46 protein-coding genes and 1 tRNA gene (2 of these 47 running past the window's edge) are annotated in these 57,671 nt (G+C 74.5%); 17 read left to right on the plus strand and 30 right to left on the minus strand.

What is annotated here, in order from left to right:
- The 3 genes from PUR71_RS18255 to PUR71_RS18265 form a co-directional block, all read right to left on the minus strand.
- On the minus strand, positions 1 to 66 hold the start of the coding sequence (locus tag PUR71_RS18255; RefSeq protein WP_329928068.1) for a tetratricopeptide repeat protein. The gene continues 1,908 nt to the left of window position 1, outside the view; 66 of the gene's 1,974 nt are visible here — the first part of the coding sequence; the start codon lies at positions 64 to 66; its stop codon lies beyond the left edge, outside the window.
- A 358-nt stretch (positions 67 to 424) separates the two neighbouring features.
- Positions 425 to 498: transfer RNA gene (locus PUR71_RS18260), tRNA-Met, on the minus strand.
- 79 nt (positions 499 to 577) lie between these two features.
- Positions 578 to 3,553: a UPF0182 family membrane protein gene (locus PUR71_RS18265; protein WP_329928069.1), complete on the minus strand. Its 2,976-nt coding sequence runs from the start codon at positions 3,551 to 3,553 to the stop codon at positions 578 to 580.
- Positions 3,554 to 3,728: 175 nt separating this feature from the next.
- Between PUR71_RS18265 and PUR71_RS18270 the strand changes: the two genes are divergently transcribed.
- On the plus strand, positions 3,729 to 4,307 hold the full coding sequence (locus tag PUR71_RS18270) for a PPA1309 family protein (protein WP_329928070.1): 579 nt from the start codon (positions 3,729 to 3,731) through the stop codon (positions 4,305 to 4,307).
- A 33-nt stretch (positions 4,308 to 4,340) separates the two neighbouring features.
- On the opposite strand, the gene PUR71_RS18275 is transcribed toward PUR71_RS18270, so the two are convergent.
- From PUR71_RS18275 to PUR71_RS18290, 4 genes are all read right to left on the minus strand, one after another.
- Positions 4,341 to 5,456, minus strand: coding sequence for a YlbL family protein (locus tag PUR71_RS18275; protein ID WP_329928071.1), 1,116 nt, complete (start codon positions 5,454 to 5,456; stop codon positions 4,341 to 4,343).
- A gap of 42 nt (positions 5,457 to 5,498) precedes the next feature.
- On the minus strand, positions 5,499 to 5,690 hold the full coding sequence (locus PUR71_RS18280) for a hypothetical protein (protein ID WP_329928072.1): 192 nt from the start codon (positions 5,688 to 5,690) through the stop codon (positions 5,499 to 5,501).
- 187 nt (positions 5,691 to 5,877) lie between these two features.
- Positions 5,878 to 6,318 carry a molybdenum cofactor biosynthesis protein MoaE gene (locus PUR71_RS18285; RefSeq protein WP_329928073.1) on the minus strand — a complete coding sequence of 147 codons (441 nt, stop codon included), beginning with the start codon at positions 6,316 to 6,318 and terminating at the stop codon, positions 5,878 to 5,880.
- 188 nt (positions 6,319 to 6,506) lie between these two features.
- Positions 6,507 to 7,655, minus strand: coding sequence for an NAD-dependent epimerase/dehydratase family protein (locus PUR71_RS18290; protein WP_443077474.1), 1,149 nt, complete (start codon positions 7,653 to 7,655; stop codon positions 6,507 to 6,509).
- 199 nt (positions 7,656 to 7,854) lie between these two features.
- Here PUR71_RS18290 and PUR71_RS18295 point away from each other — a divergent pair, with 199 nt between their 5' ends.
- Together PUR71_RS18295 and PUR71_RS18300 are read left to right on the plus strand one after the other, a co-directional pair.
- Complete coding sequence (locus tag PUR71_RS18295) at positions 7,855 to 9,429, plus strand: zinc-dependent metalloprotease (RefSeq protein ID WP_329928075.1); 1,575 nt, start codon at positions 7,855 to 7,857, stop codon at positions 9,427 to 9,429.
- Positions 9,426 to 10,013 carry an NUDIX hydrolase gene (locus PUR71_RS18300; RefSeq protein ID WP_329928076.1) on the plus strand — a complete coding sequence of 196 codons (588 nt, stop codon included), beginning with the start codon at positions 9,426 to 9,428 and terminating at the stop codon, positions 10,011 to 10,013. The genes PUR71_RS18295 and PUR71_RS18300 overlap by 4 nt, the downstream gene beginning before the upstream one ends.
- 169 nt (positions 10,014 to 10,182) lie before the next feature.
- Here PUR71_RS18300 and PUR71_RS18305 read toward each other — a convergent pair whose 3' ends face one another.
- Positions 10,183 to 10,848 (minus strand): M48 metallopeptidase family protein, encoded by a 666-nt coding sequence (locus tag PUR71_RS18305; RefSeq protein ID WP_329928077.1) that lies wholly within the window; start codon positions 10,846 to 10,848, stop codon positions 10,183 to 10,185.
- A 324-nt stretch (positions 10,849 to 11,172) separates the two neighbouring features.
- Here PUR71_RS18305 and PUR71_RS18310 point away from each other — a divergent pair, with 324 nt between their 5' ends.
- Entirely contained in the window at positions 11,173 to 12,258 is a 1,086-nt protein-coding gene (locus PUR71_RS18310) for a TOMM precursor leader peptide-binding protein (protein ID WP_329928078.1), read from the plus strand.
- Positions 12,259 to 12,457: 199 nt separating this feature from the next.
- Here PUR71_RS18310 and PUR71_RS18315 read toward each other — a convergent pair whose 3' ends face one another.
- Entirely contained in the window at positions 12,458 to 14,008 is a 1,551-nt protein-coding gene (locus tag PUR71_RS18315; protein ID WP_329928079.1) for an MFS transporter, read from the minus strand.
- Positions 14,009 to 14,154: 146 nt separating this feature from the next.
- On the opposite strand from PUR71_RS18315, the gene PUR71_RS18320 reads away from it, so the two are divergent.
- Together PUR71_RS18320 and PUR71_RS18325 are read left to right on the plus strand one after the other, a co-directional pair.
- Positions 14,155 to 14,877: a TetR/AcrR family transcriptional regulator gene (locus PUR71_RS18320; RefSeq protein WP_329928080.1), complete on the plus strand. Its 723-nt coding sequence runs from the start codon at positions 14,155 to 14,157 to the stop codon at positions 14,875 to 14,877.
- A 247-nt stretch (positions 14,878 to 15,124) separates the two neighbouring features.
- Positions 15,125 to 16,489 (plus strand): ABC1 kinase family protein, encoded by a 1,365-nt coding sequence (locus PUR71_RS18325; RefSeq protein WP_329928081.1) that lies wholly within the window; start codon positions 15,125 to 15,127, stop codon positions 16,487 to 16,489.
- A gap of 167 nt (positions 16,490 to 16,656) precedes the next feature.
- Here PUR71_RS18325 and PUR71_RS41320 read toward each other — a convergent pair whose 3' ends face one another.
- The 4 genes from PUR71_RS41320 to PUR71_RS18345 form a co-directional block, all read right to left on the minus strand.
- A complete protein-coding gene (locus PUR71_RS41320; protein WP_443077482.1) occupies positions 16,657 to 16,899 on the minus strand; it encodes a hypothetical protein in 243 nt (80 codons plus the stop codon).
- A 149-nt stretch (positions 16,900 to 17,048) separates the two neighbouring features.
- On the minus strand, positions 17,049 to 17,417 hold the full coding sequence (locus PUR71_RS18335; protein ID WP_380438270.1) for a WhiB family transcriptional regulator: 369 nt from the start codon (positions 17,415 to 17,417) through the stop codon (positions 17,049 to 17,051).
- A 164-nt stretch (positions 17,418 to 17,581) separates the two neighbouring features.
- Complete coding sequence (locus PUR71_RS18340) at positions 17,582 to 18,049, minus strand: hypothetical protein (protein ID WP_329928083.1); 468 nt, start codon at positions 18,047 to 18,049, stop codon at positions 17,582 to 17,584.
- 281 nt (positions 18,050 to 18,330) lie between these two features.
- Positions 18,331 to 20,496, minus strand: coding sequence for an ATP-dependent DNA helicase UvrD2 (locus PUR71_RS18345; protein WP_329928160.1), 2,166 nt, complete (start codon positions 20,494 to 20,496; stop codon positions 18,331 to 18,333).
- Positions 20,497 to 20,776: 280 nt separating this feature from the next.
- Between PUR71_RS18345 and PUR71_RS18350 the strand changes: the two genes are divergently transcribed.
- Positions 20,777 to 21,034, plus strand: a complete 258-nt coding sequence (locus PUR71_RS18350) for a mycoredoxin (protein WP_329928084.1) — start codon at positions 20,777 to 20,779, stop codon at positions 21,032 to 21,034.
- A gap of 38 nt (positions 21,035 to 21,072) precedes the next feature.
- Here PUR71_RS18350 and PUR71_RS18355 read toward each other — a convergent pair whose 3' ends face one another.
- The 6 genes from PUR71_RS18355 to PUR71_RS18380 form a co-directional block, all read right to left on the minus strand.
- Positions 21,073 to 21,912, minus strand: a complete 840-nt coding sequence (locus PUR71_RS18355; RefSeq protein ID WP_329928085.1) for a GntR family transcriptional regulator — start codon at positions 21,910 to 21,912, stop codon at positions 21,073 to 21,075.
- A gap of 232 nt (positions 21,913 to 22,144) precedes the next feature.
- Positions 22,145 to 23,086 (minus strand): NAD(+) diphosphatase, encoded by a 942-nt coding sequence (nudC, locus tag PUR71_RS18360; RefSeq protein WP_329928086.1) that lies wholly within the window; start codon positions 23,084 to 23,086, stop codon positions 22,145 to 22,147.
- A 113-nt stretch (positions 23,087 to 23,199) separates the two neighbouring features.
- Positions 23,200 to 24,603 carry a dipeptidase gene (locus tag PUR71_RS18365; RefSeq protein WP_329928087.1) on the minus strand — a complete coding sequence of 468 codons (1,404 nt, stop codon included), beginning with the start codon at positions 24,601 to 24,603 and terminating at the stop codon, positions 23,200 to 23,202.
- Positions 24,604 to 24,747: 144 nt separating this feature from the next.
- A complete protein-coding gene (locus PUR71_RS18370) occupies positions 24,748 to 27,621 on the minus strand; it encodes an FtsX-like permease family protein (RefSeq protein ID WP_329928088.1) in 2,874 nt (957 codons plus the stop codon).
- A complete protein-coding gene (locus PUR71_RS18375; protein ID WP_329928089.1) occupies positions 27,618 to 28,391 on the minus strand; it encodes an ABC transporter ATP-binding protein in 774 nt (257 codons plus the stop codon). The genes PUR71_RS18370 and PUR71_RS18375 overlap by 4 nt, the downstream gene beginning before the upstream one ends.
- A gap of 157 nt (positions 28,392 to 28,548) precedes the next feature.
- Positions 28,549 to 29,199 (minus strand): PadR family transcriptional regulator, encoded by a 651-nt coding sequence (locus PUR71_RS18380; RefSeq protein ID WP_329928090.1) that lies wholly within the window; start codon positions 29,197 to 29,199, stop codon positions 28,549 to 28,551.
- A gap of 78 nt (positions 29,200 to 29,277) precedes the next feature.
- On the opposite strand from PUR71_RS18380, the gene PUR71_RS18385 reads away from it, so the two are divergent.
- Positions 29,278 to 30,249 (plus strand): endonuclease/exonuclease/phosphatase family protein, encoded by a 972-nt coding sequence (locus PUR71_RS18385; protein ID WP_329928091.1) that lies wholly within the window; start codon positions 29,278 to 29,280, stop codon positions 30,247 to 30,249.
- Positions 30,250 to 30,257: 8 nt separating this feature from the next.
- Here PUR71_RS18385 and PUR71_RS18390 read toward each other — a convergent pair whose 3' ends face one another.
- The 4 genes from PUR71_RS18390 to PUR71_RS18405 form a co-directional block, all read right to left on the minus strand.
- Positions 30,258 to 31,382 (minus strand): PP2C family protein-serine/threonine phosphatase, encoded by a 1,125-nt coding sequence (locus tag PUR71_RS18390; RefSeq protein ID WP_329928092.1) that lies wholly within the window; start codon positions 31,380 to 31,382, stop codon positions 30,258 to 30,260.
- Positions 31,383 to 31,636: 254 nt separating this feature from the next.
- Positions 31,637 to 34,849, minus strand: a complete 3,213-nt coding sequence (locus PUR71_RS18395) for an ATP-dependent DNA helicase (protein ID WP_329928093.1) — start codon at positions 34,847 to 34,849, stop codon at positions 31,637 to 31,639.
- Positions 34,850 to 34,952: 103 nt separating this feature from the next.
- Positions 34,953 to 38,312, minus strand: a complete 3,360-nt coding sequence (locus PUR71_RS18400) for an ATP-dependent helicase (RefSeq protein WP_443077475.1) — start codon at positions 38,310 to 38,312, stop codon at positions 34,953 to 34,955.
- 103 nt (positions 38,313 to 38,415) lie between these two features.
- A complete protein-coding gene (locus PUR71_RS18405; RefSeq protein ID WP_443077476.1) occupies positions 38,416 to 38,829 on the minus strand; it encodes an MGMT family protein in 414 nt (137 codons plus the stop codon).
- 135 nt (positions 38,830 to 38,964) lie between these two features.
- Here PUR71_RS18405 and PUR71_RS18410 point away from each other — a divergent pair, with 135 nt between their 5' ends.
- Entirely contained in the window at positions 38,965 to 41,784 is a 2,820-nt protein-coding gene (locus PUR71_RS18410) for a flippase-like domain-containing protein (protein ID WP_329928096.1), read from the plus strand.
- 75 nt (positions 41,785 to 41,859) lie between these two features.
- Here the strand turns inward: PUR71_RS18410 and moeZ are convergent, their stop codons facing one another.
- The 5 genes from moeZ to PUR71_RS18435 all read right to left on the minus strand — a co-directional run bounded on the left by moeZ (position 41,860) and on the right by PUR71_RS18435 (position 48,285).
- Entirely contained in the window at positions 41,860 to 43,038 is a 1,179-nt protein-coding gene (gene moeZ, locus PUR71_RS18415; protein WP_329928097.1) for an adenylyltransferase/sulfurtransferase MoeZ, read from the minus strand.
- Positions 43,039 to 43,282: 244 nt separating this feature from the next.
- Positions 43,283 to 44,284, minus strand: coding sequence for an NAD-dependent epimerase/dehydratase family protein (locus PUR71_RS18420; protein ID WP_329928098.1), 1,002 nt, complete (start codon positions 44,282 to 44,284; stop codon positions 43,283 to 43,285).
- Positions 44,285 to 44,421: 137 nt separating this feature from the next.
- Positions 44,422 to 45,528, minus strand: a complete 1,107-nt coding sequence (locus tag PUR71_RS18425; protein WP_329928099.1) for a hypothetical protein — start codon at positions 45,526 to 45,528, stop codon at positions 44,422 to 44,424.
- Positions 45,528 to 47,141, minus strand: coding sequence for a DUF3492 domain-containing protein (locus PUR71_RS18430; protein ID WP_329928100.1), 1,614 nt, complete (start codon positions 47,139 to 47,141; stop codon positions 45,528 to 45,530). Before PUR71_RS18430 ends, PUR71_RS18425 begins: the two co-directional genes overlap by 1 nt.
- Positions 47,142 to 47,355: 214 nt before the next feature.
- Positions 47,356 to 48,285: an alpha/beta fold hydrolase gene (locus tag PUR71_RS18435; protein WP_329928101.1), complete on the minus strand. Its 930-nt coding sequence runs from the start codon at positions 48,283 to 48,285 to the stop codon at positions 47,356 to 47,358.
- 235 nt (positions 48,286 to 48,520) lie between these two features.
- Between PUR71_RS18435 and PUR71_RS18440 the strand changes: the two genes are divergently transcribed.
- From PUR71_RS18440 to PUR71_RS18450, 3 genes are all read left to right on the plus strand, one after another.
- A complete protein-coding gene (locus PUR71_RS18440; protein WP_329928102.1) occupies positions 48,521 to 49,162 on the plus strand; it encodes a TetR/AcrR family transcriptional regulator in 642 nt (213 codons plus the stop codon).
- A 185-nt stretch (positions 49,163 to 49,347) separates the two neighbouring features.
- Complete coding sequence (locus PUR71_RS18445; RefSeq protein WP_329928103.1) at positions 49,348 to 49,575, plus strand: DUF3107 domain-containing protein; 228 nt, start codon at positions 49,348 to 49,350, stop codon at positions 49,573 to 49,575.
- 127 nt (positions 49,576 to 49,702) lie between these two features.
- The gene (locus PUR71_RS18450; RefSeq protein ID WP_329928104.1) at positions 49,703 to 50,029 is read left to right on the plus strand and encodes a hypothetical protein; all 327 of its coding nucleotides are present in this window, start codon (positions 49,703 to 49,705) and stop codon (positions 50,027 to 50,029) included.
- 21 nt (positions 50,030 to 50,050) lie between these two features.
- Here the strand turns inward: PUR71_RS18450 and PUR71_RS18455 are convergent, their stop codons facing one another.
- The gene (locus tag PUR71_RS18455) at positions 50,051 to 50,776 is read right to left on the minus strand and encodes a ferritin-like fold-containing protein (RefSeq protein WP_329928105.1); all 726 of its coding nucleotides are present in this window, start codon (positions 50,774 to 50,776) and stop codon (positions 50,051 to 50,053) included.
- Between the two features lie 707 nt (positions 50,777 to 51,483).
- Here PUR71_RS18455 and PUR71_RS18460 point away from each other — a divergent pair.
- From PUR71_RS18460 to PUR71_RS18480, 5 genes are all read left to right on the plus strand, one after another.
- Complete coding sequence (locus PUR71_RS18460; RefSeq protein ID WP_329928106.1) at positions 51,484 to 53,619, plus strand: DEAD/DEAH box helicase; 2,136 nt, start codon at positions 51,484 to 51,486, stop codon at positions 53,617 to 53,619.
- A gap of 135 nt (positions 53,620 to 53,754) precedes the next feature.
- Positions 53,755 to 54,666 (plus strand): alpha/beta fold hydrolase, encoded by a 912-nt coding sequence (locus PUR71_RS18465; RefSeq protein WP_329928107.1) that lies wholly within the window; start codon positions 53,755 to 53,757, stop codon positions 54,664 to 54,666.
- 343 nt (positions 54,667 to 55,009) lie between these two features.
- A complete protein-coding gene (locus PUR71_RS18470) occupies positions 55,010 to 55,168 on the plus strand; it encodes a hypothetical protein (RefSeq protein WP_329928165.1) in 159 nt (52 codons plus the stop codon).
- Between the two features lie 319 nt (positions 55,169 to 55,487).
- Positions 55,488 to 56,126, plus strand: coding sequence for a DUF6758 family protein (locus PUR71_RS18475; protein WP_329928108.1), 639 nt, complete (start codon positions 55,488 to 55,490; stop codon positions 56,124 to 56,126).
- 46 nt (positions 56,127 to 56,172) lie between these two features.
- Positions 56,173 to 57,033 (plus strand): PHP domain-containing protein, encoded by an 861-nt coding sequence (locus tag PUR71_RS18480; protein ID WP_329928109.1) that lies wholly within the window; start codon positions 56,173 to 56,175, stop codon positions 57,031 to 57,033.
- A 90-nt stretch (positions 57,034 to 57,123) separates the two neighbouring features.
- On the opposite strand, the gene PUR71_RS18485 is transcribed toward PUR71_RS18480, so the two are convergent.
- Positions 57,124 to 57,671: the 3' portion of a suppressor of fused domain protein gene (locus PUR71_RS18485; RefSeq protein ID WP_329928110.1), read on the minus strand. 91 nt of this gene lie beyond the right edge of the window; the window shows 548 of its 639 coding nt (coding positions 92-639); the start codon falls outside the window, past its right edge; its stop codon occupies positions 57,124 to 57,126.

A 57,671-nucleotide genomic window follows, 5' to 3' on the forward strand; every position in this document is an offset into this window, starting at 1 on the left:
GTCGGTGTCCGCCTCGGTGGCGGCCGCGGACCTGGCACCGGGCCCGTTCTTGCCGATCAGCCTCATCCGGACTCCCGCTCCCCCAGAGTGTCGCGGCATCCTCGCCCAGCCACCGGCCGGGGGGTCCTCCAGGGGAAGCACCGGACCCGACGGCTGGTCAGCAGCCGTGCACCGTCCCCCATGTGTCCCATCGTCGCACCACCCGCAACCCGCGTACACCTGCCCCGGCCGAATTCGGGCGGGGCTGCCCCGAAGCCGACGAAATTGCTTCGACGCTTTGTCGATTTCCCGACACTTCAACCCCACAAACCCGGTGCCGTCATCGTTGGCGACGGTCGATAGTACCGGAGCGGTTCCCGCCGCTTCCGGGCGGAAACGCCAGAGGCCCGGAGGACGAATCCTCCGGGCCTCTGTCACTACTGAGTAGCGGGGACAGGATTTGAACCTGCGACCTCTGGGTTATGAGCCCAGCGAGCTACCGAGCTGCTCCACCCCGCGTCGGTGACTCAACAGTAGCACGGACGCGGGGCGGAACCGAAATCGGTTGCCGCAGCTCAGCGGCTGCGGGCCGGGCGGCTCAGGGCTTCGGGCTCGGCGACCCGCCGGCGGTCGCGGACGGGCCGCCGCTCGGGGCGGCCGGCGCCGGAGCGCCGGAGCGGGCCGCGTCCGCGGCCTTCAGCGCGTCGCCCAGCGCCTTCTGCGCGTTGCCGTACGCCACCCAGTCACCGTTCTTGAACGCCGACTGGCTGTCGTTGTACGCCTTCTCCGCGTCCGACAGCGCCTTCTGCAACTCCGGCGAGATCGTCCCGCCCGGCTGCGGCGTCGTCGGGCTCGTCGGCGTGCCCGGGTTCGTCGGGGTCCCCGGGGTCGCGGGCGTGCCCGGGGTGCTCGGCGCCGTCGGCGTCGTCCCCGCGGCGGCCCCCGCGAACACCTTGCGCAGCGCCTCCTCCAGCGTGTTCTCGAACGCCACGTTGTCGTTCCCGTACACCGCGAGGACCTTCTGCAGCGTCGGGTACTTGGCACCGCGCCCGCGCACGTACACCGGCTCGACGTTGAGCAGCCCCCCGCCCACCGGCAGCGTCAGCAGGTTCCCGTACTCCAGGTCCGAGTCGCCGCCGCTCTTCAGCAGCGTGATCTGCTGCGCCACCTCCTGGCGGGAGTTGAACTGCGACTGCACCAGGTTCGGGCCGAGCGTCTTGCTGTCGCCCGGCACCTTGAGGATCCGGATCTTGCCGTAGTCCGGGCCCGGATCGGCGTCGACCGCCATGAACGCCGCCAGGTTGTCCCGGCCGTTGGGCACGAACGTCGTCGTCAGCGAGAAGCTCGCCGACGTGACCTGCGGGTCCGGCATGCGCAGCGTCAGGTAGTACGGCGGCTGCACCTGCTTGGTGTCGCTCGTCGGGTCCACCGGGACCTGCCAGATGTCACTGCCGTTGAAGAACGAGTTGGCGTCCGTCACGTGGTACTGGCCGAGGAGGTCGCGCTGCACCTTGAACATGTCCTGCGGGTAGCGCAGGTGCGGCAGCAGCGTCGCCGGGATGTCCGCCTTCGGCTCGACCGTGCCGGGGAACGCCTTCATCCACGTCTTCAGCACCGGGTCGTTGTCGTCCCACTGGTAGAGCTTCACCTCGCCGGTGTAGGCGTCGACCGTGGCCTTGACCGAGTTGCGGATGTAGTTGACCTGGTTGGCCACCGTCAGCAGCTCGCCGCGCTGGTTGGTCAGCGAGTCCTTCGTCGCCGTGCCCAGCGTCGTCTTCGACGCGAACGGGTAGCCGTTGGACGTCGTGTAGCCGTCCAGCACCCACACCACCCGGCCGTCCTGCACCACCGGGTACGGGTCGGCGTCGATCGACAGCCACGGGGCGACCTTCTCCACCCGCTCCTTCGGTGTCCGGTTGTAGATCACCTTCGCGCCGTCGGTGATCGCCCCCGCGTACAGGATCTGCGGCTCGGCGAAGCGCACCGCGTACGCGGCCCGGGTGAGCGGGTTGTCCAGCGAGACGCCGCCACCGGCGGTGTACTGGTACTGCTTGTTCTCACCGGTCTCGGTCGTGTAGTCGATCTCCTGGTTCGAACCGCCGACGATCGAGTACGTCGTCGTCTTCTCGCCGTAGTAGATCCGCTGCTCGTAGTCCCCGAGCGCCCCGGTCGCCGGCAGGCCCGACTCGGTGAACACCGGCTGGCCCTTGTCGTTGACCTGGTTGCCCTTGGCGACCACCGCGCCGTAGCCGTGCGTGTACTTGAAGTGGTCGTTGATCCAGTTGCGCTGCACGCCGTTCAGGTCCAGCTCACGCAGGCCGATCACCGTGTCCTGCTTGTCCGTGCCCGCGCCGTAGCGGTCCACGTCCAGCGTGTTCGGGAAGGCGTAGTAGTTGCGCTGCTGCTCGATCGACTGGAACGTCGGCGACACGATGTTCGGGTCCAGCAGGCGGATGTCGGCGATCGTCTGCGCGTCCGGCTTCAGCGCGTCCGCCGTCGTCGACCCCTGCGGGGTGTACTGCGTCGTCTGCGCGTCGGCGATCCCGTACGCCCGGCGCGTCGCGTCGATGTTCTTCTGGATGTACGGCGTCTCCTTGGCCTGCTCGTTCGGCTTGACCTGGAACTGCTGCACGATCGCCGGGTACACCCCGCCGATCAGCACCGCCGACAGCACCATCAGGCCCAGGCCGATCAGCGCCGGCGCCCACGTGCGCCGCACCGGCGTCAGGAAGAACAGCACCGCGCAGATGATCGCCACGAAGAACAGGATCGTCTTCGCCGGCAGGAACGCGTTCGCGTCCACGTACCGCAGGCCCGTCCAGCCCGAAACACCCTTGTACGAGCCGGTCTTGACCGCCAGCGCGTACCGGTCCAGCCAGTACGCCACCGCCTTCAGCAGCACGAACACGCCCAGCAGCACCGCCAGGTGCCCCTGCGCCCCCGCACTCGCCCGCCGGCCGGGCCCCTGCAGCCGCAGCCCGCCGTACAGGTAGTGCACCAGCACCGACGTCAGCAGCGACACGATCACCGCGCTGAACGCGAAGCCCAGCACGAACTCGTAGAACGGCAGGTCGAAGGCGTAGAACGACACGTCCATGCCGAACTGCGCGTCCTTCTCCCCGAAGGACGTCGCGTTCGTCCACATCAGCCACGTGCGCCACTGCCCCGACGCCGCCGCGCCCGCCACGAGGCCGATCACCAGCGACACGCCGATCAGCACCCAGCGCTTGAACGGCGCCAGCCCCGCCCGGTAGCGGTCCAAGCTCTGCTGCTCCACCGACATCGCCGACAGCGGCGGGCGCAGCCGGTGCGCCAGCCACACGTTGAAGCCGACGATCAGCGCCATCAGCAGCCCGAACACCGCGAACAGGCCGACCTTCGTCCACAGCTGGGTCGTGAACACCGACGAGTAGTGGACCGACCTGAACCACAGCCAGTCCGTCCAGAAGCCCGCGAACATGACGAACAGCAGGAACAGCACCGCGAGCACGCCCAGGGTCAGCAGGGCCACCCGCGCCCGCCGGGAGGGCGGGCCTACCCTGCGCCGGAAACCCGGCCCTGAGCGTTCCGGCATCTGGAATACCACGGTGGCACCTCAGCTGTGTCGTCTGGAGTCGGTCGGTCTTCAGAGCAACTTAACCAGGCGCCGACCGAGTTCCCACCGTTAGCAGACGGTTACGACGCCCCTCCTCCACACCACCCGCACCGCCCGGCGCGGCACGCCCCACCCGGCGTGTGAGGATTGAGACATGTCCGACGCCACCGCCACGCCCCAGCCCGACTCCCCCGACGACGTCTCCACCCTCCCCGCGGCCACCCCCCTCACCCGCGCCGCCCTGGAGATCGACGAGTACGCCGCCACCCTCGGCTGGGACCTGCCCGCCCGCCTCTTCGCCCTCGTCGACTCCGGCGCCCTGCGCAAGGCCGACCCCCGGGTCGCCAAGCAGCTCGGCCTCACCGACGACGACGCGGCCGGCCTCACCCCCGTCGAACAGGACGAGATCCCGGCCGGCACCCCCCTCGACAAGTTCCTCGGCACCATCGCCTGGCCCGACGCCGTCGCCGGCTGCGCCCTGGTCGTCGAGCGCCTCATGCTGCCGCCGGGCGCCGAGCAGAGCCGCCCGCGCAACGCCAGCGACGCCCAGCTCGCCGAGTGGGTGGCCAACCACCCCAAGCGCGAGGAGGTGCGGATCACCGCCGCCGTGCTGCGCGACGGCAAGAAGGAGATCGCGCTGCGGCTGCGCTCCAAGGACACCGCGCGCGAGGTGCTGACCGGCCCCGACCTGGTGCCGGGCCTGACCGAGGCCCTGCTGGCGACCTTCGCGTAGCCGCCCTCCGGGGCCCTGCTGCCCGGCGGGCCCCTACTTCACGGCGCAGGACGGCAGCGCGGAGGTCTGGCCGGAGCGGATCTGCTCCAGCGACTTCAGCGCGCCGTCCAGCGTGTCCGTCTTGACCAGGGTCAGGCCGGACGGGACGTTCTTGCCCGCCTCGGCGCAGTTCCCCGACGGGGTGAGGAAGTACTCGGCGCCGGCGTCGCGGGCGGCGATGATCTTCATGGATATGCCGCCGATCGGCCCGACCTTGCCGTCGTCGTCGATGGTGCCGGTGCCCGCGACGAACCTGCCGCCGGTGAGGTCGCCGCCCGGGGTCAGCTTGTCGATGATGCCGAGCGAGAACATCAGCCCGGCGCTCGGCCCGCCCACGTCCTGCAGGCCGATGTCGATCTGGAACGGGTAGGTGTGCCGGATCCCGGTGCCGATGCCGACCACCGCGAGGCCGGCGCGCTCGGCCGGGGCCTTCGGGTCGAGGTCCTTGGCCGCCACGGTCGGGACGGTGACGTCGGTGCGGGCCGCCGGGTCCGCGGCGCCGTTGCCCGAGGTGTCCTTGAGGCGCGGGACGACGGTGAAGACCACCGACTCGCCCGGCTTGTGCTTGGTGACGCCCGCGGCCACCTGGTCCGTCGTCGTCACCGCGGTGCCGTCGACCGCGACGATCTGGTCGCCCGCGTGCAGCCGGCCCTCGGCGGGAGCCCCGGCGGTGACCGTCTTGACGATCAGGTCGTTGCCGACCGGGATGCCCAGCTGCTTGAGCGCCGCGGTGCGGGCGCTGTCCTCGGAGGAGGCGAACTCCTCGGCGTTCTGCTTCTTCGCGTCCGCGTCCGACTGCCCCTTGGGGTAGACGTTGTCGTGCGGCACCACCATCACGTCGTCGCGCAGCCACCCGACCACCGCGTTCACCAGGCTTGGCTCGTACTTGGCCCCGGTGACCTGCACGGTCGTCATGTTCAGGTGCCCGGTCGTCGGGTACGAGTCGTGCCCGGTGATGGTGATCACCGGCTTGCCCCCCTGCTGGCCGAGCGTGTTGTACGTCGGCCCCGGGCTCATCTCCGTGTACGGCACCTTCATCAGCACCGAGACGCAGAGCAGCGCTATGAGCAGCAGGGTGGCGGCGAGCATCGTCGCGGAGCGGCGTGGCATGCCACGACAGTACGGGACGCGGGTGAACCGGTGCCCCCCGGGCTACCGGCCGGAACGCTCCCCGGAACCGGCGCTGCCGGCGGTCGTGCGTTCCATCGCGGCCATGAACCGCCGGTGTTCGGCGAGTGAGGCCGGGTCCCCCGTGGCCTTCGGAGCCCGCTGGGCCCAGGCCGCCCACGCGGCGGCGAGGAGGACGGCGGCAACCGGAATGATCAACCAGGCGAGCGCACCCATGTCAGTACTCCCAGCTCGTCGTGTCTATGAGCAGATTAACCACTCCGGCGGACAACGCGATCACCGCCGTCCGGGTTACGGGAGCGCCGATCGGCTCACTGCCGGGGAGTATCCGGCGCGGGCGTCCGGACCCGTTCGGGTGAGGCCGCGGCGCGCCTGACGCCCGGTGCGCTGGGAACGTGCGGGTTCAGCAGCCGCCGGCGCCGACCCACTCCTCCTCGCCGTCGGCGAAGACCTGGTGCTTCCAGATCGGCACCTCGTGCTTGAGGTCGTCGATCAGCCGGCGCGCGGCGGCGAAGGCCTCGCCGCGGTGGGCGCAGGAGACCGCGACGATCACGGCCTTGTCGGTGATCTCCAGCCGGCCGATGCGGTGCACCGCGGCGAGCGCGCGGACCGGGAAGTCCGCGACGATCTTCTCGGCGATGCGGCGCATCTCCTGCTCGGCCGTGGGGTGGCAGCTGTACTCCAGCGCGGCCACCGACTTGCCGCCGTCGTGGTCACGGACCGTCCCGACGAAGACGGTCGTGCCGCCGGCCGCGTCGTCGCCCACCGCCTCGTACACCTCGTCCAGGGAGAGCGGGGTGTCGCGGACGGCGAGCAGGCGGATGGGGTCGTGGTTCTCGGACATGACCCCATGATTGCCCATCCCGGGTGGCCCCGGGCAAGGGGCTTCCGCATCACGATCCGGGAATTTCGCATCGTGAGAAGTCAGGGCGCGGCCAGCCGTGCGTCCTGAAGCCCTGCTCCGGCCGGGCGGTCCGGAACCCCCCGCTCCGGCCAGGCGCCCTGAAGCCCCGCTCCGGCCGGGCGCCCCTGTCAGAAGCGGCGCCGCTTGCGCGCCCGCCGCACCAGGGCCGCCGTGCCCACCAGCGCCACCGTCGCCCCGGCCGCGCCCAGGCTGGTCGCCGCCTCCTTGCCGCCCAGGCGCCGCCCGGCCACCGCGTGCTTGCCCGCCACCTGCGCCAGCAACTCCGCCAGCACCTGCTCGTTCGTCCAGGCCGGGCGCCAGCCCGCCTCGTGCAGCCGGCTGCCGGACACCACCCACGGGTACATCGTGTAGGCCAGGTCTCCGGCCGGCGCCGGCGTCAGTCCCAGGCGGTGCAGCCGGGCCGCGGTGCCGAGCGCCAGCGAGGCCGGCAGCTCCATCCGGCGGATCCCGGACAGCCGCTCAACGTCCTCCTGCTCCAGCCAGCCGTCGCAGCCGACCGTCACCTCGCCCTCGACCAGGCCGAGCGCCGCGTACTCCAGCGCCGTCGCCAGGTCTTCCACGTGGCAGAACTGCCAGCACGGCCGCGAACCGGCCACCACCAGCAGCCGGGGCGCCTCGAAGTGCCGGGTCAGCACCGTGTCCACGCCGGGGCCCACCACGACCGCCGGGCGCAGCACCGTCACCTGCAGCCCGGGGTGGGCGCGCGGCGCCCGCCGGGCCAGGCGCTCGATCTCCAGGAGGTCCCCGACCAGCGAGGCCTCCTCCGTCGCCCGCAGCTCGGAGTCCTCGGCCAGCGGCACCTCGTTGTCGGCCAGCGCGCCGTAGACCATCGCCGACGTGCACAGCACCACCCGGTGCACCCCGGCCGCCGCCGCGGCGGTCAGCACCGTCTGCGCGCCGCGCACGTTGTAGGCGCTGCGGGCCCGCGGATCGGACTCCATGCCGAAGTCCATCGCCAGGTGCACCACCACGTCGACCCCGGCCAGGCGCTCGGCGACCGCCGGGTCCCGCACGTCCAGCACCCGCCACTGCACGCCCGGCACGTCGCCGCGCCGGTCGTCCACCGCGAGGACCTTCTTCACGTGCGGGGAGGCCACCAGGCGGGCCGCGACCCGCTCGCCGAGCACTCCCGCGGCCCCCGTGACGGCCACGACGAGCGGCCGTCCGCCGTAGGCTGGAGGCGGCGACGCCGTGGTGTCCGGGGCGTCCTCTCCTCCGGTCAGCCCAGAGCGAACGTCCGAAGGCGGGGAACTCACCGGCCATCCTCCACGGTTAGCTTATGTGCGTACGTACGTGTGTCACGTACGTCCATCCTGCCCGAGGCGAAGGCCCCGCGGTGCACCCGGCGCGGGCCCGCCGCGCGGGAGCCGCTCGCGAGCCCCCACTCCGCCGCCGTCCCGGGCCCGCAGACTTTCCCGCCACACCCGTATGACGGCCGACCGGATCGAGGACCCCGTGAGCGACCTTCCCTTCGGATTCGGCGTTCCGCCCGAGGAGCCCGAGGACGGCAAGGCCAAGCCCGACGACGAGCAGAAGAAGAAGGACCAGGGCCCGCAGGGCGCCGACCAGAGCGGCCCCCAGCCCTTCGGCTTCGGCGCCGGCAACCCCTTCGGCGCGCTGTTCGGGATGTCCGGCGCCCCCGGGGGCCCGGGCGCCCCCGGCGCGGGCGACAACCCGTTCGCCGCGATGTTCGGCGGCCTCAACCCCAACGACCTCGGCGCCGCGTTCCAGCAGCTCGGGCAGATGCTCTCCTTCGAGGGCGGCCCGGTGAACTGGGACCTCGCCAAGAACATCGCCCGCCAGAGCGTCGTCGCCGAGCCCGCCGAGGGCAAGAGCAAGGACCGCTCGGTCAGCGCCGCCGAGCAGTCCGCCGTCGCCGAGGCCGTCCGGCTCGCCGACCTCTGGCTCGACGGCGCCACCGAGTTCCCCTCCGGTGCCGGCACCGCCGTCGCCTGGAGCCGCGCCGAGTGGATCGAGGCCACCCTCCCGGTCTGGAAGGACCTCGTCGACCCCGTCGCCGAACGCGTCGGCACCGCCATGGGCGGCGTCCTGCCCGAGGAGATGCAGGCCGTGGCCGGCCCCCTCATGGGCATGATGCGCTCGATGGGCGGCGCCATGTTCGGCACCCAGATCGGCCAGGCCCTCGGCGCCCTCGCCGCCGAGGTCGTCGGCTCCACCGACGTCGGTCTGCCGCTCGCCCCCGCCGGCAAGGCCGCCCTGCTGCCGCAGAACGTCGCCGAGTTCGGCGAGGGCCTCAGCGTGCCCGCCGAGGAGGTCCGCCTCTACCTCGCCCTGCGCGAAGCCGCCCACCAGCGCCTCTTCGCCCACGTGCCGTGGCTGCGCGCCCACCTCCTGGGCGCCGTCGAGGCCTACGCGCGCGGCATCAAGGTCGACACCTCCCGCATGGAGGAACTCGTCGGGCAGCTCGACCCCACCAATCCCGAGGCGCTCCAGGAGGCACTCGCCGGCGGCCTCCTCCAGCCCGAGGACACCCCCGAGCAGAAGGCCGCCCTCGCCCGCCTGGAAACCGCCCTCGCCCTCGTCGAGGGCTGGGTCGACGCCGTCGTCCACACCGCGGCCGAGCCCCACCTGCCCCAGGCCGGCGCCCTGCGCGAAACCGTCCGCCGCCGCCGCGCCGCCGGCGGCCCCGCCGAGCAGACCTTCGCCACCCTCGTCGGCCTGGAACTGCGCCCCCGCCGCCTGCGCGACGCCGCCCGGCTCTGGGCGCTGCTCGCCGACGCGCGCGGCGTCGAGGGCCGCGACGCCCTCTGGGAGCACCCCGACATGCTGCCCACCGCCGCCGACCTCGACGACCCGGACGCCTTCGTGCACCGCGGCACGGCCGGCGACCCGGAGGGCGGCATCGACTTCGACGCGTTCGACAAGCTCCTCGGCGAGGCCGCGGCCGGCGGCACCACCGACCTGACCAAGGGCGACGCCCCGAAGAAGGACGCCCCCCGGCAGGACCGGCCCGAGCAGGACGGCACCGAGCAGGACGGCACCGACGGAAAGGGCGAGCCCACCGCATGACCGCCACCGACCCGCGGGCGTCCGCCCTGCACGCGGACGCCGTCGGCACCCTGACCCGGTGGCAGCCCGCCGGACAGGATCAGGAGCAGCTGCGGCTGGACTACCTGGAACACCTGGACGCGCAGCCCGAGGGCCTGTACCGCTCCTGCCTGCCCGCCCACATCACCGCGAGCGCCGCGGTCGTCGACCCGGCGGCCGGGCGGGTGCTGCTCACCCTGCACCCCAAGGTCGGCCTGTGGCTGCAGATGGGCGGCCACTGCGAGCCGGGTGACGCCGACCTCGCGTCGGCCGCGCTGCGCGAGGCCGTCGAGGAGTCCGGCATCCCGGACCTCACCCTGCTCGCGGTCGACGGCCGGCCCGCCCCGGCCAAGCTCGACCGGCACCAGGTCCGCTGCGCCGGCAAGGACCGGCCGGAGAACACCCACCTGGACGTCCAGTACATCGCGCTGGCCCCGGCCGGCGCGCAGGCACTGATCAGCGAGGAGTCGCTCGACCTGCGCTGGTTCGACTACGACGGCCTGCCCGAGCTGACCGACCACTCCGTGCGCGACCTCGTCGCACGGGCGAGGCGGCTCACGAGCTGAAGTGCGACAACCGGAAGGGGGCGTGGGCCGATGTGGCCCACGCCCCCTTCCGTCGCTCCCCCGTTCGATCACGCGGCCCGACAGGGCCCTCCCGCCCGCTTTCGCTCCTCCGCTTCCCCTGCCCCCGCTTCCCCTGCCCCGCCCTTCACTGCCGTCCCGGCCGGACTGCTCAGCCGCAGGAACGCGCCGGATCGGACTGCGGGTCCGCGCTGCGAGCCCCCGGGATGTGCGGCAGCCGCGCGGCCGACACCACTCCCTCCAGGTACCCGCGCGCCCGCTCCGTCCGGGGATAGGCCTCCAGCAGCGCCCAGAACCCCGGCCCGTGATCCGGCACCAGCAGGTGCGCCAGCTCGTGCAGCAGCACGTAGTCGAGCACGTACTCCGGCATGCCCTGAAGGCGGTGCGAGAGCCGGATCGTCCCCTCCGCCGGCGTGCACGAGCCCCACCGCGAATTCTGGTTCGTGACCCAGCGGACCTGGGTCGGCTTCGCCCGGCCGTCCAGGTACGCGGCCGACAGCTCGCGGGCCCGCGCCTCCAGCGCGTCGTCCCCCGGGATCCGGCGGCTCTCCTGCGCGGCCAGCTTCTCCAGCATCTGCGCGACCCACCGCTGCTCCTCGGCGTGCGACATCCGCGCCGGGATCAGGACGACGGTGCGGTCGCCCTCGCGGTAGGCCGAGACGGTGCGGCTGCGGCGGGCGCTACGGCGCACCTCGACGCGCGTGCGGTCGTGCGACTCCCCCGGCTTGGGCGGGGACGGCTGGTGCTGCGGCTGGTGCTGCGGCTGCGCCGATTTCGGCTGCTGGTCCGGGCGCCCGCGCGTGCTCGGCGCCGCCACTTGCGACCCGGACACTGCACGGGCACGCCCACGCGACGCCGGTGGATGGGAGTCCCGCTCGGCTGCCATGGCACACGACGTTACCCGCTACCACTGACAGAAGTCCGCTGCCATGGCCGAAATCTTTCGTGGAGTGATCGGGAACGAAAGGCCGACACGGGGTGTCCGGAAACCGACGCCGGGGCGGATGTCCAGTTATCCACAGGGCTCGCGAACCGATCATGTGATCATGGGCCAGAGCCTGTGGATAACTCAACGCACGATGTCCCCCCGATCGGGCAAGCTGCCGTCAGCCGTCCGAAAACGATCGGAAAGGAGACCGCCGTGCGCCTCGCCCTCAAACCCGCCCTCTCCCGCAGCTGGCGCGACACCGAGACCCTGCAGTTCGGGACGATCAGCCGCTACGCGGGGAGGGTCGAGCACGCCGACAAGACTCTCTGCGACTTCCTGGCCCTGCTCGACGGCACCCGGGACCGCCCCGCGCTGCTGGCGGCCGGCGAGAAGGCCGGGCTCGGCCGCGAACCGGCCGAGGCGCTGCTCGCCGAGCTGGAGGAGGCCGGGCTCCTCGACGACGCGGAGGCGGCCGAGGCCGCGCTCGCCCGCTTCCCGCAGCCGCACCGGGACCTGCTCGGGCCGGACTTCGCCTCGCTCTCGCTGGTCCACTCCGGCCCGGGTGCCGCACCGGCGGTGCTCGCCCGGCGGGCGGACACCCGGATCGAGGTCCGCGGCGCGGGGCGGGTGGGGGCCGCCGTGGCGGCGGTGCTCGCGGCGGGCGGGGCGGGGGCCGTCACGGTGAGGGACGGCGGCCGCGTCCAGCCCGGCGACTGCTCCCCCGCGGGAGTGCCACCGTCCGAGGTCGGGCGGCTGCGCATGACGGCGGCGAAGGAGGCGGTCCAACGGGCCTCGGGCCGGCGTCCGGCCCCCGTGCCGCGGCGGGCCGCGGACGAGCCGCCCGATCTCGTGGTGCTCGCACCGCGGGACGGGAGCGGGGCGTTCGCCGGCGGGGCGTACGAGGCGCGGCAGCTGCTGCGGGCCGGGGTGCCGCATCTCTACGTGGGGGTGGTGGAGGAGTTCGGGGTGGTCGGGCCCCTCGTGGTGCCGGGGGTGTCGGCCTGCGGGCACTGCCTGGTGCTGCGGAGGGAGGACGAGGACGCGGCGTGGCCACGGGTGCTGGCCCAGCTCGCGGACGGAGGACCGGGGCGTGCGCGCACCCCGGCCTGCGACACCGCGCTGGCCACCGCCGTGGCGGGCCTGGCGGCCCTCCACGTCCAGGTACTGCTCGACGGCGGCCGGCCGCCGAGCGTGAACGGGTGGTGCGAGTTCTCGGCCACCGATGGCATGCCGCGCCGGATGCGCCTGAGGGGCCACCCGGACTGCGGCTGCCTGTGGCAGCCGCTGCCACCGAGGTAGGACGCCGGGAGGCGGGTGGTGGGTGGGGAGGGGTGGGGGCGGGGGGGAGGGGCCCCAGGGGAGAGAACAGGGGGAACGAGCAGGGAGTAGATGGAGCGCCGAGCAGTCGGCCCCGCCGACTTCTCGCGCCCAGCACCGAAGGCCGGTACCCCCAAGGGGCACCGGCCTTCTCGGTGTTGGACGCCTCGGCTACGCCCTCTCAGGCAGCGAGCTCCGCATCCTCCGCCCGCCCGGCGACCGCATCGGCCGCCGATCCCTGCTCCGCCGCCGGGGCCTCGGCGACCGTCTCCGCCCCCACTGGGCGGCCTCGCATCACCAACGTGGCCACCAGCGCCGCCGCGAGCACCCCGATCGCGCTGATCGTGAAGGTGGTCGACATGGCACTCGTGAACGCCTCCCGAGCGGTGTGCACGAGCCCGGCGTCGCCCTTCGCGGCCGCCAGCGCCCCGGCGATCGAGTGCTTCGCCTCGTCCGGCAGCCCCGTCGGCATCCGGCTCGCGAAGCCGCTCGACAGCAGCGACCCGAGGATCGCGATGCCGAGCGCGGTGCCGGCCTGCTGGATGGTGTCGTTGAGCGCCGAACCGACGCCCGCCTTCTCCGCCGGGATGGTGCCCATCAGCGCCCCCACCGCGGCCGGCATGGCCAGACCGGCCCCGAGCCCGAGCAGACCGAGCGCGACCGCCGGGACGGTGAAGCCTCCGTCGGCCGAGACGGTGGCCAGCAGCCCGAAGGCGGCGGCCATCGCGAACATCCCGGCGAGGATCAGGAGGCGGTTTCCGGTCTTCGCGGCGATCTTGGCCCCGGCCCCGTTGCCGATCAGCGCGGCGACGGCGAGCGGCATGAACGCGAGCCCCGCCTTGACCGGCGAGTAGCCCAGCACGAACTGCAGGTACTGGGTGAGCACCAGCAGCAGCCCGCCGTTGCCGATCTGGACCAGCGTCAGGGAGAGCGAACCGCCGCTGAAGTCGCGGTGCCCGAAGAGGACCAGCGGCACCATCGGCGCGTCGGTGACGTTCTCCCAGACCACGAACCCGGCGAGCGCCGCCACCGCCACGCCCAGGGTGACCAGCGACCGGCCGCCGAAGGCGCCGTGCTGCGGGATCTCGATGATCCACCAGATCAGCGCGGTCATACCGACCGCGGACAGCACCGCGCCGAGCGGGTCCGGCTTCTGCCACGGCCCCTTGGACTCCGGCATCAGCACGACACCGGCCAGGATCGCGAGGGCGACGACCGGAACGTTGAGGAAGAAGATCGAGTGCCACGAGAAGTGGTCGATCAGCACGCCGCCGAGGACAGGACTGCCGACCAGCCCGAGCATCGCCACCGACCCCCAGGCCGCCATGGCCTTGCCGCGCTCCCCCTCGTCGAAGACGGTGATGAGGATCGACAGCGTCGACGGCATGATCAGCGCGCCGCCCACCCCCATCGCGACGCGGGAGGCGATCACCTCGCCGGGGTTCGTGCAGAAGGTCGCGGCCAGGGACGCCGCCCCGAAGAGCAGCAGCCCGATGATCATGATCTTTCGCCGGCCGAAGCGGTCGCCGAGGCTGCCGGAGGTCAGCAGCAGCCCGGCGAAGACCAGGACGTAGGAGTCGAGGATCCACTGGGTGTCCTGGGCACTCGCGCCGAGGTCCGCCGTCATCGAGGGCACGGCCACGGTCAGCGCCATGCTGTCGATCACCAGGACCAGCGAGCTCAGGCACAGCACGATCAGGATCCACCAGCGGTGCGGATTACGGGCTTGCATGAGATCTCCCCTCTCCATGCGCACACCGTTCCTTCGGTGCGCACTGCGTTCCGTCGCTGCGCACACTGTACGCACACCGGAACAGTGTGCGCAACAAGCGCGTCCTGTACGCTGAGTGCGAACGGTGTACGCAGAAGGGAACGCCTATGGTCGCCAGCACGAACCCGATCCCGTCCGTATGGGCCCGCCGTCAGCGCGAGCCCGACCAGCCCTCGCTCAGCCAGGACGTGATCGTCCGCGAGGCGATCGCGATGCTCGACGCCGAGGGCATCGACGCACTGAGCATGCGCAAGCTCGCCGCCCGCCTGAACGCCGGCGCGACCTCCCTCTACCGCCACGTCGCGACCAAGGACGAGCTCATGGAGCTCGCGGTCGACGAGGTCTTCGGCGAGATCGTCCTCCCGCCCGCCGACGATCCCGATTGGCGCGCCGCGGCCACCGAGGCCGCCCAGACCTTCCGCACGACGGTGCTGCGCCACCCCTGGCTGTCGTCCGTCCTCGGCCAGGCGGGCCTCGCCTACCTGGGCCCCAACCTGATGTCCTTCGCCGAGCAGCTGACCGTGTTCTTCACCGCCGCCGGCTTCCCCGAGCCGAGCCGGGCCATCGACACCCTGGTCGCCTACACGATCGGCATGAGCACCGCGGAGTCGGCCTGGCTGACCACGGTGGCCCGGTCCGGCCAGACGGAGGCCGAGTTCATCGCCCGGCTGATGCCCGCCGCCCAGGAGGCGGCCAGCGGCTTCGAGCACCTCTCCGGCGCCTACACGACGGCCGCCGCCGAAGTCGATCCGGTGGCCACGCGCGACGACAAGTTCGGATACGGCCTGGAGGTCGTCCTGGACGGCCTGGCCCTGCGCCTGCCCCGCTGATCCGTCCCTGCTTCTCCTCTGCGCCTCCCCCGACCCGCCGCCGACCCGTCCTGCCCATCCCGAACCGTCCGTCCCCCGCCCTGCCCCATCCCTGCCCCGCCGCCGGCACGTCACCGTTCCGACACCGATCCGCCGCTCACGCCTGCGGGAAATGCGGGCCGGCGCGGGGCGGCGAACGGGCACAATGGCGTAGTGATGGTCGGCCGTCCGGTACCGGGTGGCCGGGGGTGTGTGGGATGGAGGCCCGGTGAGCGATCTTCCGCGCAAGGCAGTGACCCGCACGGCGCGGCTTGCCGCCCTGCCCCTGGGGATAGCCGGCCGCGCCACGCTCGGCCTGGGCAGGCGGATCGGCGGCCGGTCCGCCGAGGTGGTGACGGCCGAGCTGCAACAGGCCACCGCCGACCAGCTGTTCAAGGTGCTCGGCGAACTCAAGGGCGGGGCCATGAAGTTCGGGCAGGTGCTGTCCGTCTTCGAGGCCGCGCTGCCCGAGGAGGTCGCCGGCCCGTACCGGGCGGCGCTCACCAAGCTGCAGGACGCCGCTCCCCCGATGCCCGCCGGCAAGGTGCACGCCGCGCTCGCCGAGCGCCTCGGGACCAACTGGCGCGAGCTGTTCCGGGAGTTCGACGACCAGCCGGCCGCAGCCGCCTCGATCGGCCAGGTGCACCGGGCGGTCTGGCACGACGGCCGCCGGGTCGCCGTCAAGGTGCAGTACCCGGGCGCGGGCGACGCGCTGCTCGCGGACCTGTCGCAACTCGGCCGCGTCGCCTGGCTGCTGGGCCCGCTGATCCCGGGGCTGGACATCAAGCCGCTGATCGCCGAGCTGCGCGAGCGGGTCTCCGAGGAGCTCGACTACGAGCTGGAGGCGCAGGCGCAGCGCCGGCACGCCGAGGAGTTCGCCGGCGATCCGGACATCGTGGTGCCGGACGTGGTGGCGCAGGCGGATCAGGTGCTGGTGACGGAGTGGATGGACGGCACGCCGCTGGCGGAGGTGATCGCGGGCGGGAGCCAGGAGGAGCGGGACCGCGCGGGTCGGTTGCTGGCCCGGTTCCTGTTCGCGGGTCCGGCGCGGACGGGTTTGCTGCACGCGGATCCGCATCCGGGCAACTTCCGGTTGTTGAAGGACGACGGTCCGGTGTCGGGGTGGCGGCTGGGGGTGCTGGACTTCGGCACGGTGGACCGGGTGCCGGGTGGGTTGCCGGCGCCGATCGGGGCGTCGCTGCGGATGGCGTTGGCCGGTGACGCGGCGGGCGTGCTGGAGATGCTGCGGGAGGAGGGTTTCGTGAAGCCCTCGATCGAGCTGGATCCGGACGCGGTGCTGGACTACTTGGTGCCGATCATCGAGCCGGCGGCGGTGGATTCGTTCCACTTCACGCGGGCGTGGATGCGGGCGCAGGCGGCGCGGATCGCGGATCCGCGGTCGCCGGCCTACAACCTGGGCAAGCAGCTGAACCTGCCGCCGTCGTACCTGCTGATCCACCGGGTGACGTTGAGCACGATCGGGGTGCTGTGCCAGCTGGGGGCGAAGGCGCCGTTCCGGGCGGAGATGCTGGAGTGGCTGCCGGAGTTCGCCGAGCAGGGGCTGGCCGGCGGGCGGCCCCGCAAGGACGACTGACAGGCCGATCAAGCAGCAGAACGACCGCAGGCCGCTCCCCCGGGTACGGGGAGCGGCCTGCGGTGCGACGGGGTCTGACGTTTTGTCCGGTGCCGGTCCGGGCGCGCCTACGCGCGCGTGTCCGTGCACGGCGACGAGGCGCGCCCGCCGAACGGCGGCGCCGCGGACTACATCAGGGCGACGGCGAGGGCCTTGCGGGCTCGCAGCGAGGCACGCTCGGCCCGCTGCTTGAGCTTGCGCGCCCGGGCGACGCGGTGGACGAGCCGTTGGTGCTCGGCCTCGTGCAGTCGCTCTTGCATATGGGCGCGGGCCAGGGATTCGTGGAGGAGTTGCATTTCGAGGGTCCTGTTCTGGATCTGGAGTTCGTTGGCCTGGTCGGCGCGGACGGCGGGGTCGGTGGTGGCGGTCATGTGGTGGTCCTGCTCGTGGTGCGTTGTCGGGAAGGGGTTGGTGCGGGCGGCGTCGGCCTTGGCGGCGGCGATCCGTACGGAGCGGCGGAGGGAACTCTCCAGCGGGGGCTGCTCTCCCCGGCGGACGGCTCCGGCTCCGAGGTCGGGGCTCACGCCATGACCTCGGTCTTGCGCGGGCGGCCGCGGGGCCGCTTGCGGGCCACGACGACGCCCTGGACGAAGAGCTCGCCACCCCAGACGCCCCAGGGCTCGCGGCGCTCGAGGGCGCCGGCCAGGCAGGCCTCCTTGACCGGGCAGGTGCCGCAGAGGGACTTCGCGTACTCGACGTCGGCGGGCGTCTCGGCGAAGAAGACCTCGGGGTCGAAGGCGCGGCAGGGGATGGGGAGACCGAGTGCCTCGGCCTGCTCGATCGAGCTGAGCTGCATGGAAAGAACCTCCGGGGGGTCGGCCTGGTCGGCCTTGGTGATCTGGCTTGTCGGCGGTACGGACGGGGTGGGCGGTGTGATGACCGTGGACACTGTCTGCGTCTTCCTCGTCTTCTCAGTGGTTCCGGCCCGGCGGACTGGTGGGGCTGGGCCGGAGGCCCCGGGGGGCCTGGGTGGTCGTGCGTACCGGACAAAACAGAAGGGCCGCGGATCCCGGTGTACGGGTTCCGCGGCCCTGGAGGTGCCGACCTGAGGTTTCAGGTTCGTTCTCTCCAGGGTTCAGGCCCGCGGAAGGCCCGCATCCGGATGGCCGTGGCGCCGATGAAGGCGGCCTCGGCCTGCTTGTTGATCAGCTGCTCGTTCTGCTTCTGGGCGTTTCCGGCACCGATGACCTGCGCATAGCCGCCATGCATGGCCGCGGCTACGACCGCCTTCGGTGCCTGGGTCGGTCGCTCGTCGCGCTCGGAGCGCGGCGTGCCGAACGACGCCCAGTCGCGGGACAGACCGGTCTCGACGGAGGTGCCTTCGCTGCCCCGACCGCCCGTGACGCACAGATCAGTGTGTCCGAGACCACTGACAGTGGCGGCGGGGATGACGGAGACACCGGTGGTGTCGAGACCCAGACCGGTTCCACCGAGCTCTGCGGGCGCCCCCAGGAGGGCATCACGCAGGGAGGCAGCGACAACGGTCTGGCCAGTCATTTTGGTGATCATGATGTTTCCCACTGTCTTCGCCTCCTCTCGGCGTCTCGCGGAGCGGGGTTTCCCCTGCTCCGATGTTCGGATGTCTGTCTCGGTGAAGCTTTGGGCGCGGGAACTCGGCACAGGCGTCACCCCGTGCGTTCGCGTCCCCTTGACCGCTCCGGCAGGCTATTGCGCTCCCGGTACGCCGCGCAAACTATTTTTCACGGCGGTTTTCGCGTCGCGTTCCGCGTCGCGCCGGACGGCGCGTTCCGATGCCCCGCGGGAGTCCCCTGAGCAGTCCCCGTGACCACGCCCGGACCGGCTCACGCCGGTTCGACCGGACCGTCGTCCTCGACGCCGTCCGGTTCCTCCTCGGGCTCCTCCCCCGCACACAACGAGAGCACGGCTGCCCCGTACTTGTCCAGCTTCATGGCGCCGACCCCGGAGATCTGGGCCAGTTCCCGGCGGCTGGCGGGGACGTCCTCGGCGATCGCCATGAGCGTCGCGTCGGTGAACACGACGTAGGCGGGGGCGCCCTGCTTCTTGGCCTGCCGGGCGCGCCACTCGCGCAGCCGCTCGTACAGCGCCTCGTCCATGGTGGAGGGGCAGCTCTCGCAGCGGCGGAGCTTGCGCTCGACGGCGTCGGTCAGGACGCGCTCGCAGACGCGGCACTTGACCGGTCCGCGGACCTTCCGGCCGGCGGCGCGCTCGCCGAACTCCACGCCCCCGCGCCCGCCCTTCGCACCGGTGCGCGTGCCGGGGGCGGTGGAGCCGGGCCGCAGCCCGTCGAGGAAGCGGGTGGGCTTGCGGCTGGCGCGGCCACCCGGGGAGCGGGAGAGGGCCCAGGACAGGGAGAGGTGCTTGCGGGCGCGGGTGACGCCGACGTAGAGGAGGCGGCGCTCCTCCTCGACCTGTTCGTCGGTCTTGGCGTAGATGATCGGCAGGGTGCCCTCGGTGAGGCCGACGAGGTAGACGGCGTCCCATTCGAGGCCCTTGGCGGCGTGCAGCGAGGCGAGGGTGACGCCCTCGACGGCGGGGGCGTGCTGGGCGGCGGCGCGGGCGTCGAGTTCGGCGACGTAGGCGGCGAGGTCGGTCTGCTGTCCGGCGGCGGTGCGGGTGCGCTCGAACTCCGCGGCGAGGCGGACGAGGGCGGCGAGGGACTCCCAGCGGTCGCGGACGGCGCCGGAGCCGGCCGGGGGTTCGGGGGTGAAGCCGCGGCTGGCGAGGACGGCGCGGACCTGGCCGGCGAGGTCGGCACCGTCGGTGAGGGGGTCGGCGGCGGCGCGGGCGGCGCCGCGCAGCAGGACGCCGGCGTCGCGGACCTCGGGGCGTTCGAAGAACCGCTCGGCGCCCTTGAGCTGGTAGGGGACGCCGAGGTCGGCGAGGGCCTGTTCGTAGACCTCGGACTGGCCGTTGGTGCGGAAGAGGACGGCGACCTCGCTGGCGCGGACGCCGGTGGCGAGGAGGTCCTTGATGCGGCGGGCGGTGGTCTCGGCCTCGGTGGGCTCGTCCTCGTACTCGGTGTAGCCGGGTTCGGGGCCGGCCTCGCGCTGGGAGACGAGTTCGAGGCGGTGGCGGGCGGCCTCGCCGCGGGCCTGGGAGAGCAGTCCGTTGGCGAGGTGGACGACCTGGGGGGTGGAGCGGTAGTCGCGCACGAGCTTGACGACGGTGGCCTCGGGGTGGCGGCTGCGGAAGTTCAGCAGGTAGTCCGGGGTGGCGCCGGTGAAGGAGTAGATGGTCTGGCTGGCGTCGCCGACGACGCAGAGGCTGGCGCCGCCGCCGGGGCCGGTCCACTGGTCGAGGAGGCGTTGCTGGAGCGGGGAGACGTCCTGGTACTCGTCGACGGTGAAGTGCCGGTACTGGGAGCGGACCTGGTCGGCGATGTCGGGGCGGTCCTCCAGGATGGCGGCGGTGAGCAGGAGGACGTCCTCGAAGTCGATGACGCCGCGGCGGCTCTTGGCCTCCTCGTAGACGCGGTAGACCTGGGCGGTCTCGGCGGGGTCCCGGGGGGCGTCGCGGCCGGACTTCTGGACGGCGGCGGGGTAGTCGTCGGGGCCGATCTGGGTGACCTTGGCCCATTCGATCTCGGCGGTGAGGTCGCGCAGTTCGGTCCGCTGGACGCGCAGGCCGCAGCGGCCGGCGGATTCGGCGACGAGCTGGATCTTGCGTTCGAGCAGCTGCGGGACGGGGCCTCCGACGGCGCGGGGCCAGAAGTACTGGAGCTGGCGCAGGGCGGCGGCGTGGAAGGTGCGGGCCTGGACGCCGTCGGCGCCGAGCTGGCGCAGGCGTCCGCGCATCTCGCCGGCGGCGCGGGCGGTGAAGGTGACGGCGAGGACCTGCTGGGGCTGGTAGACGCCGCTGCGCACGCCGTAGGCGATGCGGTGGGTGATGGCGCGGGTCTTGCCCGTGCCGGCGCCGGCCAGGACGCAGACGGGCCCGTGCAGGGCGGTGGCGACGGCGCGCTGTTCGGGGTCGAGGCCGGCGAGCACGGCGTCGGGGCCGGCGTCGCGGGCCGCGGCCGCGGGGTCGGTCCAGAGGTCGCCGGGGCCGCCGCTCAAGAGGTCTTCCTGCATGCGTTCCATCCTCTCAGCCCGGTGGGACAACCGGGGCCGGGTTGTCCACAGGCCCGGTGTGATCGCAGGATGATCGCTCTGCCTCTGCGGCACGCAGCGGCTACTCCGGCACGCGGCGGCCGGAATGCCCGCCGTCCGTCGGACGTTGCGTCCGGAGACCAGAGACCGTCCGTCCCCTCCCGAAGGAGCCCCCTCGATGTCCGGCACCGTGACGATGTACAGCACGACCTGGTGTGGGTACTGCAACCGACTCAAGAGCCAGCTGGACCGTGAAGGCATCGGCTACACCGAGATCAACATCGAGGAGGACCCGGCGTCGGCGTCCTTCGTCGAGTCGGTGAACAACGGCAACCAGACGGTCCCGACGGTCCTGGTGACGCCGGCCGGCGGCGGCGAGCGGGTGGTCATGACCAACCCGAGCCTGCTGCAGGTCAAGAAGGCCCTCGCGGCCTGATCCGGTCCCGTCGGGCCGTGGCCCCGGCCCGGGGCGCCTCAGGGCGCGTCGGCCGGGGCCTGGTCGACGGGCACCGAGGGCGCGGGCAGCGTGGTGCGCGCGCCGAGGTCGCCGACGCCGTAGACGAGCCGGCAGCGGTCGGCCGAGTAGCGGGTCTCGATGACCCGCACCGGCCCGCGCCGGTCGTAGGTGACGCGGGTCTGCACCATGAGCGGCACGCCGGGGCCGCCCTGGAACCACTGGGCCTCCTCCGGTCCCGGCATCCGGGCCACGAGGTGGTCGACGGCGCCGATCTCGGTGCGCCCGAGGGCCGCGAGGACGGCCTCGTCCCCGCCCTCGACGGCGTCCGGCTCCATCAGCGGGGTGCCCGCGGCGAGTCCGGCCCGGTAGTGGCTCTCCTCGATCGAGTACGGCTCGCGGTCCAGCGTGCGCAGCTGGCGGCGCACGACGATGGCCTCGCCGGGGCGCAGTCCGAGGCGTTCGGCGATGTCGACGCGGGCGCGGACGATCATCATCTCGAAGTCGGTGCCGAGTTCGCGTCCGGCGTCGGCGGCCTCGCCGAGGTAGACGGAGGTGGGGACGGCGAGGCAGTCGCGCGGGGCGGGGGGCAGCGCGGGGCCGTAGGCGCGGTGGTCGAGGACGGGGTGTTCGCGCAGGTAGGTGCCCTTGCCCTGGAGGCGGACGAGCCGGCCTTCGTTGACGAGGACGTCGACGGCGAGGCGGACGGTGTTGCGGGCGACTCCGTACTGGCGTTCCAGTTCGCTCTCGACCGGGAGGGCGGCGTCGGCGGTGAACTCGCCCTCGGCGATGCGGCGGCGCAGGTCGGCGGCGAGGCGCTGGTATTTGGGGGATTGGGCGGTGCCCCGGGGGATTGTCACCCGAGTGAATGTAGCGAGCGGGGTGACGCGGTTTCAGCCGTTTCCGGCAATGTCGTCCGCGCGGGTCGGCGGCGCGCGCCGGGCGGCGGGCGGCCCGGTCAGGCAGGGCCCGTCCGGTCACGAACATCCGGAGGGTGTGGATTCCGGAAGGGATCGGAATCGGAAAAGGGGGCGTGCGGCATGTGTCGCACGCCCCCTTTTCCGGGACTTTCCGGAGCCTTCCGGGAGCGGATTACCAGCGCGCCGCGGACGGCAGCGGTTCGCCGTACCAGAGTTCGACGAGGTGGCGGGCGATCGAGATCCCGGAGGGCGGGAGGATCTCCCCCGCCTCCATGCCGGCCCGCAGCTCCTCGCGCGAGAACCAGCGCGCCTCGGCGAGTTCCTCGCCGTCCACGGTGATCGCGGTGCCGCCGGGCAGCGCCTTGCCGGTGAAGCCGAGCATCAGGCTGGACGGGAACGGCCAGGGCTGGCTGGCGACGTACTGCACCTCGCCGACCCGCACGCCGGCCTCCTCGTGGACCTCGCGGGCGACGGCCTGCTCGATCGACTCGCCCGGCTCGACGAAGCCGGCCAGGGTGGACCAGCGGCCCTCGGGCCACAGTGCCTGGCGGCCGAGCAGGCAGCGGTCCTGCTCGTCGGTGATCACCATGATCACCGCGGGGTCGGTGCGCGGGTAGTGCTCGGCCGCGCACGAGGTGCAGCGCCGCACGTGGCCGGCGCCGGCCTTCTCGGTCGGGTGGCCGCAGCGCGAGCAGAAGCTGTGCAGGCGGTGCCAGTGCTCCAGGGCGACGGCGTGCACCAGCAGCCCGGCGTCGCGGTCGGACAGCAGCGCGCCGACCTCGCGCAGCCCGGCCGGACGGGCGTCGCCGTCCAGGCGCCCGGGCAGGCTCTCGCCGGCCAGCGCGAAGTAGGAGACGCCGTCCTCGTCGGTGCCGAGGAAGTACCGGTCGCCGGTCTGCGGGGCTTCGAAGGAGGCCAGCAGGACCAGCTCGGTGCCCTCGGCGGTGTCGACGACGAAGGCCTCGCCTCCGGCGATCGGCAGCACCCGGGTGTTCGGGTGGCTCCAGGCGGCGGCGAGCCAGGGCTCGTCGAACCGGTGCTCGGCCGCCCGGTCCACTCCGGCCCGGGCCAGTGCCAGGTGCGGGGGGCGTTCGGTCTCAGGCACGGTGCTCACGTCGTTCCATCCCCACGTGGTGCATCAGGTGAATCATCCGGATGAGTGATCTGACTGCCGGGACGGGCCCGGTGGGCCCGGGCCCGCTCATGCGCCCGTCCCGCCGCGCGCGCTCACGCGCCGGGCCGGAAGTTCTCGGCCAGGTCGCCCCACAGGTAGGCGGCGGTCTCCACGCCCTTGGCCAGCAGGTCGAGTTCGACCTTCTCGTTGACCGAGTGCCAGCCGTCCGAGGGCACCGAGATGCCGAGGAAGAGCACCGGCGCGCCGAGCACGTCCTGAAGGTCGGCGGCGGGGCCGGAGCCGCCCTCGCGGGTGAAGAGGATCTTCTGCTCGAACGCGCGGCCCATCGCGCGGACGGTGGACTGCAGCGCCGGGTGGTCCAGCGGCGTCAGGCAGGGCCGGGTGGCGCCGGGGAAGACCAGCTCGTAGCGGATGCCGGCGGGCACCTGCTCGGCCACCCACGCGCGCACGGCCTCGCGGACCTTCTCCACCTCCTGCCCGGCGACCAGCCGGAAGGAGAGCTTGAGGTGCGCCGACGCCGGGACGATGGTCTTGCCGCCCGGACCGGTGTAGCCGCCCCAGATGCCGTTGACCTCGGCGGTCGGACGGGCCCAGATCCGCTCCAGGGTGGAGTAGCCGGCCTCGCCGCGCGTGCCGGAGGACTTGGCGACCGCCAGCCACTGCTCCTCGTCGAAGGGCAGCTCGGCGAACAGCGCGCGCTCGCGCTCGGTCAGCTCGATCACGCCGTCGTAGAAGCCGGGCACCGCCACCCGCCGGTCGCCGTCGTGCAGGGCGGCGGCCAGCTCGGCCGCGACCTGCGCCGGGTTGGGGACGGCGCCGCCGAAGGAGCCGGAGTGGATGTCGGTGTCCGGCCCGTACAGGTCGATCTGGGCGTCGGCCAGGCCGCGCATGCCGGTGCAGACGGTCGGCGTGCTCCGCGACCACATGCCGGTGTCCGAGATGATCACCACGTCGGCGGCCAGCCGCCCGGCCTCGCGCCGGACCAGGGCGGGGAAGTGCGGCGAACCGGACTCCTCCTCGCCCTCGATCAGCAGCTTGAGGTTGACGGCCGGCGCGGTGCGCCCGGTGGCGGCCAGGTGGGCCCGCACGCCGAGGGTGTGGAAGAACACCTGGCCCTTGTCGTCGGCCGCGCCGCGCGCGTACATCCGCCCGTCGACGACGGTCGGCTCGAACGGTTCGGTGTCCCAGCCGTCCTCCTTGGCCGCCGGCTGGACGTCGTGGTGCCCGTAGACCAGGACGGTCGGGGCGGACGAGTCGCCGGAGGGCCACTCGGCGAACACCGCCGGCAGGCCGTCCGTCTCCCAGACCTCCGCCACCGGGAAGCCGGTCTCGCGCAGCTTGGCGGCCAGCCACTCGGCGGAGCGCCGCACGTCGCCGGCGCGGGCCGGGTCGGCGGAGACCGAGGGGATGCGCAGCCAGTCGGAGAGGTCGGCCAGGAAGGCGGACCGGTGCTGGTCGATGTAGGAGCGGACGGCGCTGTCCGGGGTTCTCGTCATACCGACGACTGTAGTTCGCCCGTGCGGGTGTACGCCCCGGCCGTCCGGCTGCCGGGCCCGAAGGGGGCTGTAACCTCCGTCACCCCCGCCCGCCGTGGCGCGGCGGGCGGGGGTGGGGCCGGGGGACGGCCGGGTGGGGCCGGCTCAGCCGGTACGGCGCAGCAGGGTGATGCGCGAGCGGGTGAGCAGTGTGGCGAGGACGACGGCGATGATCGGCAGGCCGATCACGAGGAGGGCGATGTTGCCCCACGGGACGACCACGAGGGACCGGTTGGCCATCTCCTCGGGGCTGATGCCGGGGTAGGGCACGACGGCGCCGAGGACCTTGCGCAGGGCGACGGCGGGAACGGCTCCGCAGACGATGCCGAGGAGGGCGCCCATCGCCGCGATGACACCGCACTGGAAGCCGGAGAGCGTGCGCCGGATCCGGGGTGTGGCGCCGACGGCGGCGAGGGTGGTGAGGTCGCGCTGGGAGTCGGCGGCGGCGAGTCCGGTGGCGATGCCGGCGGCGCCGAGGGCGACGAGGGCGGCGAAGCCGGACAGGCCGAGGCTGATGAGGTCGCCCTTGGGCTGGTAGCCGCGTTCGACGGAGAACTCGGTGTGGTCGGCGAGCTTGCCGATGGCGCCGGCGGCCTTCTGTTCGGCGCCGTCGCCGGGCGGGCTGTCGGGCAGCCAGGCGGAGCCGGCGTCGACGGCGCCGAGGCCGAGGCGCCGGGCGGCGTCGGGGCTGAAGACGGCGGTTGCGGTCTTCACGGATGAGGTGGCGAGGTAGGCGTCGACGGTGATGTCGTGCCGGCGCTTGCGTTCCTCCTCCGCCGACGGGTGGTACGGGGCCGAGCTGACGCCGGCGCTGGGGAGCGGCGGGGCGGGGTCGTTGGCCCGCAGGACGAGTTTGCCGTCCTTGACGTAACGCGGGTCGAAGACGACGGCCTTGCCGTCGGCGAGGGCCTGGACGGCTGCCGGGTCGGTGACGCCGTGCAGGTTGCGCAGCATGGTGGCGTCGCCGGCGCCGAGGGAGCCGTAGATGGCGGATCCGCGGCGGCTGTCGGTGTACTGGCAGCGCTTGTCCTCGCGGTGCAGTCGCTGGACCTCGTCGGCGGGCAGGCTGCCGTCGTCCTCGTCCAGGGGGCAGCGCAGTTGCGGGGGCAGGAGGGGCGTGATCCAGCCGCACGTGCCGCGCCCGTCCACGCAGTTGGCGGGGTAGGTGAGCTTCTTGACGTCGGCGCGGCGGCCGAGGTCGGGGATGCTGGACTCGACGGCGGCGCGCATCTGGGGCAGGAGGGAGCCGTCGGAGGCGGGGCCCCATCCGGTGCCGAGGATGACGGCGCCGGCGGGGGCGGAGGCCACGTAGTCGCGGCGGTTCTGCTCGTCGCTGCTGGCGGCGTAGACGGACACGGCGACGGCTCCGGCGACGGCGGCCATGACGGCGGCGACGGCGGGTGCGGTGCGGCCGCGGTGGCGCACCGAGTCGCGCAGGGCGAGGCGGGGGCCGAGCGGCAGCCGGCGGCCGATGCGGCCGAAGAGGCCGACGAGGTAGGGCACGAGGGCGACCATGCCGAGTTCGGCGATCATCGAGCCGCCGAGGACGGTGACGCTGCGGTTGGCGAGGTTGGCCGCGGTGCCGAAGATGGCGAGGGCGGCGCCGCCGCCGACCATGGCGAGGCCGAGCAGGGCGAGCCAGCGGCTGGGCGGCTTGAGCGAGTCACGGCCGGTGAGCGCGGAGACGACGTCCTGGCGGGCGGCCTGGACGGCCGGGACGATGGCCGCGAGCAGGCCGGTGACCAGGCCGATGAGCAGGACGCCGGTGAGGTCGAGCGGGTTGAGGGCGAAGTGGCCGAAGCGCTGGCCGGCGTACTCCTCGGCGCGGGTGCGCAGCAGGAGGACGAGGCCGGCGCCGAGGGCGAGGCCGGTGACGGCGCCGGCGGTGCCGAGGACGACGCCGCCGCCGAGGACGACGGCGCGGATCTGGGAGCGGTCACCGCCGCCGGCGGCGAGCAGGCCCAGCTGCCGCCGGGAGCGCCTGGCCCCGACGGCGAAGGCCGGGCCCGCGAGGAGCACGATCTCCAGGAGGGCCATGCCGACGACGGTGGCGAGCATGACGACGGCGGTGCGGTCGAGGAGGGGGGTGGAGCGGCCGTTTTCCTGTTCGGTGTAGTAGGGGACGGCGGCGCGCGGCGGCGGGTTGGTGAGGACGGCCCGCGAGGTGGCGGTGAAGCCGTACTTGTTGAGTTCGGTGACCTTGGGCCAGTCGAGGGTGGTGCCGGGGGGCATCGTGACGAGCCAGTGGTCGAGTCCGCGCGGCGGTTCGCCGCCGTCGGTGCTCTGGAGCTTGGCGAGCGGGTCGACGAGCTCTCCGGGGCGGGCGACGAGGGTGGTGGCGCTGAGCTCGCCGGGGTACTCGACGACGCCGGTGATGGTGAAGGGGGTGGTGTCGAGGCCGCGGACGGCGGTGGTGGCGCCGAGCGCGAGGTGGGAACGGTCGAGGAAGGTGCGGGTGACGGCGATCTCGTGGGGGGCGCTCGGTGCGCGGCCCCCGACCAGGTCGATCTTGCCGCGCCAGACGGGGTCGGTGAGGTCGGCTTCGACGGTGTCGGCGGAGATGAGGCCCTGGGCGCTCGTGGTGGCGGTGAAGGGGCCGTGCCGCTCGGGTACGAAGGTGGCCCCGGCGGGCAGGAGCTGGCGGATGAGCGTGCCGGGGTCGGTGTCGCGGCTGCGCCGCTCCTCGGGGGTGGGGTCCTTGGTGTCGGCGGAGGCGAACGTGATGCCGTCACCGGGGTCGGGGGCCTGCTTGATCGTCTCACCGCGTTCGGCGAGGTGCAGTTCGGCGTCGGAGTGGCCCATGACGCGCACGGCGCGTTCGGCGGGGCTGAGTTGGGCGCTGCGGAAGACGACGTCGGCGCCGGTGACGCCGAGGACGGGCAGGGCGACCATGGCGACCACGAGGGCGCTGCGGCCCTTGGCGCGCAGGGCGTCGCGGCGGGCTATGCGCAGGGCGACCCGCCAGGAGCTGAACGTCACTCCTCCCCCTGGCGCTTGGCGTTGGTGGCGGCGCTGACGAGCAGGCTGCCGGCGTCCTGGCTGATGCTCTCGTCGACCATGCGGCCGTCGCGCAGGAAGACGACGCGGTCGGCCCAGGCGGCGTGGCGGGCCTCGTGGGTGACCATCATGGCGGCGGCGCCGGCGTCGCAGCGGGCGCGCAGGACGGCGAGGACGGCCTCGCCGGTGGTGGAGTCGAGGGCGCCGGTGGGCTCGTCGGCGAGGACGAGGCGGCGGTCGCCGATGAGGGCGCGGGCGATGGCGACGCGCTGCTGCTGGCCGCCGGACATGTCGTCGGGGAAGCGGTCGGCGAGCTCGGGGATGCCGAGCTCCTCCAGGGCGGCGAGGGCCTCGCGCCGGGCGGCGCGGGCGGACAGGCCGTCCAGTTCGCGCGGGAGGGAGATGTTCTCGGCCGCGGTGAGGGCCGGGATCAGGTTGTAGTCCTGGAAGACGTAGCCGACGGAGCGGCGGCGGACCTCGGCGAGGCGCTTGCGGCTCAGGCCGCCGAGGGCGACGCCCTCGACGAGGACCTGGCCGCTGGTCGGGGTGTCGAGGCCGCCGGCGAGGGTGAGCAGGGTCGACTTGCCGGAGCCGGACGGGCCCATGACGGCGACGAACTCCCCCGGGTTCACCCGCAGGTCGATCTGGCGCAGGGCGTGCACCTCGGCAGCGCCCTGGCCGTGCACCCGGCTGATGCCGTCCAGGTGCAGGACGGGCCGGACGCCGGTACTGGTCGGGTCTGTGTAGGACACGGTCCCCCCTCTTGCTGGTTCGTGGGCCCGGTCTCGGCCGGGCCGGTGGATCGGTGACGTCGGTGGGGCCCCGGGCGGGGCCGGGGGCCGTGCGGGCGCTCGCGGCGCCGGTGCCGTGCCGGGGGCCGCGACACGGCGGACCCGTCCGGCCACGGCGCTAGGACCGCGCGCGGCGCCGGCCGGGACGGAACGTCCGGGCGGGCTCCTGGCCGGCGGCCCCGGCGGCCTCGGCGGCCCGGGTCTGCTGGAGCTCGGCCTGCTGGGCGAGGCGGGTCTCGCAGTGGTCGAGCCAGCGGATCTCCGCCTCGGTCTGGAAGATCAGCTGTTCGAGGACGAGCAGCCAGGCGAGGTCGCTGCCCTCCGTGGCGGGCGCGGCGCCGCCCGCGGGCCGGGACTCGCCGGCCAGGGCCCTGCCCTTGAGCCGGGTGTAGTCCTGGAGCGCCTTGATGCTGTGCCGGCGCTGGCCCTGGACGACGGCGCCGACGTCCACCCCGGGCACGGTGACGGCCATCGCGAGCTTGATCGCGAGTTCGTCGCGCGGCGGGTTGGTGCGCGGCACGGGGGTGTCGAACCAGGCGCGCAGCTCGGCCCGGCCGGCCTCGGTGACGGCGTAGAACTGGTGGCCCTCGTCGTCCTCCCCCGCGGGTTCGACCAGGCCGTCGCGCTCCAGGCGGGCGAGCGTGGTGTAGACCTGCCCGACGTTGAGCGGCCAGGTGGCGCCGGTGCGCGCCTCGAAGTCGGTGCGCAGCTGGTAGCCGTAGCGCGGGCCCTGGTCGAGCAGGGCGAGCAGACCGTGACGGATGGACATACTCGGTATGTATACCCGGTATGCCCGTCCGGCTCAAGCGGCGCGACCGGCTCCGGCGAGCGGGTACCGTCGTGCGGTGTGAGCCACTTGCGCATCGCGACCTTCAACCTGTTGCACGGTCAGCCGCTCGCCGCGGACGGCGCCCCACGGGCCTATCCGGCCGACGCCGGCGACCCGCTGGCGCAGGCGGTGGCCGCGCTGGACGCGGACGTCCTGGCCCTGCAGGAGGTGGACCGCCACCAGTCCCGCTCGGGTTGCACCGACCAGGCGGCCGTCGCCGCCAAGGCGATGGGCGCGGCCGACTGGCGCTTCGCCGCCGCGCTGCACGGGCGCCCGGCGCCGGTGGCCGGCTGGGTGCCCGAACCGTCCGGGCCGGGCGGCCTGAAGGTGTACGGGCCGGGCGAGGTCGGCGACGGCGCCCCGCCGTCGTACGGGACGGCGCTGCTGACCCGGCTGCCGGTGCGGCACTGGCGGGCCCGGCGCTTCGCCCCGGCGCCGTTCGGGCTGCCGCTGCGGGTGGCCGGGCGGCGCGGCCTGACCCCCGTGCCGGACGAGCCGCGGGCGGCGCTGGCGGCGGTGCTGGAGGGCGAGCGCGGGCCGTTCACGGTGGTGGCCGCGCACCTGTCCTTCGTGCCCGGGTGGAACATGGCGCAGTTGGCCGGCATCCGGCGCTGGATCGCGGACCTGCCGCAGCCGTACCTGGTGCTGGGCGACTTCAACCTGGTGGGCGCGGTGCCGCGCACGGTGCTCGGCGGGGCGACGGCGCTGGAGCGCACCGCGCCGCGCACGCGCGTGCGGGAGCTGCGCGAGGCGCGGCGGGCCCGGCCGGCGCTGGCCGGGCCGCGCCGGCGGCGGGTGCGCGAGCCGCGGGCCCGGCTGCAGGGCTGGTACGACCTGGCGCGCACGCCGACGTACCCGTCGCACCGGCCCGCGGTGCAGTTCGACCACGTGCTGGCGGTCGGCGTGCCGCGGGGCGCGGTGGGCCCGGCGGCGGCGCCGCGCACCGGGGTGTCGGACCACCGGCCGCTGGTGGTCCACGTGTCGCTGTAGCCCCCGCCTCAGTTGAGGTGGGAGAGGGCGCCGTTCTGGTGCGGGACGTGGGCGATCTGGGCGGGCTGGGGCTCGTACTGGAGGAGCAGCATGGCCGCGTCGTCGCCGAGCTGGCGCCCGACGTGGCGCACGACGTCCTCGTGCAGGCGCAGCAGGACGTCGGCCGGGCGGCCGTCGGCGCAGCGCGGGAGGCGTTCGGCGAGCGGGTAGAAGGCGCCGGAGCGGTCCCGGGCCTCGATGACGCCGTCGGTGAACAGCAGCACCCGGTCCCCGGGCAGCAGGGCCGTGCGGTGCACCGGCGGGCGGACGTCGGCCGGGTCGAGGACGCCCAGCGGCGGCACGGTCTCGGCGAGTTCGAGCGGGCGGACCTCGGCGCCGCGCAGCAGGAGCGGCGAGGGGTGCCCGCAGTTGACGATCTGGGCGGTGCCGTCCGGGGCGACGCCGATCAGCACGAGGGTGACGAACTCCTCCTCGACGCCGGGGTGGTCGTTCTCGTGCAGGGCCCGGTCGAGGCTGACGGCGAGCCAGCCGGCGACCCGGTCCAGCGCGGGTTCCTGGTGCGCGGCCTCGCGGAAGGCGCCGAGGACGGCGGCGGCCGTCTCGACCGCGCCGAGGCCCTTGCCGCGCACGTCGCCGACCACGGCCCGGACGCCGTGGCGGGTGTTGACGACCTCGTACAGGTCGCCGCCGATCCGCGCGTGGGCGGCGGCGGCCTCGTAGTGGACGGCCGCGCGCACGGTGCCGACCCGCTCGGGGACGGGCCGCAGCAGCACGCGGCGGGCGATCGAGGCGACGAGCTGCGCGTCGGCGAGGGCGCGTTCCTGGCGCAGGCGCAGGGTGGCGCTGACCCAGCCGATCGCCGCGACCAGGACGATCGCGACGACGCTGGCGGCGTGCACGGACTGGCCGAGCGCGTCGCCGCGGAAGGCCATCAGGAAGGCCACGGCCTCGGTGCACAGGCCGATGGCGAGCGGGTACCAGGTGCGGCGGCTGACCACGGCGGCCAGCGCGGGTACGGCGGTGAGGGCGGGTTCGACCGTGACCTCGGTGCCGCTGACGTAGTCGAGGAGGACGATCAGCGCCATGCCGAGGTAGGGCAGCGCGAGCGCCGTCCTCGGCCAGGTGCCGGTCACGCCCTGAGCGGATGCCGGGGTCGGCCCGGTGAACCGCTCTCTGATCCATCCGGTCGCGCTCAACTTCGGTTTCTCCAGCAGAAGACGCCGATGCCCGGAGGCACCTGCGGTGATGACTGAGGGTTAGGGAATGCGGGCCTCGCTGGCGGCCGGAGTACGGGGGTTGACCGGTTACCGACCCCACAATAGGCGCGAAACGTGCACTGCGCACGGGTTTCGCCCGTTGCCTTGATGACTTGGATGCTCTCCGTGACTCATTCTTCACTGTTCCCGATCAGGAGCCGTTCCAACTCTTTTCGGTCGGGAAGTCCTGACGGACGAACGATGCGCCCGCTGCGGACGTACAGGAACGACGCCGTGACCTGCTCCGGCGGGACTCCCGCGTACTCCGCCCACGCGAGCCGGTAGACGGCGAGCTGCAGCGGGTCGGCGCTCTCCTCGCGGTGGGTCTTCCAGTCCACCACTTCGTAGCGTGACGCACCACCGGACCCTGACGTTTCGTCACCTTCCCGGTAAACCGCGTCGATCCGGCCGCGCACCACCCGGCCCGCCAGCACCAGCTGGAACGGCGCCTCCACCCGGTAGGGGCGCCGGCCGGCGTACGGGGTGCGCAGGAACGCCTCCTTGAGGCGCTCCAGGTCCTGCTCGTCCTCGATGCCGTCGTCGTCCGCGCCGGGCAACGCGCCGGGCTCGACCAGCAGCAGCGGTTCGATCCGGGACTGCACCCATGCGTGGAAGCGCGTGCCCCGGCGGGCCGCGGGCTGCGGGGGGCGCGGCATCGGACGGGCGAGGTCGTGCGCGAAGCCGTCGGGGTCGGCGGCCAGGCGCAGCAGCTGGGTGGCGGAGAGGGCGGCGGGCAGCGGCACGTCCCGGACGCTGCGCCGGGAGCGCTCCAACTCGCCCAGCAGTGCGGTGAGATCGCGGTCCCAGGACTCCACCTGGCGGCGGTCCTCGGCGGCCATCGGCTCCGGTTCGGGGGCGGGCGCGCCGGCCAGGCGGGCGCGCACGACGTCGGCGACGCGGCGCCGGGCGTGCTGGGCGGCCGGGTCCAGCGGCAGCGGCCAGGGCCGCTCGAGCGGCGTGGCGAGGGCCGGGTTCTCGGCGCCCTTCTCCGGCCGCTCGGCCCAGTGCTCGACCTCGCCCGCGCCGGGCCGCTCGCAGTGCTCCCGCAGCTGTTCCAGGAACGCGGAGGGGCCGCGGACGGTCTTCTGGGTGGGCCCCCACCAGTGGCCGGAGGCGAGCAGCAGGGAGCGGGACCGGGTGAACGCGACGTAGCCCAGGCGCAGTTCCTCGACGCCGGAGTGCTCGGCCAGCTCCTTCTTGAACGCGGCCACCGACCTGGCGTTCCATCCGCCGCGCACGTCGGGCAGGGTGGCGGCGTCGCCGCGCAGGGCGTGCGGGAGCACGCGCTTGGTGCTGGTCCAGCGTTCGCGCGGGCTGCCGGAGGGGAACGCGCCCTTCACCAGGCCGGGCACGGCGACGACGTCCCACTCCAGGCCCTTGGACTTGTGGGCGGTGAGGACCTTCACGGTGTCCTCGCCGCCGGGCAGGCTGCTGTCCAGGCCGCGCTCGTACTCCTGGGCGGCGCGCAGGAAGCCGAGGAAGGCGGCGAGGCCCGGATCGCCGTCGAGGTCGGCGAAGGAGGCGGCGACGTCCAGGAAGGCGTGCAGGGTCTCGCGGCGGCGGGCGGCCAGCGCCTGCGGGGAGGCGGCGAGTTCGACCTCCAGGCCGGTGGCGGCCAGGACGCGGTGCAGGACGTCCATCAGCGGATCGGCCAGCGAGCGGCGCAGGTCGCGCAGCTCCTGGGCCAGGCGGGCGAAGCGCACCCGGGCCTCGGCGGAGAACGGCAGGTCGTCGGTCTCGTCCGCGTCGAGGAAGGTCTCCAGGGCGTCGGCCAGCGAGACGACCTCGGTCGGGTCGGTCTCGGCGACGGCTGCGGCCAGCGCCTCGACGCCCTCGGGCCGGTCGGTGCGCACGAGGTCGGCGGCTCGGCGCCCGAGCAGGGCGAGGTCGCGCGGGCCGATCCGCCAGCGCGGGCCGATCAGCAGCCGCACCAGGGCCGCGTTCGCGGTCGGGTCCTGGAGCACCTCGCAGACCGCGACCAGGTCGGCCACCTCGGGCAGCTGGAGCAGCCCGCCGAGGCCGACCACCTCGACCGGCACCTCGCGGGCCACCAGCGCCGCGTGGATGTCCGGGAAGGCGGCGCCGCCGCGGCACAGCACGGCGATCCGGCCGGGCGCGGTGCCGGTGCGCACGAGGTGGGCGATGGAGTCGGCGAGCCACTCGACCTCCTCGGCGTGGGTGGGCAGCAGGGCGGCCCGGACGAAGCCGTCCTGCTCGGCGCCGGGGGCCGGGCGCAGCGCCTCGACGCCCTCGTGCATGGCGCGCAGCGGCGCGGCGAGCTCGTTGGCGAAGGCGAGCAGGCGCCCGCCGCTGCGGCGGTTCTCGCTGAGCGCGTAGCGGGCGGCGGGCCGGCCGCCGGCCTTCGGGAAGTGCCGGGGGAACTCGTCGAGGTTGGCGACGGAGGCGCCGCGCCAGCCGTAGATCGCCTGGCAGGGGTCGCCGACGGCGGTGACGGGGTGGCCGCCGCCGCGGCCCTCGGGCCCGGCGCCGAACAGCCCGGCGAGCATGAGCCGCTGGGCGACGGAGGTGTCCTGGTACTCGTCGAGCAGCACGACCCGGTACTGGCCGCGCAGGAGGTCGCCCACCTCGGGGCGCCCCTGGGCGAGCCGGGCGGCGGCGGCTATCTGGTCGCCGAAGTCCATCAGCCCGGCGGCGGCCTTGCGGCGCCGGTAGTCCTCGACCAGGTGCAGCAGTTCGAGCCGGGCGCGGGCGGTGGCGGGGACGGCCCGCAGGTCGTCGTTGGTGAGCTTGGCCGTGGCGAGGGCGTCGAGGAGGTCCTCGTCGTGGGCGCGCAGGGTCTCGGGGTCGACGAGGTGCTCGGCGAGTTCGCCGTCGAGGGCGATGAGGTCGGCGACGAGGTTGGCGAAGGTGCCGGTGAGGGCGGGGAAGGGGCCCGGGTTGGTGCGCAGCACCTTGGCGGCGAGCTGGAAGCGGGTGGCGTCGGCGAGCAGCCGCACGTCGGGTTCGACGCCGATGCGCAGGCCGTGCTCCTTGAGGAGGCGCCCGGCGAAGGCGTGGTAGGTGGAGATCTCGGGTTCGCCGAGCGGCTCGACGTCGTCCCGGTCGGTGACGCCGGCGCGCAGGAGGGCGGTGCGGACGCGTTCGGCGAGCTCGCCGGCGGCCTTGTTGGTGAAGGTGAGACCGAGGACCTCGTCGGGGCGCACGGCGCCGGAGCCGACCAGCCACACCACCCGGGCGGCCATCACGGTGGTCTTGCCGGAGCCCGCGCCGGCGACGATCACGGCGGGTTCCAGGGGGGCGCCGATGGCCGCCATCTGCTCCCGGTTGAACGGGATCCCGAGCAGCTCCTTGAGCTGGTCGGGATGGCTGAGCACGGCGGTCACCCCGCAACGTTAACCGGAGCGGCGGACAGCCGGTCACGCCCGGCCTCGCCGCCTCGGGCCGAAGGGCACGCCCGGGGGCGGGCGGGCGGGTCGCGGACGACCCTCACTCCACCAGCTGCGCCCCGTCGCGCTGGGCGGAGCAGCTGCGGCGGAAGGAGCAGCGGTCGCAGCCGCCGCCGGTGCGGGGCACGAAGCGTTCGGCCAGGACGCGCCCCGCGGCCTCGGCGAGCAGGTTCTCGATCCACGGCTCGCCGTCGGGCGGCTCCTGGCGCTGCACCTTGGGGACGTCCTGGGCCGCCTTGGCGGCGGGCTCGCGCAGGTGGACCAGCTCGGCGCCGCCGGTGTCCGGGGCGCCGCCCGCGAAGCCGGGCAGCTCGCCCAGCGCCCCGGCCCGGACGGCGAGCTGGTAGACGGCGAGCTGCTTGTGCTCGGGCAGCGACTTGTCGGTGGGGATCTGCTTGCCCGTCTTGAAGTCGACGACGTAGGCGCGCCCGGCCGCGTCCTTCTCGACCCGGTCCATGGAACCCCGGATGCGCACCGAGACGCCGCCGACGTCGAGGGTGACGTCGAAGCCGTGCTCGGTGGCGACGAGGTCGCGGCCGCGTTCCAGGACGTGCCAGTTGAGGAAGCGCTCCAGGGCGGCGCGGGCCTCGGTCTTCTCCTGGCGGGACTTCCACGGCGCGTCGAAGGCCAGGGCGTCCCAGACGGTGTCCAGGCGTTCCATGAGGACGGCGAGGTCGGCGGGGGTGCGCCCGGAGCCGACCTCGTCGGCGAGGGCGTGGACGACGTTGCCGAAGCCCTGGGCGGCCGAGCCGCGGCCCTGGGCCTTGACCTCCTTGTCGAGGAACCACTGGAGCGAGCAGTTCTCCAGCTGCTCCAGGCCGCTGCCGGACAACCGCACCGGCAGGTCGGGCCCGCGCAGCGGCTCGGGGGCGGCGGTCGGGTCGTCCAGGCCCCACCAGCGCTCGGGGTGGGCGGCGGGCACGAGCGGCAGGCCGTCCTCGTCCGCGGCCGCGGCGAGGACGGCGAGGCGTTCGGCGGCGGCCCGGCGCAGCTCGGGCGAGCGGGCCGGGTCGACGGTGACGGCCCGCAGCTCGGCGACGAGCGCGTGGACGGCGAGCGGGCGGCGCGGGCGGTGGGTGACGTCCTCGACGGTGACGGGCGGGGTGCGGCGCACGACGCGGCCGGTCGCGGGGTCGACGTCCTCGCGGTAGAGCTCGCGCAGGAAGCGGGAGGGCTCGTCGCCGTCCTCGGCGGGCGCCTTGACGGCGGTGACGATCAGCCGTTCCTTGGCGCGCGTCGCGGCGACGTAGAAGAGGCGGCGCTCCTCGCCGAGCAGGGCGGCCGGGGAGAGCGGTTCGGCGAGGCCGTCGCGGCCGATCCGGTCGGCCTCCAGGAGGGAGCCGCGGCGGCGCAGGTCGGGCCAGAGGCCGTCCTGGACCCCGGCGACGACGACCAGGCGCCACTCCAGGCCCTTGGAGCGGTGGGCGGTCATGAGCCGGACGGCCTCGGGGCGCACGGCGCGCACGATGAGGGTGTCGGCGGCGATGTCCTGGGCCTCCAGCTCGGCGAGCAGGTCGAGGGCGCTGCGGTGACCGGTGACCTGTTCCTCGGCGCGGGCGGCGGTCTCGAACAGCGCGCACAGGGCGTCGAGGTCGCGGTCGGCGTTGCGGCCGGCGGCGCCGCCGCGCAGGGCGGCCCGTTCCAGGCGCTCGCGCCAGCGGCGGCTGCCCTCCCACAGCGCCCACAGGGCGTCCTCGGCGGTGCAGCCGCCGGCGAGCGCCTCACGGACCTTGCGCAGCAGCGTGCCGAGGTCGCGGGCGCGCCGGGCGTGGGCCGGGTCGAGGGCGACGAGCCGCTCGGGTTCGGCGAGGGCCTCGCGCAGCAGCTCGCCGGCCGGGCGCGGCGCGGCGGTGGGGCGGCCGTCGGCGCGCAGCGCGGCGCGTTCCTCCTCGCGCAGGGCGCGGCCGAGGCGGCGCAGGTCGGAGCCGTCGAGGCCGCCGAGGGGGCCGGTGAGCAGGGCGTGGGCGGTGTCGGTGGTGAGCGGGTCGGGGGCGTCCGGGTCGCCGTGCCGGTCGCGGGCGGCCTGCTCGGCGCAGACCCGCAGGGCGAGCAGCAGGTGGGCGACGGCGGGCTCCTCGCGCAGCGGCAGGTCGTCGCCGTCGATCTCCAGGGGCACGCCGGCCGCGCCGAGCGCGCGCCGCACGCCCGGTATGGAGCGTGCGCCGGCCCGGACGAGGACGGCCATCTCGCCCCACGGCACGCCGTCCTCCAGGTGGGCGCGGCGCAGCAGGTCGGCGACGGAGTCGAGCTCGGCGCCGGGGGTCGGGTAGGTGTAGACCTCGACCCGCCCGCCCTCGCGGGAGGGCAGCAGGGCGCGGTGCTGGGCGAGCTTGTCGGCGGGCAGGCGGCCCATCGGCATGCGGCGGGCGAGTTCGCGGGAGGCGGCGAGCAGGACGGCGCCGGAGCGGCGGGAGACGCGCAGCACCCGGACGTCGGCGGGGCTGCCGTCGGCGCGGCGGAAGGTCTGCGGGAAGTCGAGGATGCCGTTGATGTCGGCGCCGCGGAAGGCGTAGATCGACTGGTCGGGGTCGCCGACGGCGACGAGGTCGCGCCCGCCGCCGGCGAGCCGGCGCAGCAGCCGGACCTGGGAGGGGTCGGTGTCCTGGTACTCGTCGACGAAGACGACGTCGTAGCGGGCGCGCAGGTCCTCGGCGACCTCGGGGCGCTCGGCGAGCAGGACGGCGCGGTGGACGAGCTCGGCGTAGTCGAGGACGCCGCGCAGGTCGAGGACGTCGAGGTAGTCGGCGAGGAAGTGGGCGGCGGCGGCCCAGTCGGGGCGCTGGACGCCCCGGGCGAAGCGTTCGAGCTCGGCCTCGCCGAGGCCGAGCTCGCGGCTGCGGGCGAGGACGGCGCGGACCTCGTCGGCGAAGCCGCGGGTGGTCAGGCAGGCGCGCAGGTCCAGCGGCCACGGGATGCGGGAGCTGCCGAGGCGGGCGTCCTCGGCGCCGCCGGCGAGCAGTTCGCGGACCATGACGTCCTGCTCGGGGCCGGAGAGCAGGCGCAGCGGCTCGGCGTAGGCGGCCGGGTCCTGGTGGGCGCGCAGGAGGGCGTAGCAGAAGGAGTGGAAGGTGGTGGCCTGCGGGGCGGCGACGCAGGTGGCGAGGCGTCCGGACATCCGGTCGCGCAGTTCCATGGCGGCCTTGCGGCTGAAGGTGAGGACCAGGATCCGCTCGGGGTCGGTGCCGCGCTCGATGCGCCGGGCGACGGCCTCGACGAGCGTGGTGGTCTTGCCGGTGCCCGGGCCGGCGAGCACCAGCAGCGGCCCGCCGGGGTGGTCGACCACGGCGCGCTGGTACTCGTCCAGCACGGGCGCTGCGTGCTGGACGAGCGGGCTGCGCACGAGCCGGTAGGGGGTGCTCACGCGCCCGCCTCGCGGCGCTCGGCAGGGGCGTTCGCCCATGCGCGCTTCTTGGTGGTTCGCTCGCTGCGCTCGCTCACGGAGATTCCTGGGGTCGAACAGGGGCATGGCGGGGGCGGACCGCGCGGGCCCGCCCGCATCGAGCCTACGGTCCTGCCCCGTCAATCCCGTCGGCGTCCCGGTTCCGGCCCGTCTTCCACGAGTGCGCGGGGAGCTCGGAGCCGTCCCAGCGCGCCCGCTGGAGGTCCACGCGCGGCGGGTCGGCGAGTTCCCGCAGCGGGGTGCCCTCCTCGCCGTAGTGGGTGAGGGCGCGCTGTTCGTGGCCGGGCAGGAAGCGCCCGTCGGCGCGGATCACCCGCCACCAGGGCACCGAGCCGCCGTACAGGGCCATCACCCGGCCGACCTGGCGCGGACCGCCCTGGCCGAGGTATTCGGCAACGTCCCCGTAGGTCATCACCCGCCCGGGTGGAATCCGCTCGGTCAGGTCGAGAACCAGTTCGGCGAAGGGCGGCAGGTCCGCCGGAAAGCCGTCGTCGTCAGCGTCCGTCACCTGCGGCATTCTTCCTTATAGGGGCGCGTGCGCAGCCCTGCCCGAACGATCCGCCGCGCCCGATCCGGCCCCTGTCCAGCACGGGGGGCCGGGGCATGCCACCATCTTCCGGGGCGGTGAGTGGTGATACGAGGACAAGACCAGATGACCGGGACGGCAGACGTGGGCGCGCACGAGGACTCCGACGAGTCCGCCGCCCGCATGCCCGCAGGTCCCGGCGGTGAGCCCGCTCCCGGGCAGCCCACGCCGGAAGTCTCCCTGATCAAGGACCGTACGATCAAGACCCCCCAGCCGACCGGCCCCGCCGCGACCCCCACCGTGCCACTGCCCGAGCCCGCCCAGGCGCCCGAGGCGGGTCCGCGTCCGACCGGCGCGGCCGTGCCGGAGGCCGTCCCGGAGCCGGTGCCCGCCCCCGAGCCCGCGCCCGCCGCGGCGGGCGGCGCCCCCGCCGGGCCCCCGCACCCGGTCTTCCACGACCCGCTGGACGACACCCCGCACCTGGACGTCGACGAGCCGCTGCTCGCCGCCCGCGCGCACCGCCCGACCGACCTCCTGCGCTTCCTCGCCGGCGTCCTCGGGATAGTCGCGGTGTTCGTCCTCGCCGGCGTCGCGACCTCGACCACCACCGGCATCGAGCAGGACATCGCGACCAACGCGCCGCGCTTCTCCGCGGTGCTGTCCACGATCACCGGCCTGGTCTCCAGCGTCGCGGTGCTCGCCGTGCCGCTGGCCTTCGCGGTCGAGCGGCTGATCAAACGCGACGGCCTGCGGGTCGCCGACGGCGTCCTCGCCTCGGTGCTCGCCTACGGTGTCTCGCTGGGCATCGACTGGTGGGTCGCCGAGGGCGCCTCCGAACACATCAGGGACGCCCTGACCAGGCTGCCCATGGACAGCAACGGCGCCCTGACCGATCCCGTCCACGGTTACCTGGCGCCGGTGATCGCCTACATGACGGCCGTCGGCATGTCGAGCCGACCACGCTGGCGGGTCGCCCTGTGGGTGGTGGTGATCTTCAGCGGGATCACCGAGCTCCTCGGCGGCTACACCACCCCGCTGTCGCTGCTGCTCACCGTGCTGATCGGCTGGTCCGTCGCCTACGGCACGCTGTACGCGATCGGCTCGCCCAACATCCGCCCCACCGGCCAGCACCTGATGATCGGCCTGCGCAAGGTCGGCTTCACCCCGGAGAGCGCCCACCGCGCCCCGGACGCGCCGGGCGGCACCCGCCGGTACTACGTCGCCCAGCAGGACGGACCGCCGCTGGACGTCCACATCATCGACCGCGAGCAGCAGGCCTCCGGCTTCTTCTACCGCGCCTGGCGCCGGCTGCGGCTGCGCTCGGTGGCCGTGCGCCGCAGCCCCCAGTCACTGCGCCAGGCGCTGGAGCAGGAGGCCCTGATCGCCTACGCGGCGGCGGCCTCCGGCGCCCGCGCGCCGCAGCTGGTCGCGACCTCCGAGCTCGGCCCGGACGCCGCGATCCTGGTGTACGAGAACGTCGAGGGCCGCACCCTGGACGAGCTCTCCGACGACGAGGTCACCGACCGCGTGATGGCCTCGCTGTGGGAGTCGGTGGCCGCCCTGCACGAGCGCCGGATCGCCCACCGGCGCCTGACCGGCGAGTCGCTGCTGGTCGTCGACGACAAGACGGCCTGTCTGGTCAACCTGTCCGGCGGCGACATCGCGGCCACCGACCTGACCCTGCGCATCGACGTCGCCCAGCTGGTCACCACCTTCGCGCTGCGGATCGGCCCGGAACGCGCCGTCGCAATCGCCAACACCGTGCTCGGCGCCGAGCGGGTCGCCCAGGCCCTGCCGCTGCTCCAGCCCGTCGGGCTCTCCCGCTCCACCCGCATCGACCTCGCCAAGCTCTCCAAGGAGCGCAAGGCCGCCGCCCGGGCCAAGGCCCTGGAGCAGGTCGCGGCCGGCGAGCGCACCCAGCAGCAGGCCGAGGAGGACATCGCGGCGGCCGGCGAGGACCTGCTCAGCCGCATCCGCGGCCAGATCCTCCAGATCGCCCCCGAGGCCCCGATGGAGCCCGCCAAGCTGGAGCGGCTGAAGCCCAAGAGCCTGATCATGGTGATCGCGCTCACCTTCGCCGCCTACCTGGCGCTGACCACCATCAAGCCCGCCCAGCTCAAGCTCTCCCAGATGAACTGGGCCTGGGCCGCCGCCGCCCTCACCGCGGCCGCCTTCAGCTACGTCGCCGCGGCGATGAGCCTGACCGGCTTCGTGCCCGAGAAGCTGCCGTTCCGGCGCACCGTGGCCGCCCAGCTGGCCGGCTCCTTCGTCAAGCTGGTCGCCCCGGCGGCGATCGGCGGCATCGCGCTCAACACCCGCTACCTGCAGAAGGCCGGCATCCGCTCCGGCCAGGCGGTCGCCTCCGTCGGCGCCTCCCAACTGGCCGGCCTGGCCGGGCACCTGCTGCTGCTGTTCAGCTTCGGCCTGATCACCGGCAGCCAGACCAACGGCGACCTCTCGGCCTCCCGCGCGGTGATCATCGGCGTGCTGAGCGCCGCCGTGCTCGCCCTCGTCGTGGCCGCCGTCGCACCGCTGCGCCGCTTCGTGCTCGGCCGGCTGCGCTCGCTGTTCTTCGGCGTCGTGCCGCGCATGCTCGACCTGATGCAGACGCCCAGCAAGCTCGTCACCGGCTTCGGCGGGATCCTGCTGCTGACGCTCTCCTTCACCGCCTGCCTGGACGCCTCCGTGCAGGCCTTCGGCGGCAGCGTCAGCTTCTCGGCCGTCGCCGTCGTCTTCCTGACCGCCAACGCGGCCGGCTCCGCGATCCCCACCCCGGGCGGCATCGGCCCGGTCGAGGTCGCCCTGATCGGCGCGCTCACCGTCGCCGACGTCTCCCCCGCCGTCGCCACCCCGGCGGTCTTCCTCTACCGGGCCCTCACCTTCTGGCTGCCGGTGCTGCCCGGCTGGATCGCCTACAACGTGCTCCAGCGCAAGCACGCGCTCTGAGCGCGCTCCCGCGTACGGCAGGAGGGCCCCACCGCGCTCGGCGGTGGGGCCCTCCTGCCGTACGTGCCGGGCGGCCTAGTAGACCGGCTTGTGCGGCTCGATCTGGTTCACCCAGCCGAGCACGCCGCCGCCGAGGTGCACGGCGTTCGAGAAGCCCGCGGCCTTGACCACGGCCAGCACCTCGGCCGAGCGCACGCCCGACTTGCAGTGCAGCACGATCTTCCGGTCCTGCGGCAGCTTCTCCAGGGCGTCGCCCATGAGGAACTCGTTCTTCGGGATCAGCACGGCGCCGGGGATGTTGACGATCTCGTACTCGCCGGGCTCGCGGACGTCGATCAGGAAGATGTCCTCCTTGTCGTCCTGCCACTCCTTCAGCTGCTTCGAGGTGATCGTCGAACCGGCGGCGGCGGCCTGCGCCTCCTCCGACACGACGCCGCAGAAGGCCTCGTAGTCGATCAGCTCGGTGACCGTCGGGTTGTCGCCGCAGAGCGCGCAGTTCGGGTCCTTGCGGACCTTCACCTGACGGTAGTTCATCTCCAGGGCGTCGTAGATCATGAGCCGGCCGACCAGCGGGTCGCCCACACCGGCCAGCAGCTTGATGGCCTCGGTCACCTGGATCGAGCCGATCGAGGCGCACAGCACGCCCAGCACGCCGCCCTCGGCGCAGGAGGGGACCATGCCCGGCGGCGGGGCCTCCGGGTACAGGCAGCGGTAGCAGGGGCCGTGCTCGGCCCAGAAGACGCTGGCCTGGCCGTCGAAGCGGTAGATCGAGCCCCACACGTACGGCTTGCCGAGCAGCACCGCGGCGTCGTTCACCAGGTAGCGGGTGGCGAAGTTGTCGGTGCCGTCCACGATCAGGTCGTAGCCGGAGAAGATCTCCATGACGTTGGAGTTGTCGAGGCGCTCCTCGTGGAGGACCACGTCGACGTAGGGGTTGATCTCCTTGACGGAGTCCCGCGCCGACTCGCCCTTGGAGCGGCCGATGTCCGACTGGCCGTGGATGATCTGGCGCTGCAGGTTCGACTCGTCCACCACGTCGAACTCGACGATGCCGAGCGTGCCCACACCGGCCGCGGCGAGGTACATGAGCGCGGGCGAGCCGAGGCCGCCGGCGCCCACGCAGAGCACCCTGGCGTTCTTCAGCCGCTTCTGCCCGGCCATGCCCACGTCGGGGATGATCAGGTGGCGGGAGTACCTGCGGACCTCGTCAACGGTGAGCTCGTCAGCCGGCTCGACCAGGGGTGGCAGCGACACGGAAACTCCGATGGTCGTCGGTTTCAGGTGGCCGGGGCCACCCTGTCTGTGGGCATGTTGCTCCGCCACTCGGGTGGCTCTGCTACGCCAACAGTGTCACGCCCCTCCGGTATTCCGAGACAGCCCGTCCGATGGGCGAGACGGGCGGCGTCGGATCGTGGACCCGCCGCGCGGGCCCCCGGAACGCCGCCCCGGCCCCCTCCCAACAGGCCGGAGGTGCCCGCCGGGCCGGCGCCCGGACCCCTCACACCCGGCAGGCCGTCTCCAGCCAGACGTCCCCCAGCGACTCCTCCAGCGGCACCTGGGTCCGCCATCCGAGACGGTCCCTGGCGGTACGCACGTCCGCCTGCCGCCACGGCACCGGCTCCCCCGCGGCCGGCCGGCCCTCGGCCCGCGGCCCCTCCGGGCGGTGCCCCGGCAGGTACGGTCCCGGCGCGTGCCCCGGCAGGTGGTCCCCGCCCGCCGCCACGGCCTGCGCGGGCAGCAGGACCTGCCGGTTCTCCTCCACGACGGACCCCTCGAACCCCGCCGCCCGAACCAGCAGCTGCGCCGCGTCCCGGGCCCGGACGGCATGCCCGCTGCCGATGTTGATCACCCCGGTCGCCGCCGACACCGCCGCCGACTGGATCGCCCGCGCGACGTCCCGCACGTCCACGAAATCCCGGTATCCGGACAGGTCCGGCATCCGCACCTGCGACTCGTCGCGCTCCAGCGCCCGGCGCAGCCCCTCCGCGAGCCGTCCGAACAGCGAGGCGGTCGGCGCTCCCGGGCCCACCACGTCGAACACCCGCAGCACCGCCGCGTCCAGGCCGGAGGCCAGCACCAGCTCCGTCCCGGCCAGCTTGGACACGCCGTACGGGCCGACCGGCCGCGGCTCGGCCTGCTCCGACACCGGCACGCCGCCGGGCACCGGTCCGTACTCGGCCGCCGAGCCGACGTGCACCAGCCGGGCCGGCTCGCGGCTGCGCCGGATCGCCTCGCAGACGGTCGCGACGGCCAGCGTGTTCGCCCGGATCAGGGTGCGCGAGCTGCCGTAGGTGGCGCCCGCGCAGTTGATCACCACCTGGGGGGCGACGGCGTCCAGGAAGCGCGCCAGCGCGCCCGGGCTGCCGGTGGTCAGGTCGAAGCGGATGTCGGCCGAGTCGCGCCGGCCGAGGACCGTCACCTGCAACTCCTGGTCCAGCAGCAGACGGTCGGTGACGCGGCGGCCGATGAAGCCGTCGGCACCCAGTAGCAGCACCCTCATCGGGGGTGTCCTTCCACGAAGCGAGGTCGGGATCGACCTGGCGGGCTGAAATCGGGCGTGTACGGAGGCCGGTTCGACGGCCGGGGTCCAGGGGATCGGGGTCCGGGGCGTGCGGGCGGACGGGCGCGCCGTGCGGGTCAGCGGTGCGCCTCGGCCCGGCCGAGCACCGTCAAGGCGTACCCGAGCAGCACCGCGGCGACGGCGCCGCCGCCGAGCAGCGCGGCCGACGGACCGGGGCGGCCGAGCCCGAGCAGCGCCAGCGTGGCGGCCGGGCCCGCGAGCGCGCCCAGTGCGGCGGCGGTCCACCGGCCGCAGCGCGCGAGCAGCGCGGGCAGCACCAGCAGCAGGCCCAGCACGCCCTGCGCCGCCCACGGGAGGGCGCCGGATCGCTCGGCGGCCACGTGCAGCAGCCCACCCCCGCGGGGCGGACCCGGGCGCGGCGCGACGACGGTCAGCACGGCGAGCGCGGCGAAGGTCAGCACCGCGAGGACCGCGAGATGCAGGGCCACCGCGACCGGCAGCACCGGCCGCATCCGGGCCCGGAACTCGCCCAGCGTGCCCGCCGCGACCAGGTGGCCGCGGCCGACCTGCCGGTACCAGCGCGCGGCCCGCTCGGCCGACCCGGCCGACGCGGCGGCCGCCAGCGCCAGGGCGATGGTCAGCGGGCGGTCCCCGTCGGGCAGCGCGGGCGGGAGCAGCAGGAGGGCGGCCAGGCCGAGGCCGTAGGCGAGGGCGGCGGGGCGCCAGCGGGTGCCGGTGTCGGGCGGGGCGCCCTCGGGGCCGAGGCCGTCGGGCGAAGCGGTGCCGGTGAACGGCGGCCCGGACGGGCCGGCCGGCCGGTCCGCGCTGAGGGCGGGGACGAGCACGAGCGGGAGGGCGGCGGTCAGCAGCACCGGCCAGCGCGCCCCGAACCAGGCCACCGCGGCGCACGGCGGCGCGGCCAGGGCGGCGGCCGTGAGCGTGGCCCTGGCGGCGGCGCCGCACTCCCGGCCGGGGGGCTGCGGCGGCGCGGGCGGGCGGCGCGGCACGCGGGCGTACAGCTCGTCGGCCAGCGCGAACAGGTCGGCGTGCCGGCAGCGGGCCGCCGCCTCGGCGCCCAGACCCGCCTCCTCCAGCCCGGCGGCGATCTCCAGCGGGTCGACGGCCCGCTCGCACAGCGCCCGGTGCTCCGCCATCACCTCGCGCACCGGATCGCCCGAAGGCCGGCCGGCTCCGCCGCCCGGCGCCGCGCCGCCCGCGGACATCAGACCGCCTCCGCGAGGGCGCCGGGGCGCTCCTGCGCGCCGTCGCCGCCGCCCCCGGCCGCGTCGTCGGGGGCGCTCCTGCCGACCCCGCCGGCGCCGCCGCGCAGCCAGAACTCGGCGGGCCGGGCGAACGGGCGGGGCCGCTCGCCGGACGCGCCGCCGCCCCCGCCGTCGGGGAAGGCCGGGAACTGCGAGACGAGCTCCAGGTAGATCTCCCGGAAGGCGCCGATCACGGGCTCGACGGCGAAGCGTTCCTGCGCCCTGAGCCGTCCGGCGAGTCCGAGCCGCGAGCGCCGCTCCTCGTCGCGCAGCAGGGCCAGGCAGGCGCCGGCCAGGGCGCTCGGGTCGCGCGGGGGCACCAGGAGCCCGGTCGGCCCGACCACCTCGCGCGCCACCCCCACGTCGGTCGACACGACCGCCCGGCCACTGAGCATCGCGTCCGCGAGCAGCCGCGGCCGGCGCTGGGCGAGCGCGGAGAACACGGCCACCGTGCCGCCCTCCCAGACCTCGGCGAGCGAGCCGGGCCGTCCGGCGAAGTCCACCGCCGCCGCGATCCCGAGGCGTTCGGCCAGTGCCGCGCAGTGCGCCCGGTAGCCGGGCCGCGCCTCCTCGCCGTGGACGACGAGCCGGGCGTCGGGCAGTTCGGCGCGCACCCGGGCGAAGGCGTGCAGCATCAGCTCGGTGTCCCGGCCGGGCTCCAGGGCGCCCGCCCAGGTCAGGGTCGGCACGGCCGGTTCCGGCCCGGCGGCGGGCCGGGAGACCGCGGGCGTGCCCTCGTACACCACCCGGGTGCGCGCCGGGTCCGCGCCGCAGCGGCGCTGCCACTGCTGGTCGTGCGCGCTGCCCGGGCTCAGTATCGCGGCCTGCCGGTACGTCTCCTCGGTGAGCGCCCGGAAGAACGCCAGCAGCAGGGAGCGGACCGGCCAGCGGTAGGGCGCCTCGCGGTAGCCGAGGTACTGCTCGCGCAGGTGCAGCCCGTGTTCGGTGACGACGAACGGCACGCCGTGCAGGTGCCGGGCCACCAGGGCGGGCAGCGCGGCCGGACCGCCGCCCACGACGTGGCACAGGTCGGCGCCGCCGAGGCCGCCGGGCCCGGTGCCGTACCAGGGCGCGGACAGCGGGCGCAGGCACTGCTCCAGGAGGTCGGCGGCGACCAGGACGTCGCACACCAGCGGCTGTCCGGCCGAGGTGTCCGCGCCGGGTAGCCGCCAGACCCGCTCCAGGGTGCGGCGGGCGTGCGCGGAGGCCAGGAACGCGGACAGGCCGGCGTCCTCGCGGGCGAGGGCGGCCAGCCGGTACAGCCCGGCGCCGAACCCGGCGCGCTCGCCCGGCAGGACCAAGGCGCGCACCAGCTCCTCGTACGCCCGCGCGTACTGGCGTCTGCGGAGCGCGCCGGGGGCCCGCCCGGCCGGCCTGCGCCCCCACAGCGCCAGCTCGTGGACCGCGCGCCAGGCGGGCGAGATCCGCTCCCCGACGCCGAGGCCCTCCGGGCCGGTGAGCAGGTGGAGCTCGAACCCGTGCTCCGGCAGGCCCTCGGCCAACCGGTCGCACCAGGGCCCGGTGCCACGGCCCGGGTACGGACGGGCACCCTCGGTGAGCAGCGCGACGCGCACGGAAGACCTCCTCTTGCTGCCCCTCCCGGGGGCTGCGGAAGCTGGTGGCCGACCGCCTGCTGCCCGCCGTGTGGCGCGGCGTGTGTGGCTCTCCCCCCACACCTGTTCGGTCCGGCAGCAGAAAGGTAGGACCGGCCCGCGGCGATCCATCGGTCACATGCCTGGTTGCCACCTGAACGAGTGAACCGGCGTGACCTCGCCGCGGACGGGTCCGTTAGCGCCGCCGCTGCTGGGCGCCGGCGCCCAGCAGCTCCCGCACCTCGCGCGCCACCTGCCCGGGGTGCTCCATCATCGCCACGTGCCCGGACTCCGGGAGCACGAGCAGTCGGGCGTCCGCGAAGGCCGCGCAGGCCCGCCGGGCCGAGCGGTAGGAGACGAGCTTGTCGCGCAGCCCGTACACGAGCAGCACGGGCACGCGCACCTGCTCGGCCTGCCGCCACAGCGCCTGGTCGCCGCGCTCGGTGTAGGCGGAGACGATCCCGCGCGCCGAGCCGATCAGCGCCTGCGCCGCGTGCGGCACCGCGAGCCGGCGCCGGTACTCGGCCACCGCCTCGGCCCGGGTGGCCGCGGGCAGCCCGTCCGGGTCGCCGTAGATCAGTCGCAGGAGGCCGTCGGCGGCCTCCTCGGGGCCACGCGCGGTCGCCGGGAGCCGGCGCATCAGGGCGGGCAGCCCGGGCACGGCGAGCAGGCCGGTCGGCCAGGCGGTGCGCTGCGGCGCCAGCTCGGGCAGCGCGGGCGAGACCAGGGTGAGGGTGCGGACGAGGTCGGGGCGCAGGGCCGCGAGCCGGACGGCGACGGCGCCGCCCAGCGAGTTGCCGAAGAGGTGGACGGGGCCGCGGTCGGCGGCCTCCAGGTAGCCGATGACGGCCCGGACGTGACCGTTGAGGCTCAGGTCGCCGTCCGCGGGCGGCGCGGAGGCGCCGAAGCCGGGCAGGTCCACCGCCTCACCGTCGATCTCGCCGGCGAGCAGGTCCATGAGGGCCGCCCAGTTGCCGGCCGAGCCACCGAGCCCGTGCACGAACAGCCCCGGCTCGCGCCCGTCCCCGCCGTGCCCGAGGGGCCCGCCCGCACCGGCCGGCCGGTGCACCGCGAGCACTGCGCCGGGGACCTCGACCGACCGTGTCCGCTGCTCAGCGCCGCCCATGGTGGACGATGGTAGTGAGCCCCCGGTCGGGCGGCCGCCGCCGGGCGGCCACCTTGCGTGGCCGGGCCGTTGCGCCCCCGTCACACCACTGCCGATGCCGAGGTCAGCGCCGTATTGTGGGCTCCTGACAAGGCGGCGGGGGGCTTTTCTCACGTCCGCCGAACGCGGACGCGGTTACCGAAAAGTAGAATCGGTCACCCCGCAGCCCCGTACGAACCCCGAAGTGAGGAGCGCCGTGACGGCCATCCAGGAGGCGCAGGAGCGCCCGCGCGGTGCCCGCCTGCCGCGAAGCGCCCGCCGTGAACAACTGCTCGGTGCCGCCCAGGAGGTGTTCGTCGCGCAGGGCTACCACGCGGCCGCCATGGACGACATCGCCGACCGCGCCGGGGTCAGCAAGCCGGTGCTCTACCAGCACTTCCCCGGGAAGCTGGAGCTCTACCTGGCGCTGCTGGACAAGCACTGCGACGCCCTCGTGGAGTCGACCCGCCAGGCGCTGTCCACCACCACCGACAACAAGCTGCGCGTGGCCGCGACGATGGAGGCGTACTTCAACTACGTCTCCAGCGAGTCGGGCGCCTTCCGGCTGGTCTTCGAGTCGGACCTGACCAACGAGCCGGCCGTGCGCGAGCGCGTCGAGCGGGCCTCCGAGGCGAGCGCGACACTGGTCAGCCAGGTGATCCAGGAGGACACCGACCTGCCCGAGGCGGAGTCCAAGCTGCTCGCGGCCGGGGTCTGCGGCCTGGCCCAGATCACCGCCCGCTACTGGCTGTCGCAGGGCCTGGAGATCCCGCGCGACGAGGCGGTCCGGCTGGTCGCCAGCCTCGCGTGGCGCGGCCTGAAGGGCTTCCCGATGCACCCGGCCGGCGAGTCCGCCTAGGGCCCGTCCTCGAACCCCCGTCGTCCACCCGCGGCCGCGGTGGGCTCCGGTGATCCGCCGACCTTCGCCGTCGCGGTGATCGCGTGCTCTATGGTGAAGCCGTACGGCGCGGCCGCCGCGAACGCTTGTCCCAGGCGCTTCGGTGCCCGCGCGTGGATGGCTGCAACCCCGGAGGGACGGAAGCCGTGGAGGTCAAGATCGGCGTGCAGAACGCGCCGCGCGAGATCGTGATCGAGAGCACGCAGAGCGCCGATGAGGTCGAGAGCGCGGTCGCCAAGGCGCTGGAGGGCAGCTCGAAGCTCTTCTCGCTGACCGACGAGCACGGCCGCCGCGTCATCGTCCCGGCCGAGCGCCTGGCGTACGTGGAGATCGGCGAGCAGGCCGCCCGCAAGGTCGGTTTCGGCACTCTCTGAGTCGCCCGCCCGGTGCCCCGTTCCCCCGAGGGAGCGGGGCACCGTTGCGTGTACGGCCGGTCGGACCGGGGTAGGGCGCAGGTGCGGCCGTCCGAGTGCCGCGCGCCCGTCCCCCGGGGAGGCAGCCTTGCTGGTCGAGTCGATCGTCTTCGCCCTCATCGGCCTGGTCGTGGGCCTGGCCGCGCTCCTGGCGCTGCCGGCGTACTTCCCGGCGGCCCACGCCCTGGTGCTCGGCACCGCGGTGGCGGCGGCGCTGGTCGGCGGGGCGGTCGCGGCCTTCGGCCTGGCCGGGCGCTACCCGGCCGGGGCGGCCTTCGCGGCGGCGGTCTCCTCGGCGGTGCTCACCTCGATGCTGGCCCGGCCCGACGTGGCCGCCGGCCGGGCCCCCGCGCACCGGCACCACCCGCACCACGGGGGCGCCCACCGCGCGCCGCGGCGCCACCGGCCGGCGTGACCGCGGCGAGCGGGACGGGCCCTAGGAGGCCAGGCCGAGGGCGGCCATCCGCTTGGTGTGCGCCTCGGTGATCCGGTTGAACATCTTGCCGACCTCGACCAGGTCGAAGCCCTGCACCCGCACGCCGCCGACCAGCAGGTTGGACAGCGCGTCGCGCTCGGCGACCACCCGCTGGGCCTGGCTGAGCGCCTCGCCCATCAGCCGCCGGCCCCACAGGGCGAGGCGCCCGCCGGCCCGCGGGTCGGCCTCGATGGCCTGGCGCACCTTGTCGACGGCGAACTGGGCGTGGCCGGTGTCGGACATGACGCCGAGGACGAGGTCCCGGGTGTCGTCGTCGAGGCGCACGGCCACCTCGCGGTAGAAGTCGGTCGCGATGGCGTCGCCGACGTAGGCCTTGACCAGGCCTTCCAGCCAGTCCGAGGGCGCCGTCATGCGGTGGAACAGCTCCAGCGGCTCGACGAAGGGGCGCATGGCCTCCTGCGGGTCCGCGCCGATCTCGGCGAGCCGGTCGTGCAGGCGCTGGTAGTGCTGGAACTCGGCGGAGGCCATCCGGGCCAGGGCCGCCTTGTCGGCGAGGTCGGGTGCCAGCTTGGCGTCCTCGGCGAGCCGCTCGAAGGCGCTCAGCTCGCCGTACGCGAGGGCGCCGAGCAGGTCCAGCACCGCCGCGCGGTAGCCCGGCTCGGCGGAGCAGCTCGCCCAGTCTCCGATCGAACCGGCCTCGTCCTGCGTCTCACCATGGGTGTCCATGACCCGCCACCTTAGTCCCGCCCGCCCGGCTCCCCCGCACGGACCGGCCGCCTCCGGGCGCGCCGGGTGACCACCCGGAACGCCCGGTCACGCGCCGGTCGCCGGGGGCAATGTCAGACGCGTCACGTGTTCGAGTCGTCGCCTGACTGTATGGTGGTACGGAGCCCCGTCGTGTTCGCACGGTGTCACCGCCGTCTCGGTGTCCCGCGCGAGCCCGCTCCAGCGGCGCCGTCCCCCACGGACGTGTCCGCACCGGAGGCACGGGTACTCACGTACGCGGATGCCCGGTCGGAGAGCCGATCGGCTCCGACCATGGCTTGGACTTCAAGCCTTGGCACCGCATCAGTGGCCGAGCGAGGGCCGCCGAGACCGCGCCCAACCGGCGGAGGTCCCGCGCAGGTCCCTCACGGGAATCCTCCCCGACGCCGCCGGCGACGCGCCCCTCCATCGGGCCGCGCGCACCGGCCGGCCGCAGGGACCGGCGCGGTTGTGCGTCCGCGCAGCTGTTTCAGGGCCGTCCAGGTCCGTACGCAGCCGCGCGCCCGCCCGCCCGCCGCTCGCTCTCGGCCCCTCCACACGGAAGAGGCAGCACCCTGTCCACCACCGCTGAACCCATCAAGACGACCTTCCGGGACCTGGGAATCCTCCCGGAGACCGCCGAGGCCCTGGAGGCCGTCGGCATCGTCCACCCGTTCCCCATCCAGGAGATGACCCTGCCGGTCGCGCTGACCGGCCACGACGTCATCGGCCAGGCCAAGACCGGCACCGGCAAGACCCTCGGCTTCGGCCTCCCGCTGATCGAGCGCGCCATCGTGCGCGCCGACGTGGACGCCGGCCGGGCCACCGAGGACCAGCTCTCGAACTTCCCGCAGGCGCTGATCGTCGTCCCGACCCGCGAGCTGTGCACCCAGGTCACCAACGACCTGCAGACCGCCGGCAAGGTGCGCAACGTGCGCGTCCTCGCCGTCTACGGCGGCCGGGCGTACGAGCCTCAGGTCGAGGCGCTCACCAAGGGCGTCGACATCGTCGTCGGCACCCCGGGCCGCCTGCTCGACCTGGCCGGCCAGAAGAAGCTCAACCTCTCCAAGGTCCGCGCGCTGGTCCTGGACGAGGCCGACGAGATGCTCGACCTGGGCTTCCTGCCCGACGTCGAGAAGATCATCACCATGCTGCCGGCCAAGCGGCAGACCCTGCTGTTCTCGGCCACCATGCCGGGCCAGGTCATCAACCTCGCCCGCCGGTACATGAGCCAGCCGACGCACATCCGGGCCACCGCCCCGGACGACACCGGCTCGACCGTCGCCAACACCGAGCAGCACATCTTCCGCGCGCACTCGCTGGACAAGGTCGAGATGGTCTCGCGCATCCTGCAGGCCGACGGCCGCGGGCTCGCGATGATCTTCTGCCGCACCAAGCGCACCGCCGCCGACGTGTCCGACCAGCTGACCCAGCGCGGCTTCGCGGCCGGCGCGGTCCACGGCGACCTCGGCCAGGGCGCCCGCGAGCAGGCCCTGCGGGCCTTCCGCAACGGCAAGGTCGACGTGCTGGTGTGCACCGACGTCGCGGCCCGCGGCATCGACGTCGAGGGCGTCACGCACGTCATCAACTACCAGTGCCCCGAGGACGAGAAGACCTACCTGCACCGGATCGGCCGCACCGGCCGGGCCGGCGCCTCCGGCACCGCCGTCACCCTGGTCGACTGGGACGACATCCCGCGCTGGCAGCTGATCAACAAGGCGCTGGACCTGCCGTTCAACGAGCCGGAGGAGACCTACTCCACCTCGCCGCACCTGTACGAGCTGCTGAAGATCGCGCCGGGCATCAAGGGCATCCTGCCCCGCTCGGAGCGCACCCGCGCCGGCCTCGGCGCGGAGGAGGTCGAGGACCTCGGCGAGACCGGCGGGCGCGGTGCTCGCTCCGGCCGGGGCGGCCGGAGCGAGCGCGGCGGCTCCGGTGGCTCGGGCGGCTCCGGCCGACCGGGCGGCCCGACCGTCGAGGCGGCCGAGGAGAAGCCGCGGCGGACCCGCGAGCGCCGGCGCACCCGCCGGGGCTCCGCGGTCGGCGAGGGCGAGGCCGCTGCCGCGGTGACCGGGGCTCCGTCCGCCGCGACGGCCCCGGCCGTCGAGGGCACCGAGGGCGAGGCGGCTCCGCGCCGTCGCCGCCGCCGCTCGCGCGGTGGCGCGTCGGGTGCCGAGGCGGCCGTGGTCGAGGCCGCGGTGGTCGAGGCCGCCGAGGCGGTCGTCGCCGAGGCCGTCGCGGTCACTGAGGCCCCGGCCCAGGAGAAGCCCGTCGCGCGCACCCGGACCCGGACGCGCAAGCCCAAGGCGGAGACCGTGGCCGAGGCCGTCGTCGAGGCCGCCGAGGCGGTCGTCGCGGAGGCCGTCGCGGAGACCGTCACCGAGGCTCCGGCCGAGGAGAGGAAGCCCGCCACCCGGACGCGCACCCGCAAGCCCAAGGCCGAGGCCGCGGCCGAGGCGGCCGTCACCGAGGCCCCGGCCGAGGAGAAGCCCGCCGCGCGCACCCGGACCCGCAAGCCCAAGACCGAGGCGGTCGTCGCGGAGACCGTCGCAGAGACCGTCACCGAGGCCCCGGCCGAGGAGAAGAAGCCCGCCACCCGGACGCGCACCCGCAAGCCCAAGGCCGAGGTCGCGGCCGAGGCGGCCGTCACCGAGGCCCCGGCCGAGGAGAAGCCCGCCACGCGCACCCGGACCCGCAAGCCCAAGACCGAGGCGGTCGTCGCGGAGACCGTGGCCGACGCCCCGGCCGCCGAGACCGCCGAGGTCCCGGCCCCGCGCCGCCGCACGCGCACCCGCAAGGCCGCCGAGGCGACCCCGGAGAGCTGACGCACCGCCCCGGAGGGGGTGGGCAGGCCCGGTTCGGACCTGTCCACCCCCTCCGGCGTTCCCGGGGGCCGGAAGAGAACCCCTAGGCTCGGGGTTCGTACGGATGGTTGTACGACGCACCCAGGAGAGCAGGCCATGAGCACGCCACCGTTCCTCACCCTTCCCCGTTGCGCCCGCGCCGTGCGGATCACGACCGAGCGGGGCGGGTTCGCGGCGCTGCGGGCCGAGCCCGCGGGCGCGGTGCGCGGGTCGGCGCTCCTGGTGCCCGGGTTCACCGGCAGCAAGGAGGACTTCATCGCGCTGCTGGAGCCCCTCGCGGCGGCGGGGTACCGGGTGACGGCCGTCGACCAGCGGGGGCAGTACGAGACCGGCGGCACCGACGACCCCGCCGCGTACGCCGTCGAGGCCCTCGGGGAGGACGTCCGGGCGCTCACCCGGGCGCTCGCGGGGGAGGCCGCCGACGGGGGCCCGCTGCACGTCGTGGGGCACTCCTTCGGCGGGCAGGTGGTCCGGCAAGCGGTGCTCGCGGCGGCGGCCGAGGGCCCCCTGCCGTGGGCCTCGCTGACGCTGATGTCCACCGGCGCGGGTGCGATCGACCCGGCCGAGGCGGCCCGCACCAAGCTGCTGCTGGACGCACTGCCGGTGCTGAGCCTGGAAAAGATCTGGCAGGTCATGCAGCAGATGGAGGAGGGCGGAGGCGACCGGAAGGAGCGTCCGGCCGCCGACGTCGCCGCCTTCCTGCACCGGCGCTGGGTGGCCAACGTGCCGCGCGCGCTGGCCGTCACCGGCGGCCACCTGGTCGCCGCACCGGACCGGGTCGACGAGCTGGCCGCCGCCACCGCCGGACTGCCCGTGCTGGTGCTCTCCGGCGTGCGGGACTACGCCTGGCCGGTGCCGGCGCAGACCCTCATGGCGCAACGGCTCGGCGCCCGCCGCGTGATCGTCGAGGACGCCGGCCACTCCCCCAACGCCGAGCGCCCTGGCGCGACGGCGGACGCGCTGGCCGCGTTCTGGGCCGATGCCGGGGCCCTGCCCGACGTGGTCTGAACCACTTCTCGAAGTTCGACCGCGCTCAGCACGGGACAAAAGTCGTTAGTTACGGTAATCTTTGATTCTGTCCGGGAATCATCGCCGGCCCTCCGCGGGTTTCGATCCACCGAAACCAGTACTTAACGGACGGGCAACGGCCCGGAAGCACCGCCACGACACCGTGGTCCACGAGGCACCAGCAGCACCGGGCAAGCAGGGGGAGCCCTTGCCGCAGCAGACCGCCGCACGGACGAGCCACGTGATCCGGCCCCACCGCCGGAGCGCCCGCAAGACCCTGGAAGGGCTGATACCGACTCAGCCGCAACCGCCCCGCGACACGGGGCGAGAAAAGGAGACGCCCATGACGAAGTCCATGCGCTTCGAGATCGTCCGGCTGGACGACGCCAACGGCTCCGCCACCGACCGCCTGATCGCCGACGCCGAGACCGTCCGCGAGGTCGTGCAGGCGGCCGCCCGCACCGGCGAGCGCCTGCTCATCCGTCCGTGCCCGACCGTCTGACCCTGCGCGGCGCCCCCGACCGGGAGACCTCACCCGCCGCCGACGAGCCCGGCGCGTCCGATCCGGACGTACCGAAACCCGACTGACGCCCCGTCACCGCTATCGCCGATGACGGGGCGTCAGTGCGTCCGGGTCCGGGCCGTCCCCACCGGCCCGACGTTTGCCGCCGCCCGCCGCTGGACATCCCCCAACCTGAGCCGCCCGCACCCGCGCCCACCCGCGCCGGGCCGGGCGTCCCGCCACCGACAGGTGCCGCCGAACCCTCCGTACGGGTGATCGTCCTTGACGCGGCGGTCCGGAGGGAGGAGCGTTGTCGGCTATGAGGGGCGAGCCAAGCTGCCCGAGGTGCGCCGGTCGGGTCCGCGCCCCCGGTCTGTTTTCGGACACCTGGCAGTGCGACCAGCACGGAGCCGTGCACCCGATGCAGCCGGTGCTGCCCCCGAGCGTGGAGGCGCTCGACGTGGCCGTCGCCCGTTCCCAGGTCCCGGTGTGGCTGCCCTGGCCGCTGCCGGTCGGCTGGCTCTACACCGGCATCGCGCACGTCGGCGACGACGTCTCCGGTGCCCGCGCCACCGCCGTCGCCTGCTCGGGGCCCGCCCCGCTCGGCGGCTTCGGCGAACTCGTGCTGGTCGCCGAGGAACTGGGCGTCGGCCTCGGCGCCCGGTACGCCGGGATGTCCGGCCCCGACCCGGGCGACTCCGTCGCCCTCCACAAGCCCGCCGACGCCAAGCTGATGGCCGCCGGGCGGCCCACCCCGATGTTCCACGTCCCGGACGCCCCGGCCGACCGCGCGGTGTTCGTCGGCGAGGCCCGCGGGCTCTGGTTGTGGGCGATCGCATGGCCCGAGCAGTCCGCGCTGGTGATGTACGACGAGCTCGTCCTCACCGACCTGCGCGAGGCCGGCGCCGAGCTGGACCTCCTGTCCTGCGGCGCCCTCTCCCCCCGCCTGCTCGGCTGAGCGCCCTATCCTGGGCCGCATCCGCGAGCCCCAGGAGGTCCGACCCGTGCGCATCGACCTGCACGCCCACAGCAACGCGTCCGACGGCACCGACAGCCCGGCCGAGCTGGTCGCGGCGGCGGTGGCCGCGGGCCTCGACGTCGTCGCGCTGACCGACCACGACACCGTCGCGGGGCACGCCGAGGCCGCCGGGGCGGTGGACGCCCTGCCGGCCGGCAGGGCGTTGACCGTCGTGCCGGGGGCCGAGCTGTCCTGCGTCGTGGACGGCATCAGCATGCACCTGCTGGCGTACCTGTTCGACCCGGCCGAACCGGCCTTCGCCGCCGAGCGGGAGCTGGTGCGCACCGACCGGTTCCGGCGCGGGCGGGCGATCGTCGAGCGCTGCCGGGAGCTGGGGGCGGACATCGACTGGGCGCAGGTGCGGCGGATCGCCGGCGAGGGCTCGGTCGGGCGGCCGCACATCGCGAGCGCGTTGGTCGAGGCCGGCGTGGTGGCGACCGTCTCGGACGCCTTCACCGCCGAGTGGCTGGCCAACGGCGGCCGGGCGGACGTCCGCAAGCACGAGACCGATCCGGTCGAGGCCGTCCGGCTGGTCCGGGCGGCCGGCGGGGTGCCGGTGTTCGCCCACCCCGGCGCCGTCAAGCGCGGGCGTACCGTCTCCGACGAGGTGATCGCCGGGCTCGCGGCGGCCGGGCTGGCCGGTCTGGAGGTCGACCACACCGACCACGACGAGGAGACCAGGGCCCGGCTGCGCGGCCTGGCCGGCGAGCTCGGGCTGCTGGTCACCGGGTCCAGCGACTACCACGGCACGCGCAAGACCGTCCGGCTCGGCGAGCACACCACCGACCCCGCGGTGTACGAGGCGCTGCTGGCCCAGGCCACCGGCGCGAAGCCGATCGGGGGCTGAGCCCGCGCGCGGGCGTGCGGGAGCGCCGGGCGGAGTGCACCCGGAGCGCGCTCCGGGGGCACTCCGGGACACGCTCTGGGTGGCGCCCCGTCAGTCCAGGCGGACGCCGCGGCGCTCCGGGTCGCGCAGGTCCGTACCGTGTTCCAGCCAGCGCTCCTGGAGGGCGGCGGCGCCGTGGACGCGCTTCCAGCCGGCCTCGTTCGGGGTCATCGGCAGCAGCGGGAGGAAGCGGACCGGGTCGGCCGGCTCCACCAGATCGAGGTCCGGAACCAGGCCTCCCGGCTCGGCCACCAGGACCGAGGTGAACGGCGCGCCCGCCCACAGCGGGGAGCCGAGGTCCAGCGAGCCGCCGGGGGCCACCACCAGGCCCTCCACCTGCGGCGTCGCGGCGAAGGTCGCGAGGCTGCGCAGCACGTCGTCGCGTCCGCCGCGGACGCTCAGGACGAGTTCGGCGCGCGGGCCGCGCACCTGGTCGGCGACCATCGCGGTCGGGTCGGCCATCGGGGCCGCGGCCATGCCGAGGGTCGTGTAGCGGACGAGGCCGTCGGCGTCCGGGCCGAAGCGCAGCAGCTCGATCCGGTCGGTGCCGAGGAAGGTGACCGCGGCGCGGCCGCTCGGCTCGCCGAAGGTGGCGATCA

This window comes from Streptomyces sp. SP17BM10, from assembly GCF_036322405.1.
Lineage (GTDB): Bacteria > Actinomycetota > Actinomycetes > Streptomycetales > Streptomycetaceae > Kitasatospora.

What these genes read in the sequence shown, in the direction of transcription:
- PUR71_RS18275 (WP_329928071.1), bottom strand. Translation starts at nt 5,456, where the DNA reads ATGCCACGCCGCTCCGCGACGATGCTCGCCGCCACCCTGCTGCTCATA.
- PUR71_RS18300 (WP_329928076.1), top strand. Translation starts at nt 9,426, where the DNA reads ATGACCGCCACCGACCCGCGGGCGTCCGCCCTGCACGCGGACGCCGTC.
- PUR71_RS18475 (WP_329928108.1), top strand. Translation starts at nt 55,488, where the DNA reads ATGAGGGGCGAGCCAAGCTGCCCGAGGTGCGCCGGTCGGGTCCGCGCC.
- PUR71_RS18410 (WP_329928096.1), top strand. Translation starts at nt 38,965, where the DNA reads ATGACCGGGACGGCAGACGTGGGCGCGCACGAGGACTCCGACGAGTCC.
- PUR71_RS18380 (WP_329928090.1), bottom strand. Translation starts at nt 29,199, where the DNA reads ATGTCCATCCGTCACGGTCTGCTCGCCCTGCTCGACCAGGGCCCGCGC.
- PUR71_RS18470 (WP_329928165.1), top strand. Translation starts at nt 55,010, where the DNA reads ATGACGAAGTCCATGCGCTTCGAGATCGTCCGGCTGGACGACGCCAAC.
- PUR71_RS41320 (WP_443077482.1), bottom strand. Translation starts at nt 16,899, where the DNA reads ATGACCGCCACCACCGACCCCGCCGTCCGCGCCGACCAGGCCAACGAA.
- PUR71_RS18350 (WP_329928084.1), top strand. Translation starts at nt 20,777, where the DNA reads ATGTCCGGCACCGTGACGATGTACAGCACGACCTGGTGTGGGTACTGC.
- PUR71_RS18400 (WP_443077475.1), bottom strand. Translation starts at nt 38,312, where the DNA reads ATGGGCGAACGCCCCTGCCGAGCGCCGCGAGGCGGGCGCGTGAGCACC.
- PUR71_RS18280 (WP_329928072.1), bottom strand. Translation starts at nt 5,690, where the DNA reads ATGGGTGCGCTCGCCTGGTTGATCATTCCGGTTGCCGCCGTCCTCCTC.
- PUR71_RS18435 (WP_329928101.1), bottom strand. Translation starts at nt 48,285, where the DNA reads ATGGGCGGCGCTGAGCAGCGGACACGGTCGGTCGAGGTCCCCGGCGCA.
- PUR71_RS18270 (WP_329928070.1), top strand. Translation starts at nt 3,729, where the DNA reads ATGTCCGACGCCACCGCCACGCCCCAGCCCGACTCCCCCGACGACGTC.
- PUR71_RS18365 (WP_329928087.1), bottom strand. Translation starts at nt 24,603, where the DNA reads ATGACGAGAACCCCGGACAGCGCCGTCCGCTCCTACATCGACCAGCAC.
- PUR71_RS18425 (WP_329928099.1), bottom strand. Translation starts at nt 45,528, where the DNA reads ATGTCCGCGGGCGGCGCGGCGCCGGGCGGCGGAGCCGGCCGGCCTTCG.
- PUR71_RS18460 (WP_329928106.1), top strand. Translation starts at nt 51,484, where the DNA reads ATGACCCTGCCGGTCGCGCTGACCGGCCACGACGTCATCGGCCAGGCC.
- PUR71_RS18420 (WP_329928098.1), bottom strand. Translation starts at nt 44,284, where the DNA reads ATGAGGGTGCTGCTACTGGGTGCCGACGGCTTCATCGGCCGCCGCGTC.
- PUR71_RS18465 (WP_329928107.1), top strand. Translation starts at nt 53,755, where the DNA reads ATGAGCACGCCACCGTTCCTCACCCTTCCCCGTTGCGCCCGCGCCGTG.
- PUR71_RS18320 (WP_329928080.1), top strand. Translation starts at nt 14,155, where the DNA reads ATGGTCGCCAGCACGAACCCGATCCCGTCCGTATGGGCCCGCCGTCAG.
- PUR71_RS18405 (WP_443077476.1), bottom strand. Translation starts at nt 38,829, where the DNA reads ATGCCGCAGGTGACGGACGCTGACGACGACGGCTTTCCGGCGGACCTG.
- PUR71_RS18455 (WP_329928105.1), bottom strand. Translation starts at nt 50,776, where the DNA reads ATGGACACCCATGGTGAGACGCAGGACGAGGCCGGTTCGATCGGAGAC.
- PUR71_RS18265 (WP_329928069.1), bottom strand. Translation starts at nt 3,553, where the DNA reads ATGCCGGAACGCTCAGGGCCGGGTTTCCGGCGCAGGGTAGGCCCGCCC.
- PUR71_RS18285 (WP_329928073.1), bottom strand. Translation starts at nt 6,318, where the DNA reads ATGTCCGAGAACCACGACCCCATCCGCCTGCTCGCCGTCCGCGACACC.
- PUR71_RS18315 (WP_329928079.1), bottom strand. Translation starts at nt 14,008, where the DNA reads ATGCAAGCCCGTAATCCGCACCGCTGGTGGATCCTGATCGTGCTGTGC.